At 57.3% G+C, this 57,671-nt stretch carries 57 protein-coding genes and 1 tRNA gene (2 of these 58 only partly in view); 25 read left to right on the forward strand and 33 right to left on the reverse strand.

Going from position 1 to position 57,671, the window contains the following annotated elements; translation table 11 throughout:
- Positions 1-83: the 3' portion of a GntR family transcriptional regulator gene (locus AADJ11_RS12250; RefSeq protein WP_341234797.1), read on the forward strand. The gene continues 643 nt to the left of window position 1, outside the view; the window shows 83 of its 726 coding nt (coding positions 644-726); its start codon lies beyond the left edge, outside the window; it ends in the stop codon at positions 81-83.
- Positions 80-979: a sugar kinase gene (locus AADJ11_RS12255; RefSeq protein ID WP_341234798.1), complete on the forward strand. Its 900-nt coding sequence runs from the start codon at positions 80-82 to the stop codon at positions 977-979. Before AADJ11_RS12250 ends, AADJ11_RS12255 begins: the two co-directional genes overlap by 4 nt.
- Before the next feature lie 27 nt (positions 980-1,006).
- Here the strand turns inward: AADJ11_RS12255 and AADJ11_RS12260 are convergent, their stop codons facing one another.
- The 11 genes from AADJ11_RS12260 to AADJ11_RS12310 form a co-directional block, all read right to left on the reverse strand.
- Positions 1,007-2,521 (reverse strand): malonyl-CoA synthase, encoded by a 1,515-nt coding sequence (locus tag AADJ11_RS12260; protein ID WP_341234799.1) that lies wholly within the window; start codon positions 2,519-2,521, stop codon positions 1,007-1,009.
- 109 nt (positions 2,522-2,630) lie between these two features.
- Positions 2,631-3,947, reverse strand: a complete 1,317-nt coding sequence (locus AADJ11_RS12265; RefSeq protein WP_341234800.1) for a TRAP transporter large permease — start codon at positions 3,945-3,947, stop codon at positions 2,631-2,633.
- On the reverse strand, positions 3,947-4,495 hold the full coding sequence (locus AADJ11_RS12270; protein WP_341234801.1) for a TRAP transporter small permease: 549 nt from the start codon (positions 4,493-4,495) through the stop codon (positions 3,947-3,949). The genes AADJ11_RS12265 and AADJ11_RS12270 overlap by 1 nt, the downstream gene beginning before the upstream one ends.
- Positions 4,496-4,567: 72 nt before the next feature.
- Positions 4,568-5,554, reverse strand: a complete 987-nt coding sequence (gene dctP, locus AADJ11_RS12275; RefSeq protein WP_341234802.1) for a TRAP transporter substrate-binding protein DctP — start codon at positions 5,552-5,554, stop codon at positions 4,568-4,570.
- 342 nt (positions 5,555-5,896) lie between these two features.
- The gene (locus AADJ11_RS12280; RefSeq protein WP_341234803.1) at positions 5,897-6,856 is read right to left on the reverse strand and encodes a D-glycerate dehydrogenase; all 960 of its coding nucleotides are present in this window, start codon (positions 6,854-6,856) and stop codon (positions 5,897-5,899) included.
- A 4-nt stretch (positions 6,857-6,860) separates the two neighbouring features.
- Positions 6,861-7,022, reverse strand: a complete 162-nt coding sequence (locus tag AADJ11_RS12285; protein WP_341234804.1) for a hypothetical protein — start codon at positions 7,020-7,022, stop codon at positions 6,861-6,863.
- Between the two features lie 13 nt (positions 7,023-7,035).
- On the reverse strand, positions 7,036-8,400 hold the full coding sequence (locus AADJ11_RS12290; RefSeq protein WP_341234805.1) for an amidase: 1,365 nt from the start codon (positions 8,398-8,400) through the stop codon (positions 7,036-7,038).
- Positions 8,390-9,808 (reverse strand): TRAP transporter large permease subunit, encoded by a 1,419-nt coding sequence (locus AADJ11_RS12295; RefSeq protein ID WP_341234806.1) that lies wholly within the window; start codon positions 9,806-9,808, stop codon positions 8,390-8,392. Before AADJ11_RS12295 ends, AADJ11_RS12290 begins: the two co-directional genes overlap by 11 nt.
- Positions 9,805-10,389: a TRAP transporter small permease subunit gene (locus tag AADJ11_RS12300; RefSeq protein ID WP_341234807.1), complete on the reverse strand. Its 585-nt coding sequence runs from the start codon at positions 10,387-10,389 to the stop codon at positions 9,805-9,807. Before AADJ11_RS12300 ends, AADJ11_RS12295 begins: the two co-directional genes overlap by 4 nt.
- 75 nt (positions 10,390-10,464) lie before the next feature.
- A complete protein-coding gene (locus AADJ11_RS12305) occupies positions 10,465-11,595 on the reverse strand; it encodes a TRAP transporter substrate-binding protein (RefSeq protein ID WP_341234808.1) in 1,131 nt (376 codons plus the stop codon).
- A 223-nt stretch (positions 11,596-11,818) separates the two neighbouring features.
- Positions 11,819-14,662, reverse strand: a complete 2,844-nt coding sequence (locus AADJ11_RS12310; RefSeq protein WP_341234809.1) for a Hint domain-containing protein — start codon at positions 14,660-14,662, stop codon at positions 11,819-11,821.
- Positions 14,663-14,815: 153 nt separating this feature from the next.
- On the opposite strand from AADJ11_RS12310, the gene AADJ11_RS12315 reads away from it, so the two are divergent.
- Positions 14,816-15,082: a hypothetical protein gene (locus AADJ11_RS12315; protein WP_341234810.1), complete on the forward strand. Its 267-nt coding sequence runs from the start codon at positions 14,816-14,818 to the stop codon at positions 15,080-15,082.
- An 853-nt stretch (positions 15,083-15,935) separates the two neighbouring features.
- Here the strand turns inward: AADJ11_RS12315 and AADJ11_RS12320 are convergent.
- The 4 genes from AADJ11_RS12320 to AADJ11_RS12335 are packed head-to-tail and all read right to left on the reverse strand — an operon-like array spanning position 15,936 to position 19,432.
- A complete protein-coding gene (locus AADJ11_RS12320; protein WP_341234811.1) occupies positions 15,936-16,802 on the reverse strand; it encodes a metal ABC transporter permease in 867 nt (288 codons plus the stop codon).
- Entirely contained in the window at positions 16,799-17,674 is an 876-nt protein-coding gene (locus AADJ11_RS12325; RefSeq protein WP_341234812.1) for a metal ABC transporter permease, read from the reverse strand. Before AADJ11_RS12325 ends, AADJ11_RS12320 begins: the two co-directional genes overlap by 4 nt.
- Entirely contained in the window at positions 17,671-18,567 is an 897-nt protein-coding gene (locus AADJ11_RS12330; protein ID WP_341234813.1) for a manganese/iron ABC transporter ATP-binding protein, read from the reverse strand. The genes AADJ11_RS12325 and AADJ11_RS12330 overlap by 4 nt, the downstream gene beginning before the upstream one ends.
- 13 nt (positions 18,568-18,580) lie before the next feature.
- Positions 18,581-19,432 carry a metal ABC transporter substrate-binding protein gene (locus AADJ11_RS12335; protein WP_341235018.1) on the reverse strand — a complete coding sequence of 284 codons (852 nt, stop codon included), beginning with the start codon at positions 19,430-19,432 and terminating at the stop codon, positions 18,581-18,583.
- A 179-nt stretch (positions 19,433-19,611) separates the two neighbouring features.
- Between AADJ11_RS12335 and AADJ11_RS12340 the strand changes: the two genes are divergently transcribed.
- Positions 19,612-20,031, forward strand: a complete 420-nt coding sequence (locus AADJ11_RS12340) for a Fur family transcriptional regulator (protein WP_341234814.1) — start codon at positions 19,612-19,614, stop codon at positions 20,029-20,031.
- Positions 20,032-20,040: 9 nt separating this feature from the next.
- Here the strand turns inward: AADJ11_RS12340 and AADJ11_RS12345 are convergent, their stop codons facing one another.
- From AADJ11_RS12345 to rpiA, 8 genes are all read right to left on the reverse strand, one after another.
- Entirely contained in the window at positions 20,041-20,724 is a 684-nt protein-coding gene (locus AADJ11_RS12345) for a TetR/AcrR family transcriptional regulator (protein ID WP_341234815.1), read from the reverse strand.
- A 138-nt stretch (positions 20,725-20,862) separates the two neighbouring features.
- A complete protein-coding gene (locus AADJ11_RS12350) occupies positions 20,863-22,347 on the reverse strand; it encodes a DegQ family serine endoprotease (RefSeq protein ID WP_341234816.1) in 1,485 nt (494 codons plus the stop codon).
- 284 nt (positions 22,348-22,631) lie between these two features.
- On the reverse strand, positions 22,632-23,189 hold the full coding sequence (locus tag AADJ11_RS12355; protein WP_341234817.1) for a GNAT family N-acetyltransferase: 558 nt from the start codon (positions 23,187-23,189) through the stop codon (positions 22,632-22,634).
- A 152-nt stretch (positions 23,190-23,341) separates the two neighbouring features.
- Positions 23,342-23,824, reverse strand: a complete 483-nt coding sequence (locus tag AADJ11_RS12360; protein ID WP_341234818.1) for a DUF2867 domain-containing protein — start codon at positions 23,822-23,824, stop codon at positions 23,342-23,344.
- 181 nt (positions 23,825-24,005) lie between these two features.
- Positions 24,006-24,905: a protease modulator HflC gene (locus AADJ11_RS12365; protein WP_341234819.1), complete on the reverse strand. Its 900-nt coding sequence runs from the start codon at positions 24,903-24,905 to the stop codon at positions 24,006-24,008.
- Entirely contained in the window at positions 24,905-26,119 is a 1,215-nt protein-coding gene (gene hflK / locus AADJ11_RS12370; protein WP_341234820.1) for an FtsH protease activity modulator HflK, read from the reverse strand. Before hflK ends, AADJ11_RS12365 begins: the two co-directional genes overlap by 1 nt.
- Positions 26,120-26,188: 69 nt before the next feature.
- Entirely contained in the window at positions 26,189-27,661 is a 1,473-nt protein-coding gene (locus tag AADJ11_RS12375; protein ID WP_341234821.1) for an FAD-dependent oxidoreductase, read from the reverse strand.
- 21 nt (positions 27,662-27,682) lie between these two features.
- The gene (gene rpiA, locus AADJ11_RS12380) at positions 27,683-28,471 is read right to left on the reverse strand and encodes a ribose-5-phosphate isomerase RpiA (RefSeq protein WP_219580897.1); all 789 of its coding nucleotides are present in this window, start codon (positions 28,469-28,471) and stop codon (positions 27,683-27,685) included.
- Between the two features lie 246 nt (positions 28,472-28,717).
- On the opposite strand from rpiA, the gene AADJ11_RS12385 reads away from it, so the two are divergent.
- From AADJ11_RS12385 to AADJ11_RS12395, 3 genes are all read left to right on the forward strand, one after another.
- Entirely contained in the window at positions 28,718-29,404 is a 687-nt protein-coding gene (locus AADJ11_RS12385) for a glutathione S-transferase family protein (protein WP_341234822.1), read from the forward strand.
- Complete coding sequence (locus AADJ11_RS12390) at positions 29,404-30,777, forward strand: L-serine ammonia-lyase (protein ID WP_341234823.1); 1,374 nt, start codon at positions 29,404-29,406, stop codon at positions 30,775-30,777. Before AADJ11_RS12385 ends, AADJ11_RS12390 begins: the two co-directional genes overlap by 1 nt.
- A gap of 92 nt (positions 30,778-30,869) precedes the next feature.
- Positions 30,870-31,550: a nitroreductase gene (locus AADJ11_RS12395; RefSeq protein ID WP_341234824.1), complete on the forward strand. Its 681-nt coding sequence runs from the start codon at positions 30,870-30,872 to the stop codon at positions 31,548-31,550.
- A 290-nt stretch (positions 31,551-31,840) separates the two neighbouring features.
- On the opposite strand, the gene AADJ11_RS12400 is transcribed toward AADJ11_RS12395, so the two are convergent.
- On the reverse strand, positions 31,841-32,791 hold the full coding sequence (locus AADJ11_RS12400; protein ID WP_341234825.1) for an NAD(P)-dependent oxidoreductase: 951 nt from the start codon (positions 32,789-32,791) through the stop codon (positions 31,841-31,843).
- Positions 32,792-32,924: 133 nt separating this feature from the next.
- Positions 32,925-33,512 (reverse strand): TetR/AcrR family transcriptional regulator, encoded by a 588-nt coding sequence (locus AADJ11_RS12405; protein WP_341234826.1) that lies wholly within the window; start codon positions 33,510-33,512, stop codon positions 32,925-32,927.
- 79 nt (positions 33,513-33,591) lie between these two features.
- On the opposite strand from AADJ11_RS12405, the gene AADJ11_RS12410 reads away from it, so the two are divergent.
- From AADJ11_RS12410 to AADJ11_RS12435, 6 genes are all read left to right on the forward strand, one after another.
- The gene (locus AADJ11_RS12410) at positions 33,592-33,888 is read left to right on the forward strand and encodes a hypothetical protein (RefSeq protein ID WP_341234827.1); all 297 of its coding nucleotides are present in this window, start codon (positions 33,592-33,594) and stop codon (positions 33,886-33,888) included.
- Between the two features lie 103 nt (positions 33,889-33,991).
- Positions 33,992-35,293: a homoserine dehydrogenase gene (locus tag AADJ11_RS12415; RefSeq protein ID WP_341234828.1), complete on the forward strand. Its 1,302-nt coding sequence runs from the start codon at positions 33,992-33,994 to the stop codon at positions 35,291-35,293.
- 40 nt (positions 35,294-35,333) lie between these two features.
- Positions 35,334-36,299, forward strand: coding sequence for a class II fructose-bisphosphatase (glpX, locus tag AADJ11_RS12420; protein ID WP_341234829.1), 966 nt, complete (start codon positions 35,334-35,336; stop codon positions 36,297-36,299).
- A gap of 59 nt (positions 36,300-36,358) precedes the next feature.
- Positions 36,359-38,104, forward strand: coding sequence for a single-stranded-DNA-specific exonuclease RecJ (gene recJ, locus AADJ11_RS12425; protein ID WP_341234830.1), 1,746 nt, complete (start codon positions 36,359-36,361; stop codon positions 38,102-38,104).
- Positions 38,105-38,180: 76 nt separating this feature from the next.
- A tRNA-Glu gene (locus tag AADJ11_RS12430) sits at positions 38,181-38,255 on the forward strand.
- Between the two features lie 359 nt (positions 38,256-38,614).
- On the forward strand, positions 38,615-40,228 hold the full coding sequence (locus tag AADJ11_RS12435; RefSeq protein ID WP_341234831.1) for an FAD/NAD(P)-binding protein: 1,614 nt from the start codon (positions 38,615-38,617) through the stop codon (positions 40,226-40,228).
- A gap of 27 nt (positions 40,229-40,255) precedes the next feature.
- Here AADJ11_RS12435 and AADJ11_RS12440 read toward each other — a convergent pair whose 3' ends face one another.
- The 5 genes from AADJ11_RS12440 to AADJ11_RS12460 form a co-directional block, all read right to left on the reverse strand.
- The gene (locus AADJ11_RS12440) at positions 40,256-41,263 is read right to left on the reverse strand and encodes a GGDEF domain-containing protein (RefSeq protein ID WP_341234832.1); all 1,008 of its coding nucleotides are present in this window, start codon (positions 41,261-41,263) and stop codon (positions 40,256-40,258) included.
- Entirely contained in the window at positions 41,260-41,847 is a 588-nt protein-coding gene (locus tag AADJ11_RS12445; protein ID WP_341234833.1) for a heme NO-binding domain-containing protein, read from the reverse strand. The genes AADJ11_RS12440 and AADJ11_RS12445 overlap by 4 nt, the downstream gene beginning before the upstream one ends.
- A gap of 144 nt (positions 41,848-41,991) precedes the next feature.
- Positions 41,992-43,554 carry a trimethylamine methyltransferase family protein gene (locus AADJ11_RS12450; RefSeq protein ID WP_341234834.1) on the reverse strand — a complete coding sequence of 521 codons (1,563 nt, stop codon included), beginning with the start codon at positions 43,552-43,554 and terminating at the stop codon, positions 41,992-41,994.
- 95 nt (positions 43,555-43,649) lie between these two features.
- The gene (locus AADJ11_RS12455) at positions 43,650-44,360 is read right to left on the reverse strand and encodes an HAD family hydrolase (protein WP_341234835.1); all 711 of its coding nucleotides are present in this window, start codon (positions 44,358-44,360) and stop codon (positions 43,650-43,652) included.
- Complete coding sequence (locus tag AADJ11_RS12460) at positions 44,357-44,638, reverse strand: DUF3572 domain-containing protein (protein WP_341234836.1); 282 nt, start codon at positions 44,636-44,638, stop codon at positions 44,357-44,359. Before AADJ11_RS12460 ends, AADJ11_RS12455 begins: the two co-directional genes overlap by 4 nt.
- Positions 44,639-44,750: 112 nt before the next feature.
- Here AADJ11_RS12460 and AADJ11_RS12465 point away from each other — a divergent pair, with 112 nt between their 5' ends.
- On the forward strand, positions 44,751-46,145 hold the full coding sequence (locus tag AADJ11_RS12465; protein WP_341234837.1) for a diguanylate cyclase: 1,395 nt from the start codon (positions 44,751-44,753) through the stop codon (positions 46,143-46,145).
- A gap of 111 nt (positions 46,146-46,256) precedes the next feature.
- A complete protein-coding gene (locus tag AADJ11_RS12470; RefSeq protein ID WP_341234838.1) occupies positions 46,257-47,186 on the forward strand; it encodes a DMT family transporter in 930 nt (309 codons plus the stop codon).
- Here the strand turns inward: AADJ11_RS12470 and AADJ11_RS12475 are convergent.
- Positions 47,122-47,811 carry a thiamine diphosphokinase gene (locus AADJ11_RS12475; protein ID WP_341234839.1) on the reverse strand — a complete coding sequence of 230 codons (690 nt, stop codon included), beginning with the start codon at positions 47,809-47,811 and terminating at the stop codon, positions 47,122-47,124. The two genes, AADJ11_RS12470 and AADJ11_RS12475, sit on opposite strands and share 65 nt — an antisense overlap.
- A 139-nt stretch (positions 47,812-47,950) precedes the next feature.
- Here AADJ11_RS12475 and AADJ11_RS12480 point away from each other — a divergent pair, with 139 nt between their 5' ends.
- Positions 47,951-49,879, forward strand: coding sequence for a hypothetical protein (locus AADJ11_RS12480; RefSeq protein WP_341234840.1), 1,929 nt, complete (start codon positions 47,951-47,953; stop codon positions 49,877-49,879).
- 55 nt (positions 49,880-49,934) lie between these two features.
- Here the strand turns inward: AADJ11_RS12480 and AADJ11_RS12485 are convergent, their stop codons facing one another.
- Positions 49,935-50,165, reverse strand: coding sequence for a DUF2842 domain-containing protein (locus tag AADJ11_RS12485; RefSeq protein ID WP_341234841.1), 231 nt, complete (start codon positions 50,163-50,165; stop codon positions 49,935-49,937).
- A gap of 61 nt (positions 50,166-50,226) precedes the next feature.
- Positions 50,227-51,519, reverse strand: coding sequence for an adenylosuccinate synthase (locus tag AADJ11_RS12490; protein WP_341234842.1), 1,293 nt, complete (start codon positions 51,517-51,519; stop codon positions 50,227-50,229).
- A gap of 194 nt (positions 51,520-51,713) precedes the next feature.
- On the opposite strand from AADJ11_RS12490, the gene AADJ11_RS12495 reads away from it, so the two are divergent.
- From AADJ11_RS12495 to AADJ11_RS12535, 9 genes are all read left to right on the forward strand, one after another.
- Positions 51,714-52,109: a DUF6524 family protein gene (locus AADJ11_RS12495; protein WP_341234843.1), complete on the forward strand. Its 396-nt coding sequence runs from the start codon at positions 51,714-51,716 to the stop codon at positions 52,107-52,109.
- A 153-nt stretch (positions 52,110-52,262) separates the two neighbouring features.
- Entirely contained in the window at positions 52,263-52,622 is a 360-nt protein-coding gene (gene secG / locus AADJ11_RS12500; RefSeq protein WP_341234844.1) for a preprotein translocase subunit SecG, read from the forward strand.
- A gap of 179 nt (positions 52,623-52,801) precedes the next feature.
- A complete protein-coding gene (locus AADJ11_RS12505; RefSeq protein WP_341234845.1) occupies positions 52,802-54,451 on the forward strand; it encodes a CTP synthase in 1,650 nt (549 codons plus the stop codon).
- 21 nt (positions 54,452-54,472) lie between these two features.
- Positions 54,473-55,255 carry a 23S rRNA (adenine(2030)-N(6))-methyltransferase RlmJ gene (gene rlmJ, locus AADJ11_RS12510; protein WP_341234846.1) on the forward strand — a complete coding sequence of 261 codons (783 nt, stop codon included), beginning with the start codon at positions 54,473-54,475 and terminating at the stop codon, positions 55,253-55,255.
- 9 nt (positions 55,256-55,264) lie between these two features.
- Positions 55,265-55,558, forward strand: coding sequence for a DUF1330 domain-containing protein (locus tag AADJ11_RS12515; protein WP_341234847.1), 294 nt, complete (start codon positions 55,265-55,267; stop codon positions 55,556-55,558).
- Positions 55,559-55,663: 105 nt separating this feature from the next.
- Entirely contained in the window at positions 55,664-56,101 is a 438-nt protein-coding gene (locus AADJ11_RS12520) for a TerB family tellurite resistance protein (protein WP_341234848.1), read from the forward strand.
- Positions 56,102-56,138: 37 nt separating this feature from the next.
- Positions 56,139-56,579 (forward strand): TerB family tellurite resistance protein, encoded by a 441-nt coding sequence (locus AADJ11_RS12525; RefSeq protein ID WP_341235019.1) that lies wholly within the window; start codon positions 56,139-56,141, stop codon positions 56,577-56,579.
- Between the two features lie 126 nt (positions 56,580-56,705).
- The gene (locus tag AADJ11_RS12530; protein ID WP_341234849.1) at positions 56,706-57,482 is read left to right on the forward strand and encodes an ATP-binding cassette domain-containing protein; all 777 of its coding nucleotides are present in this window, start codon (positions 56,706-56,708) and stop codon (positions 57,480-57,482) included.
- 32 nt (positions 57,483-57,514) lie between these two features.
- Positions 57,515-57,671: the beginning of a transporter substrate-binding domain-containing protein gene (locus tag AADJ11_RS12535; RefSeq protein WP_341234850.1), read on the forward strand. It continues 578 nt past the right edge of the window; 157 of the gene's 735 nt are visible here — the first part of the coding sequence; its start codon is at positions 57,515-57,517; its stop codon lies off the right edge, out of view.

The following is a 57,671-nucleotide window of genomic DNA, read 5'->3' on the forward strand; positions in this document are numbered from 1 at the left end:
ATCTGCACCTGTCGCGTATCCTGATCCTGATTGCGGACCTGAAAGCCAAAGATCACAGCTATTTCACGGAAGCGAACGTATGACGCGGATTGTTTCAATCGGCGAGTGCATGATCGAGATGGCACCCAAAGACACCGATAGCAGCTATCAGCTGGGTTTTGGCGGGGATACATTTAACACCGCGTGGTATCTGCGTAAGCTTTTGCCGCACACCGACCAGATTGATTATTTCACCGCCGTCGGGCGTGATCCTGCATCGGATCAGATGGTCACCTTCATGGAAAATGTCGGGATCGGAACCACCCATATCGCGCGCCGCGACGGGTTGATTGTTGGGCTTTACATGATCCAGCTCAGCGAGGGTGAGCGCAGTTTTAACTATTGGCGCGGTCAAAGTGCGGCGCGCACCCTCGCCCAAGATGCACAGCCCATTCACCAAGTCTTAAGCGGCGCGGATGTTGCCTATTTCTCCGGTATCACCTTGGCGATATTGCCCCCTGAGGATCGTGAACGGCTGCTGGATGTGTTGAGAAATTTTCGCCGCAATGGTGGTTTGGTGGTGTTTGACCCCAATTTGCGGATGCGGCTTTGGCCGTCAGTCGCAGAGATGACCGCCAATGTGATGACCGCCGCCGCCGCCAGCGACATCGTGCTACCGTCGTTTGAGGACGAGGCCGAGTGGTTTGGCGACGACAACCCAGAAGCCACCGCGCAACGATATGCAAATGCGGGGGCCAGCACCGTGATCGTCAAGAATGGTCCGGGCGAAATCATTGCCCTGCAAGACGGGACGACGACAACGCACGCGCCTGTCATGGTCGATCAGATCGTGGACACTACCGCCGCGGGGGATTCGTTCAATGCAGCGTTTCTGGCCAATTGGACGCAAGGACGCGCCACAGATCAATCGATCGATGCCGCATCCGCGCTGGCTGCCCATGTTATTCAGTATCGCGGGGCGCTGGTTCCCCTACCCTAGCCCTTGATGGTCAGGCGGGGGCGTGCCTCAGCCCGTGAACAAATCCTTGAACTGATCCCGCAGCGCCTTTTTCTGAACCTTGCCCATGGTATTGCGGGGCAGTTCGGGCAAGACAATCATGCGTTGCGGATGTTTGAACCGCGCCAGCGACGCGGCGATATTTGCCTTGATCGCCTCAAGATCAGGTTGGCCCGTCGGCGCAGGCACCAAGATCGCCACGACCGTTTCGCCAAAATCAGGGTGCGGCACGCCGATCACGGCTGATTCCAGCACGTTTTCCTGATCGTCCAGCAACTGTTCGATCTCTTTGGGATAGATGTTATAGCCGCCCGAAATGATCAGATCTTTGTTACGCCCGACGATATGAACATAGCCGTCTTTGTCGATCTGACCCAAATCGCCCGTGATAAAAAACCCGTCTTCACGCAGTTCCTCGGCGGTCTTTTCGGGCATCTGCCAATAGCCTTTGAACACGTTGGGGCCGCGCACTTCGATCTCTCCGATCTCGCCTTGGGGCAGGGTTTCACCGGTTTTGCTGTCGGTGATCTTGAGCTCAACCCCCGGCAACGGAAAGCCGACAGTGCCCGCACGCCGTTCGCCTGAATAGGGGTTCGAGGTGTTCATATTCGTTTCGGTCATGCCATAGCGTTCAAGAATGCGCAGCCCGGTCAGCTTTTCGAACTGCACATGGGTTTCGGCCAACAGCGGCGCGCTGCCCGACACGAAAAGCCGCATATGGGCGACCAGTTCTTTGGTAAATCGCTTGTCGCCCAGAAGGCGCGTGTAAAACGTCGGCACGCCCATCAGGGCCGTGGATTTCGGCAGGTTTTCAATGATCTGATCAACGTTAAAGGCGGGCAGGAAAATCATCTGACCGCCCGCAAGCAAGGTGATGTTGGACGCCACAAACAGGCCGTGGGTGTGAAAGATCGGCAAGGCGTGCAGCAACACGTCGTCTTGGGTGAACTGCCATTCATTGACCAATGTTTCTGCATTGGACAGCAGGTTGCCCTGGGTCAGCATCGCGCCCTTTGACCGGCCCGTAGTGCCCGACGTGTACAAAAACGCCGCCAGATCATCCAATGTCCGATCCACGGTCGCAAAGCTGTCTGGCATATCCGCAGCGACATCGGCAAATGTGCCTGATCCGTCGGCGTTCAGGGTTGCCAATTCGGCACCGCATGCTTGCGCGACCGGCACCATGCCTGCGTGTTTGGCCTGATCGCACAGCACCAGACGCGCGCCGCTGTTTTCGACGAAATACGATACTTCATCCGCCGTATAGGCCGTGTTGAGCGGCAGAAAGATAACCCCCGCCTGCGCACAAGCGGCATAGACGGCCAGCGCTTGCGGGGATTTAGCGATTTGCACCGCCAGCCGGTCACCGGGCACCAATCCGAATTTGGTCAGCGCCCCAGCATATTGCGCGGCCATGCGCAGAAAATCCGCATAGGTGATCGTTTGCCCATCTGCCAAATGTAAAAACACCCGCGACGTGCCTGCGTGTTTTCCAAAAAGACGATCAAAAAGCGGATTAGCCATTCTTTAAGTTCCTATATTTCAAGTCTGCTGGCAGCGCTTAGCGCGCGGGCCAATGGGGATGCAACAGCGGCCACCAACAGGGGCACGATTGTCCTGAGGGAGGGACCGCTCATAGCGCGGCCCCCATCACGGCGTCAGGCAGCCACGTGGCCAGCCCCGGAAAGACGCACAGCAAAAAGATCGCCAGCACCATACAGCCAACGAACGGCAGCGACCCCATCAAAATCGTCTTTAGCGAAATATCAGGCGCGATGCCATTGATCACATAAAGGTTCAGCCCCACCGGCGGCGAGATCAACCCGATTTCCATGTTGATCGTCAACACCACCGCAAACCAGATCGGGTCAAAACCCGCCGTAGTGATGATCGGCAACAAGATCGGTGCGGCCATCAAGATCACGGCCACGGGGGGCAAAAAGAAACCGGCGATCAACAGAAATACGTTTACAAAACCCATCAACACCCATGGGTTCACATCCAAAGTACCGATCCAGTTGGCGATGGATTGCGTGATATAAAGGCTGGAGAGCATGTAGGAAAACACACCCGCTGCGGCGATGATAAACAGGATCATCACGCTTTCCTTGGTGCTGTCGCGCAGCACCACCCACAGGTCACGCGGGTTCCACAGTTTGTAGATCACCATCGCAATCACCAGACACAAAAGCGCGCCCACGGCGGCGGTCTCGGACGGGGTCGCGACGCCGCCATACATCGCATAAAGCACGCCGATGATGATAAACAAAAACGGCAGGACACGCGGCAATATTTCGAATTTTTCTTTCCAGCTGTAGCTGCCGGTGGCCAACAATTCGCGGTTGCCGGATTTCCATGTTGAGTAAAGCGACCACGCCATGAACAGCGCGACCAGCAACAAGCCCGGGATCACCCCCGCCAAGAACAAGCGCCCGATCGAGGTTTCGGTCGCGATGCCATAGACGATCATGGTGACCGATGGCGGGATCAGAATGCCCAAGGTGCCCCCTGCCGCGATTGACCCAGCCGCCACGCCATCGGGATAGCCACGTTTGCGCATCTCGGGGATACCCATCTTGCCAATTGCCGCGCAGGTTGCCGGGCTGGACCCGGACATGGCGGCGAACAACGCGCAGGCACCAAGGTTGGAAATCACCAACCCGCCGGGCACACGCGTTAGCCAGCGTTCCAGCGCCTCGTAAAGGTCTGCCCCTGCCCGCGTGGATGCAATCGACGAGCCCATGATGATGAACATCGGGATCGACAAAAGCGCAAAGTTATCCAGCTTGCCGAACAGGATTTCGGGCAGCAGCTCAAGCGAGCGCATCCCGTCAAAGACCATCAAAAACCCAGTCGAAACAATCAGCAGGCCAAGGGCCACCGACACACCGGAGAACAGGACAATAATCGTGCTAAAGGCGACAAACGCGCCAAGTGTAAGCGGATCCACTAGCGGTCCTCCAAGCCGAACGGCTTATCAATTTTCAAGACGACCGCGATGAGATCGGCAATCAGCTGCAACAAAAACAGCGCAAAGCCGATGGGCAACGCGGCATAGGGTATCCACAAACGCACGCCCCAAATCGTGTCGGATTTCCAGTTGCGTTCAAAGGCGAGGTGCCAGAATTCATAGCCGTACCACAGCATGATCGCGACCATAACAATGGACAGCGACAGCGTGAAAAGCGCCATGATATAGCGCGCCCGTGGCCCCAGCGAGATCGGGATCAGATCAACATTCACATGGCCACGCAGACGCTGCACATAGGGCAAGCCCACGAGCGTAGACCCGATGGCCAGATAGATCACCGCTTCGGTCTGCCACACGGTCGACCCGTTGAGCACAAAGCGGATGAAAATCATCTGGCAGGTGATGGCCACCGCCGCGACAATCATCGCCGCCGAACACCACCCTGCAACCGTTGAAAGTGCCGCCACGATACGCAGGAACGGATTGCCCCCTGTTTGCGCCGCAACGGCCGAGCTTTGGCCCGCCATAACAATATCCTTAGACTTTTTTGAAAATCATCTGCGCAAAGAGGGCCGCGTCAGCAGCCCTCCTTGATCGGATCAATCGACAGCAAGCGCCATATCAAGCAGCGTTTGACCGTCAGGCACATCTGCGACGAACGCTTTGTAGGATGTTTCCTGCGCCAATGCGCGCCATGCGTCAAAGTCTGCTGGCGTCATCTGCGCGATTTCCACGCCCGCATCGCGGAACACCTGCTCGGATGCTGCATCTTGCTTTTTCGCTTCTTCCAGATAGAACGCCTGCGCTTTGGCGGAAGCTTCCAGCAGTGCATTTTGCTGATCTGCCGTCAGGCCGTCGAACTTGGATTTGTTCATCAACAGCGGCTGATACATGAACCACAGCGCCACATCACCGGCGGGTGTATAGCAGGCCACCTGTTCATAAATCCGGTAGGATACGAAAGACGACGAGGATGTATTTGCAGCCGTCAGAACACCGGTTTGCATGGCGTTATAAATCTCGGACGATGCCATGGATGCGATCGACGCCCCTGCCCCTGCCAGCATTTGTTCAAACGCCTTACCAGCCGCACGGGTTTGCAGGCCTTTCACGTCTTCGGGCTTGGTGATGCATTTGTCTTTGCCGACAAAACCACCGGCCAGATAGCCATGGACCAAGACCATCACATCATCTTCGGCCATTTTCTCTTCGAGTGCGGCCATAAAGGGTGACGCGCTAAGCCGGGCGGCGTGATCGTGGTTTTTTACCATGCCGGGCATCAATGTCAGGTTAAATGCGGGCTGTTGGCCACCGGCATAGCTGAGCGGCAGAACTGTCATGTCCAGCTGGCCACGGCTTAGGGGGCGGTATTGCTCGCGCGGCTTAAACAGCGACTTGGACCCGAAAATCTGGATATCCAAATCGACATCTGCAGCGGCAACACCATCAGCGACAATCTGTGCGACCTGATGGCGTACATCAGTATTTGACCATTGATGCGACAGACGCAGGGTTTCAGCGTGGGCAGCAGAGCCAAGCGTAAAGCAGGCAAGCGTCGCCGCTGCCTTGAGTGCAGTCATTTTCATATATTCCTCCCAGAATGTGACCAAGGTCGAGCGCCCCGGTTCTACGCGACAAATCTTTCCACGCTTTGCATCCCAAGTCAAAAGGTCTTGTATACAAAAATTCAATCGCGGCATTACTCTCTACCCGTATTTAGATCACCGCCTTCGTAGTGCGGCATGGGTGGAGGGATCAGATTCACATCCTAACGGTTTGTTTTTAATGAATATCTATATGATATTACATAGGCTCAGGAAGGGCACTCGCCCGCGCAAATGCGCGTTGCGACCCTGCTGTGTAATACAAGAATAGCAGACCTGTATGACGGCCGGAAAACCCTCAAACAGGGTCCGATGTCGAGTATTTCAGAGCTTGTCCGGCGGTGTATCGCCCCGGAAAAACGCATCCAGATTATCCAACGCTTTGAAGCCCATCGCATTGCGCGTCGTGACTGTACCGCTCCCGACATGAGGCATCATCATGATGTTTTCATGCTGTGCAAATGCCGGATTTCCGCCCGGCTCAGTCACAAAGCAATCAAGCCCCGCCGCACCGACATGGCCGCTGTCGATAGCCTCCAGCAACGCGTTTTCATCCACCAGCGCGCCCCGTGCGGTATTCACCACCACGCAGCCCTTGGGCAGTTGCGCCAGCCGCTCAGCGTTCAGCAAGCCGGTCGTGTCAGGCGTAGCTGGGCAATGCAGGGACAGAAAGTCAGAGACCGCCAACAAATCATCAAGGTCTTCGTGGTAAATCGCGCCAGCCTCGTCCTCGGGCGAAAGGCGGCTGCGGTTATGGTAATGGATTTCCATGTCAAAGCCGCGCGCCTTGCGGGCAAAGGCGCGGCCGACGCCACCCATGCCGATAATCCCCAACCGCGCGCCGGTGACCTGCTTGCCCACCAGGAATGCGGGCGACCAAGAACTCCACGCGCCCGAGCGCACCGTTCGATCCCCCTCGACCGCGCGACGGGCAGCGCCCAGCATCAGCATCATCGCCAGCTCTGCCGTGGCATCCGACAGCACGCCGGGTGTGTTTGTGACGGTGATCTCTTTGGCCCGCAGTGCCGGCAAATCACAATGGTCGACGCCAACAGAATGGTTCGCCACGATCTTAAGACGTGGATCAAGCTGGGCCACAACATCGGCGCTAAAATGCTCGGAGTGACACGGGATCATGCCATCGACCTTGGCGCTCATCTCGATGATATTATCCGCGCTGCCCGGCGTATCAGCCGGGTCCCAGATCACCTCGTAATCGCGGCGGGCGCGTTCCAATGTGGCATCTGACAGGGTGCGCGTGATCCAGATAACCGGCTTGGACATTTGATTAATCCCGCTTGTTTTTGCTTGAGGTGGCGAAATCATAGGCCACGAACGCAAGGGTCACGAGGACAATGATCACCAGATCAGGACTAGGCACTTTGACCGCCAAGATCAGCAAAAATACAGCAAGCGTGGCAAAGGCGAAAAGGGCGAGTATGCGGTTCATGTCATGTCATTCCTTATGAGGGTGCGCCATCGGCCCAGTTAAACAGCCATTGCGCGCTGCGCATGAGGCGCGCGTCATTGCCACGTTCCCCGACAAGCTGGACGCCCATTGGAAGCCCCTCGACCGAGGTGAGAAGCGGCAGGCTGATGCAAGGTGTGCCGCAAAATGTCCATAACCCGTTAAAGATCGGATCGCCCGTGCTCTCAAGCCCGCGTGGTGCGGGGCCAGTTGCAGACGGGCAGATCAAAGCGTCGCAGCGGGTCAGCAATTCGTCCAGTGCTGCGTTCAGCACCTTGGGCATATCACAGGCCGACTGGTAATCTCGTGCCAGCACCGCGTTGCCTTCGCTGATCGCGTCCTGCGTCACCTGCCCCAACTGATCGCCCATATCGCGGGCATAGGGGTAATAGTGATAGGCCATTTCCGCAAAATTGATCAGCTTGCGCTGCTCGGCGGCGGATTGAAAAACCGAAGGCAGCGGCAATTCAAACGCCTGATCGCCAAGGGCTGCAATCAGCTCGTTAAACGCTTCTTTCATCTGCGGGTCTGCGTGTTCGTCCCATCCCGGCGGGCGCACGAAACCGAAGACTGGTGGCAGCGGTGGTTTTGATACCGCCGCCGCGTGCAGCGCGGGTGTGGGGGCCAATGTGGTTGCCGGATCGTCGATGTCATGGCCGAACAGAACCTCGGCCAAAAGTGCAGCCCCGGCTGGGTCGCTGGCGAAAACCCCGATGGTGTCCAAGGTCGGCGATTGGGTCAGCACCCCGCGTCGCGGGATCGCGCCGAATGTAGGTTTGTATCCGGTCACGCCGCAAAAGGATGCAGGCCGGATCACGGACCCGCCGGTTTGCGTGCCAATGGCCAAGGGCACCATGCCATCAGCGACGGCGGCGGCAGACCCTTGCGATGATCCGCCAGACGTATGCGCCAGATTATGCGGGTTGGCGGTTTTGCCCGGATGCATAAAGGCAAGTTCGGTCGTGACCGTCTTGCCCATGATGATCGCACCCTCTTTTTTCAGACGCTCAACGATAAAGGCGTCGCGCAGCGGCACCCGCCCCGCATCTCCCGCGCATCCGTTTTCGGTCGGAATACGCAGGGTATCGATGACGTCTTTCAACCCCACCGGCAGCCCGTGCAGACGGCCCAACGGCAGTCCGGCACGGCGTTGCGCATCCAGCGTTTTGGCTTGCGCGCGCACAAAGTCGGCATCGAACCACGCCCATGCGCCGACGTCCGCCTCGCGGGCCTCGATCCGTGCGATATAGCTTTCGACTAGCGCGCTGGCATCCAGCGCACCGGATGCCAATCGGTCCCGCAGCAACGTCACGCTGGGGGATGCGACCATGTGATCGGCGTGTGGGGCGTTATCGTCCATAGAACATTTCCGGTAGATAGAACACGATCGACGGGAAGACATACATCAGTACCATCGACAGGATCACGCAGAACAGGAACGGCATCACGCCCGCAAAGATTTGCGTCAGCCGTAGTTCCGGCGGCGCAATCCCCTTGAGGTAATAGGCCGACATGGCCATGGGCGGCGTCAGGAAACTGGTTTGCAGGTTGAGCGCCACCAATATCCCAAAGAACAGCGGGTCGATCTCGAATACTGCCAGAAGCGGCAGAAAGATCGGCACGAAGATGATGATGATCTCGGACCATTCCAGCGGCCAGCCCAGCAAGAAGATGATCAGCTGCGCAAGGATCAGGAACTGGATTGGCGTGAGGTCCATGCCTTGAACAAACTCGGAAATCACATGTTCGCCGCCAAGATAGGAGAACACCGCCGAGAAGGTGTAGGAGCCGACAAACAGCCAGCACACCATCGCCGTCGTGCGCACTGTCAGATAGACGCTCTCGCGCATCCGTTGCCACGTCATTGCCCGATAGATAAAGGCAAGGAAGATACCGCCCAAGGCCCCGATGGATGCCGCCTCGGTCGGGGTGGCAAGGCCAAACAGGATCGAGCCGAGAACAGCAAAGATCAGGAAAGCGAGCGGGACAAAGGATGTGATGATCATCCACACCAGCTTGCCCATTGGCATGTCTGGTACTTCGTCATCGGTGGGTTTGGGCGCCGAGGATGGCTGGATCAGCGACCGGCCAATGATATAGATCAGGTAGAGGCCAACAAGCGTCAGCCCCGGCAGCAGCGCCGCCGCATAGAGACGCACGATAGATACGTTGGTGGCCGCAGCATAGACGATCAACATGATCGACGGCGGGATTAGGATACCAAGCGTACCACCCGCGCAAATGATGCCCGCCGCAAAGGACGGATCATAGCGCGCTTTGAGCATCGCGGGCAGCGCCAGCAAGCCCATCAAGGTGACGACCGCGCCGACAATCCCCGTGGCTGTCGCAAACAAGGCGCAAGTGATCAGCGCCGCAACACCCATCGAACCCGGCACGTTCTTGGACGCGACATTCAAGGTGGTGAACAGACGATCCACAATGTTGGACCGTTCGACGATATAACCCATGAACAGGAACAAGGGCACGGCGGTCAGTACTTCGTTCGACATCACCGTAAAGGTCTGGTTCACGAATAAGTCGAATATTCGGTTATTATAAAACCCCTCGACCCAGGTTGACCATTGTTCCCACTGCCCCGCAGTTTCGTCTAATCGATCAAAGCTGCGCCACATGCGGCGCGCGTCGAAATAGGCGTAATAGCCAAAGCCGATGCCCATCGCCATCAGCGTGAATGCAATCGGAAAGCCAAGGAAAACAAAGATGATGAACAGGCCCAACATCATCAGGGCAATATGCGGATCGGTCATGTGATATGGTCTTTCTCGGCCTTGTTGGCCTCTTGCATAAGCAGGTCTTCGGTTTCGAACACGTCTTCGTCGGGTTCCACCCAATAGTTATCGCGAATGGCGATAATGCATCGACAAACCTGCGCAATCCCTTGAATAAACAGCAAAATACCTGCTGCAACAATCACCGCTTTGAACTGGTAAATCGGCACGCCTGCCGGGCTGTTCACCGACACCTCGCCGTATTGCCATGATCGGGCGGCGTATTTCCATCCGGCCAGAATAAGGGCTGTCACACCGGGAAAGAAGAACAGGATGTACAAGACAAGATCGATCTTGCCCTGGGTCCGCGGTTGCAAAAGCCGGTACAGGAAATCACCCCGCACGTGCCCGCCCCGCGACAGCGTATAAGCGCCGCCCATCATGAACAATGTACCATACATGATGAACGACACATCCAGCGCCCAAGCGGTGGGATTGTTCATCACATAGCGCACGAAAACTTCGTAGCCCGTTCCGATAGACATGAGCAGAATGAGCCAAGCAAATGATTTGCCGAACCAAGCCGAAAGATTATCGGCGAAGCGGATAATGGATAACATGGTGTTCCCTTAATTCGCGTAAGAACCCCGGCACAAAAAATGCCGAGGTTCGTTTTTTTACACTGACCTAAGCGATCAAAGTTTGATCTTGCCGGGGAAGTAATGCTCGTAAGCCAACCCGTAGTCAGGCGAGTTCATCAGCTCGTAATACGACACACGGCTGACCCAGTCGCGCTGGCTGTCGAGGCATTTTTTCATGAACGGGTCTGTTTCCAATTCTGGAATCAGCTCGTCCCATGCCTTGAGCTGCGCATCCAAGATTTCCTTGGAGGTGCGGCGCACGTTCACGCCTGCATCATTCTGCAAGAACTGCAGATCCGCAGAGTAACGGTTCATCGCTTTGGCTGTGTTCGCCGTCGATACCGCTTCGACACCGTATTTCAAGATGGCCTGAAGATCGGGGTCCAGGTCTTCCAAGAAGGTCTTGGAGAACAGGAACTCAAAGCTTTCGGACGCTTGGTGATACGAGGACAGATAGTAGTTTTTGGCCACGTCTTGTGCGCCAAAATCCTTATCCGACGATGGGTTGTTGAACTCGAACGCATCGATCACGCCGCGTTCCATCGCGGGCACGATCTCGCCGCCGGGTAGCTGCGCCACCGACATGCCAAGCTTGGCCATCAGATCAGCCGCAAGGCCAACGGTGCGATACTTAAACCCTTGCAGGTCGGCAACGGTGTTCACTTCTTCTTTGAACCAGCCAAAAGGCTGCGCGAACATCGGGAAGCCCATGTAGCCCACGACATCCAGACCCATAACGTCTTGGGTCAGCTCGTTATACAGCGCCTGACCGCCACCTTCATAGAACCACGACAGCATGGTTGTTGCAGAGCCACCGAAAACCGGGCCCGTACCGAACAGCGATGCGGCCTTGTTCTTACCGTACCAGTAAACCGGCACAGAGTGTGCAGCATCAATCAGACCGTCATTCACCGCGTCCAGCACTTGGAATGCGGCAACAACTGCCCCCGCTGGTAGAACGTCGACCTTAAGGCGTCCCCCCGACATTTCTTCGACCCGCGTCGCATAGTCGCGCGCAAAGTCTTGCCAGATGTTGGCGTCATTCCACGACGTCTGCATCTTGATAACAAGTGGCGCTTGCGCAAGAACCGCAGGTGCGGCCAGCATGCTGCCAGCAGCGGCCCCGCCTGCGACGGCGGATTTCGTCAAAAATGAACGTCTGTTAATGTTTGTTTTTTCCGTCATATTTTCTCCTCCCAGAGTGACCGCGCGAAAACAGCCGCAACGTGCGACGTTAGCGACGATCTAAACAAAATGTTAATGTTTTCGTGCGGACACGCAAGAATATTCCTGCGAAAAGGCATTCAAATGCGCATTTGTACTGCAAAACGGGGCGCAGATATTTATCTGCACCCCGCTCAATATCCGCTCAACCCCTGCTGATAGCCACGGGGCAGCAAGCCAGTGATTAGTGAAACAGCAGCTTGGCTTCGTATTTCTTGACCGTTGGGCGGGCAGTCCGGTAGTTTCTGATGCCCATCTCGGTTTCAAGCTCGGGGAAGAGCGCCAGAATTTCATCCCGCTGGGCCGACCCCAGACCGTCGATTGTATAATCGCCGGGGTAGAAGCTTTCGGTCCATGTGCCGTCAGACAGCACAACCTCGTGGCGCTCGAACATAAAGTGGATATAGCTTGTGTCGGCCACATCCACATGGTTGATCCCGTCTTTTCCGACCAGATGTTTGGCCGCGGCCAGAACTTCGGGTTCGTCAAAATACATCGACACACCTTTGTCCGCGATCAGCATCCGGTGGTTTGGCGACACCATGATGTCACGCTCTGGCATATCTTCACCAAGCGACCCGGCCTTGATCAGAACCGGTTTCAATTCAGGCCGGTCGATAAAGTCATTTTGCGTCAGCGGCTTTTGACCGACCCAAGCGATTTCCTGCAGCCCGTTGTCGCGGGTGATGATCATATCGCCCTGCCGCAGGTCTTCGACCCGGCGCTGGCCTTTTGCCGTCGCAATCAGGGTGCCGGGCGTAAAGCACGGCACAATGCTTTCGATGTTGGTGAAATCAAGACGACCGGTTTCTTTACCCGCCGCATCGGTAAACACGATTGTCCCGTCCTGGCCGTCGTTACGGCTGCCATCGTCCACGGTATCGCCCGCGTCAGTATCGGGGCGCATGTTTTCAAAGCGATAGCCGCCACCGTTCAGCGACCCCGTCAGATCGATCACGTCATAGTCGGTTGCCAGCGGGCCGGACCCACCGTCGATGGTATCGCCACCGTTTACGTCAAGGAACAGGTCCTCACCGTCACCGCCAAGCATGCTGTCGTTGCCGGCCTCGCCGCGGATCGTATCATTGCCCGCACCACCGTCGATAAAGTCATCACCCGCACCGCCCGAGATGGAATCGTTACCGGGGCCAGCTGTGCTGGCCGCAACGACAGCCGTGCGCAGGGTTGCAGGACCAACGGCGGCAGGTGTCACAGCACCCGGCGTATCGCCATAGATCGTGTCATTGCCTGAACCACCGACGATCGTATCGTCGCCGTTGTTACCCTCGATATAGTCATCATCGGCACCACCATCGATGGAGTCGTTGCCACCTTCGCCGTAGATGGTGTCGTTGCCCGCGTCGCCGGTGATGACGTCGTTGCCACCTTCCTCGCCGGGGCTAAGCTCACCCACCCATGTGTCATAATACATTTCGGTCACATTAACGCCCGAATTGTTACTGCCGTTCTGGGTGTGCGTCATAACGATCCGGGTTACCGGACCGGGGATGTGAACGTTCAGATTGTACTTGGCTGAATTGACATGTTCATTACCACCCCGGCTATCAGCCGTTTCCTTGCCGGGTGCCGCATCGTTGTCATACAAGGTGATGCCCGAACCGCTGCTTAGGTTCACGGGGATTAAATTCCCGTTCACGTCATAAGCTTCGATCTTGACGATGCCATCGTTATCAAGATCGTTCACATTGAACGATACATTCGCTACCGCATCCGAGAATTCCCACTGGAATTGGCCCGTATTGCCCTTGCCATGTGTGACGGATTCAAGCGAGCTGTTGTTGTCGACGGGATCCCCGTTCGAGACAACACCATCCGTGTTCAGCGTGGCCGTCGATGCTTCGGCCGCGTGGCCGCCCGTGTCTTTAACCTGCTTAAATGTGACCGTGACGTTGCCCGTATCTTGGCTAAAGCCGTCGTTGATCTGGCGCGTGCTGACGCCTTCCCACTCAAAGTTCTCGCGCACGACTGCCGGTGCACTGCCGCTGTCGCCATAGATAAGATCGTCACCGTCACCGCCGTGGATGGTGTCATCCCCCATCGAGGTGTCGTCGATGACGAACGACGCAGGATTGTCGAAAAAGACGTCTGTCACGTTAATACCGGAGTCACCGTCAGTGGACCCGGTGTGAACAAATTCAATCCGCGCGACCGGGCCGTCGATCGACACGTTTACGGAATACTTTGCCCCGTTCGCCTCTTCATCGCCGCCCTTACTTTTGGCCGTATAAACGTTACCGGAACTGCTCAGCTCGACACCTGATCCGCCTGTCAGGTCCACATCAAGCTTATTTCCCGCAGCGTCATAGGCGATGATTTTTACCGCGCCCTTATTGTCGATATCGTTGATATTAAAAGAAACGTTGCCGACTTCGTTGTCGAAATCGAGCGAGAAAATGCTTGAGCCGTGTTTGTTGGCCAATGAGTCAAAGGCGCTGTTTTTGTTGACCGTGCTGCCGTCGCCGACAACGCCATTAATATTCTGTTCGTCGTAGGTGAATTTCTCGTCTCTACCGCTTGGCGAAGCCGAGGTGACCTTGAACGTTACATTGACCGTGCCGGTGTTTTGTTGAAAGCCGCCAGTAAGGTCGTCGTCCTCGTCGATGGCGGTGCCATCGCGGCTGGGGTCCGGTGCCTTGGACCATTCAAAGCTTTCGCGACCGGCTGTTCCTGTCGCATCAGTCCCGGCATCCCCAAGCAGGATGTCGTTCCCGCCTTGCCCATCGATACTGTCGTCACCCGACCCGCCCAGCACCGTATCATTTCCGTCGCCCGCCAGAATGGTGTCATCCCCGCCGCGGCCCAAGATGACATCGTCGTTCGACCCTAGGGTTCCGAATACAGCATCATTTGCATCGACGCGGTCGCCGTTCGGGTCGCCGGTATAGGCGGTGTTAATCAGATCATCATTGCCGGTCCCGTCGACAATGCCGTCTTTGGTCGTCGATGAGGTCGATCCACCCTTGGACCCTGAATACATACTTAAAAGTTTTCCAAGAAAAAATGTCATGTCTGTCGTCTCCAAAATACTGGTGAGGCATGTGCGATGCGCCTCAAATCTCTATTGCCCGGTTTCGAGCGAGCGACCCTTGGTCAGTTCGCCCCGTGCCCTGGGCCGTGTTCAATCTCACCGCGCGATCTGGGAAATTCCCCAAGACCCGCGGTGAACGAGCTTACAAAAACAATTTTTACCAATCTGAATAAAAGGCGTGCCGGAAATGAGCCGCGCAACGCCTTTATGGAGACAATTTGTGGTGTAGATTTGATGCGATTGTGGCGGGTTAAAGGTAAAAAACCGTCCACCCCGCGCACAAAGCAGCGGTTGGTCTCGGTTGAAGCAATGGCAGCCTTCAACTTCCCGACCTTCTCAGACCTGTTCATCGTTATTCTCCCTTATCCGCCGGACAGGCGGACCGCACGCATGCGGTAAACACAATGGACCCAAGAGCCACTCCGGCGGTCTTATGACGACGCGCAGTGAACCTTGACCCGCATGAAGGGATGACAGCCGCAAGCGACCTAACCCGGTCCCGAAAGACCCAGCATTATATTCGACGACTTGGCAGCGCGACGAACACATCTATCCCGTACATTATGGTACGCGTTCAATGCGGTCGCCCCCGTGACCTACAGAGTGTGCCCCCCAGTTGGGCATCTAATCGATAGCCGCGCATCGGCATTCGGGGAAGGGAAAATTACCATACCAGTGGCAGGCGACGCCCTGTTTGCGCCGCTTTTCGGAGGGAGTTTTCGGCGGACGACCCAACCCTTGGGTGTCCATTGTTTCAACGTACCTCAGACCGCACTTGCGCTAAGTTCAGTAAACGTTGAGGAAAATCGAAACCGGATTTTAATAGAGGTTAATTTGACCGAACGACTGTGTCCAAATTTGCAACAATTGACCCTGCGTCATTTAAGGGCAAATTTCTGCCATTTTTTTTTCGAGAAAATTCAGTTTTGGGAACCAATTGAGAAAAAATTAACCATTTGTTTACCAAATTGGAACGAAACGCCTCATTCTAGACGAATCATTTGGCCAAGTGATTCGGGCCATCTCGATTCAGTGAGCGTTTAGAGGTACATGCAAGAATACGTCGAAAACTTGCACAAAGGCGAGGCTTTTCTGCCCTTAACAGGCCCCCGCCAAACAACTTAAGGTAATGTGGCGAGAATTTGCGCACGCGGCGCATCAGCGGCCGGATTTGGCCGATCATCCAGCCCCTGAAACGCCCCTAAATGGGGACAATCAGGCATCGTGATGAGCGGCAGATTGGGTGCCGTTATTACCGCGCATCCAGTCCGGTTGCGGCCGCATCTGTGGCGCTCCGCGATGCCTTGTGGGTGCGATAAAGGCGGTTCACGAAGGCGACGACGAACACAGCCGTCAGGATCAAGACGATCGTCGGGGCCGGCGCGCTGTCGATGAAGAAGCTCAGGTAGGTGCCCGCGAACATCGACGCCGTACACACTGCGACCGACATGATCAACATCGGGCCAAAGCTGCGCACCAACAGAAACGCGATGGCCCCCGGTGTGACCAGCAAGGCGACCGCAAGGATCAGCCCTGTTGCGGTCAACGTCGCCACGATGGTCAGCGACAACACAGCCAGCAAGCCATAGTGCAACAGATCGGTGCGCAATCCGCTTGCCTGCGCTTGGGCCGGATCAAAGGCGTGCAGCAGCAGGTCCTTCCATTTCAGCACCATAAACGCCGTCACAAAGACCGAGATAACGCCAGCCGTCCATAAGTCCTGCGGGCCGACCCCCAGCATGTTGCCGAACAGGATGTGATCCAGATGTTGGTTGGTCGAAATCGACGTGTACATAATGATGCCGATCCCAAACATCCCTGAAAACACGACCCCCATCACCGTGTCCTGTTTGATCCGGCTGTTGTGGCTTAGGTATCCGGTCAGCAAGGCGCAGGACATGCCCGCAGCAAAGGCCCCGATGATCAGCGGTATGCCCGTGATCCACGCAAGCACCACCCCCGGCAGCACCGCATGGCTGACGGCATCCCCCATGAGCGCCCAGCCCTTGAGCACCAGAAAACACGACAGCAACGCCGTGGGCGGAGCCACCAGCAGAATGATCCAAAAGGCGTTTTGCATGAATGGAAACTGAAAGGGGAACAGCAATGTGTCGATCATGATGGCACCTCGTCTCGCAAGGATTGCAAGGCCTGCGCAGCCTTGCGCCTTGCGGCCAGCACGCCGTGCTTGGGGGCGAAGACAAAGGCCGCTAAGAAAATGGCGGTTTGTAGCGTGACAATCACGCCGCCCGTCGCACCGTCCAGGAAATAGCTGGCATAGGCCCCAAAGAACCCCGTCAGCGTACCAATGATAACAGACACGATAATCAGGCGCGGAAACCGGTCGCACAGCAAATAGGCCGTCGCCCCGGGCGTCACGACCATCGCGATCACCAGAAACGCGCCCACGGTCATCATCGCCGCCACAACCGCAGCTGACAGCAGCATAAAGAACACCGCCTTCAAAAGGTCCGGCTTTAACCCGATAGAACGCGCGTGGTTTTCATCGAAAAACGTGACCATCAGGTCTTTCCATTTCAGCAGCAGGACGGTCAGGCAAACCACCCCGATGATCGCCAGTTGAATGATGTCAGACGGCGCGATGGCCAGAATGTTGCCCATGATGATGGTCTGGATGCTAACTGACATGGGCGACAGCGACACCATGAACAGCCCCAACCCAAAGAACGACGTAAAGATGATCCCGATGATGACATCGATCTTGAGGCCCGACCGCCCCGACAAAAACAGCATCGCCCCCGCTGCCAGCCCGCCCGCCAAAAACGCGCCAAGCGCGAAGGGCAGGCCCAGCATATAGGCCCCCGCCACACCGGGCACGACCGAATGGCTAAGCGCGTCGCCGATCAGCGACCAGCCTTTCAGCATCAGATAGCAAGAGAGAAACGCACAGACCCCGCCGACCATGGCCGACACCCACATGGCGTTGAACATATAGCCGTATCCGAACGGCTCTAGCAGCAGGTCGATCATTTGTCGTCCTCGCCTTTGGCCAGCGCCTCTCCGTAGTGGACAAAGGGGCGTTCATCGTCGGTGATGATCCGCAGTTCGCGGCCATCATCGTCGTCATGCAGGTCACTACCGCCAAGGGTAAAGTGGCGCAGCACGCCGCCAAATGCCATTTCGAGGTTGTCATGGGTAAAGACGGTTTCCGTCGGCCCGTAAGCCAGCACGGTGCCCTTGACCAACACCGTCCGGTCGCAGAATTCCGGCACGGACCCCAAGTTATGGGTCGAGACCAACATCACCCTGCCCTCGTCGCGCAATTCGCGCAACAGGGCGACAATCTGATCCTCGGTTTTAACGTCAACGCCGGTAAAAGGTTCGTCCAGCAGGATCACGCGACCATCTTGGGCCAAGGCGCGGGCCAGAAACACCCGCTTGCGCTGGCCGCCGGACAGCTCGCCAATCTGACGGTCCCGGAATTCGGTCATGTTCACGCGGCGCAATGCCTCGTCCACTGCGGCGTGATCTGCGGCTTTGGGACGGCGCAGGAAACCCATGTGGCCATAACGCCCCATCATCACCACGTCCTGCACCAACACCGGAAAGGCCCAATCGACCTCTTCCGCCTGCGGCACATAGGCGACAAGGTTTTCGCGCAGCGCCTCGCGCACCGATTTGCCGAGCAGTTTAATCTCGCCCGCAGCGGCGGGAACAAAACCCATGATGGCCTTGAACAAGGTGGATTTCCCCGCCCCGTTCACCCCGACCAGCGCTGTGATCGTGCCGCGTGGAATTTCGAAATTCGCATCGTACAGTGCCGTGTGACCGTTGCGATAGGTCACCGTCACATTATGGGCAGATATTCCGCTGTCCTGAGGCGCGAAATGTTCTGCATCATGTTGGATTACAGCGCTTTTCATATCTTTGTTCCGCTCACTTTAAGTTCTCAGCCAGCCCATCCGCGATGGTCTGGGAAGTGACACGCAGCAGGTCCAGATAGCTGGGGACCGGCCCTTCGGCCGTGCTGAGACTATCAACATACAGGACGCCCCCAAAGGCCGCACCGGTTTCCCGCGCGATCTGTTTGGCGGGTGACGTGTTAACCGTGCTTTCGCAGAAAACCACGGGAATATCATTGGCGCGGACCGCATCGATCACCTTGCGGACCTGTTGCGGTGTGCCGGTTTGGTCCGCATTCATCGGCCATAGATACAGCTCTTTCATACCGAAATCACGGGCGAGATAGCTAAACGCCCCTTCGCAGGTGACCAACCAACGCTGCGCTTCGGGAATTTCAGCTACGCGGTCACGCAGTGGCGCAATCGTATCGCGAATTTCGTCCTTATAGCGTGCCGCATTGTCCAGATAGATCTGCGCGTTTTCTGGGTCATGTTCGGCAAAGGCAGCCGCGATGTTGTCGACATAGATCAGCGCGTTGTCCAGACCCATCCAGGCATGCGGGTTCGGCTTGCCCTCGTAATCGCCGGTCGAGATCGAGATGGGATCGATCCCGTCGGTCAAGGTCACAGACGGGGTATCGCCAAGGTTGGACAGAAATTGCTCGAACCACAGCTCTAGGTTCAGGCCGTTCCACAAGATCAGATCGGCATCGACTGCGCCGACAATATCACGTGGCGTGGGTTCATAGCCGTGAATTTCCGCCCCCGGCTTGGTGATCGATACGACCTCGGCCGCGTCCCCCGCCACCTGCCGTGCCATATCGGCCAGCACAGTGAACGTCGTCACCACCTTGAAATCAGCCGCTAGGACCGGCCCAGACGCCATCAAAACCGCTGCAGTTACCGTCGCGAACAAAGATTTTCTCACCGAAGTCTCCATACCTTACTTGGTCTGCTACTTGTAAATGCGAATTATTCGCAAATGTCAAACATGCGAATGAGAATAGATCGCAAAATCTTGCAGGCAAGAAAAAACTTGCTTAAAGTCACGGCAACACAAGGATGGTGACCACATTGAAAAATGATCCCGACTACAGGAAAATGCTGCGCGACGCGGGGCTGCGTGTCACGCCGCAGCGCGCGTCGATTATAACGATCCTGTCGGAAACCGATGATCACCCCAACGTCGAAGACCTGTATGAAAAAACCCGCGCGCTGGACGACACCGTATCGGTCGCAACCGTGTATCGCACCATGTCAGTGTTGGAAAACGCAGGTCTGGTGCGCAAGCTGGTGATGGATGACGCCCCTGCCCGCTATGAGATGATGCCCCATATCGACCACGATCATCTTGTTGATCTGGACAGCGGCGATCTGATCGAAATCCCCGGCACCGAAATCGCCGAGCTGATGAGCCGCGTGGCCGCAGAGATGGGGTATCAAATCGTAAGCCACCATACGGTAATCCGCGCCCGCAAAACCTGATCTGGCTTACTAGGCGTTTTCCGCCTCAAGCGAGCGCACCATCGCAGCGGCCCCCGCGGACACGGCACGCAGAATTTCGTCGCTGGGAATGTCGCGGTTCAGCCAATCACGCATCGGGCCAAAGGCCGACAGAAACACCATTAGGTTCGACATAATATCAAGACGGCGATCCTCGGACGCTATACCTAACCGCAGGCTAAGCTGGTCGGCCAAATCTTTCATCGCGGCGTATTCGCGGGCGTGCAGCGCCTCGCGGTCCTCGGGCAGCATATGGGGAACGCAGCGATAGGCCAGCAACGTGCCTTTGCGTTTGTATGCCCATGTCTCGCGAAAATACTGCTCAATCGCGTCTTCCAGCGATAGCGATTGATCTTGCAGGATCACCGACAGGGTTGGCACGTCTTCGCGAAACCAAAGCTGGTTCAGCAGGCGGCGCAGGATGTCATTCTTATTGGCGATATAGTCATAGATGCTGGCCTGATTGACACCCGAGCGTGCGCAGATATCGCGCACCGTCGTGGCCGCAAAACCCTTTTCCAAAAACAGCTCAAGCGCCGCCTCGCAAATTTGTTCACGGCGGCTTTGGATCAGCTCTTGGTTCTGGACGCTTGTGATATCCGCCTCGGCCAGAAGCTGCGTCCGCAATTTATGAAGACGTTCCGGGTACACGGACGTGGGCATGGCTTCGGACATTCAGGCTTCCTCCTGTCAAAGAAACTACGCAATTTTAGCATGTGAAACAACAAATAAGCTGCATGCGTAAATCAAACAAAACCCGCCCTTGCGCATGGCAAAGGCGGGTCTTGGGATGTCGGTTGTGAAAGGTGCTGATTAGTCTTCGATACCAATCGCGACAAAGCGTGGGTCGCCCGCGCGGCGGATCAGCAAGAGCAGCGATTTGCGCCCGGCATCTTGGGCCTCGGCAATCCGGTCCTCAAGGTCAGCAATCGTTGCAACGCTTTGCTGGCCGGCCTCTGTGATCACGTCACCCTTGCGCAGCCCTTTTTCAAATGCCTCTGACATCTCATCAACCTCGGTGACGGCCAAGCCGCTCGTGGTTTCATCAGCGCCAAATTCCTCGCGCATGTCATCGGTGAGCGGCGTCAGGGTCAGGCCCATCATGGAGGAGGTTTCAGGCTCCTCCGGTGCGGCATCATCCTGCGGCGTGGCGGCGGGGCTGGCACCATCTGCATCTTCACGACGGCCGAGGGTCACTTTCAACGTTTGCGTTTTCCCGTCGCGCAGCACGGTCACACGCACGGCAGCGCCAACGGCGCTGTTGCCAACCTGACGGACCAGACCACGTGTGTCTTCAACCTCGACACCGGCAAAGCTCATGATCACGTCGCCGGTTTTCAGACCTGCCTCTTTGGCGGGGCCATCCGGCACATCCGTGATCAAGGCACCGGTCGCTTTGGCCAGCCCCATGGCATCAGCCACGTCTTGGGTGACGTCCTGAATGCGCACACCCAGCCAGCCCCGACGGGTTTCGCCAAATTCCTTAAGCTGGTCCACCACGCGGGTCACCACATTGGACGCCATCGAAAACCCAATCCCGATGGAACCGCCATTGGGCGACAGGATCGCGGTGTTCACGCCGATCACAGCGCCGTCCATGTTGAACAAGGGCCCGCCGGAATTGCCGCGGTTGATCGCTGCATCGGTCTGAATGTAATCGTCATAGGTGCCCGACAGCGCACGATTGCGCGCCGATACGATCCCTGCAGAGACCGAGAACCCCTGCCCCAGCGGGTTGCCCATCGCGATAACCCAATCGCCCACACGCGCGGCGTTGCTGTCGCCAAACTTGACGAAGGGCAGCGGTGACGGTGCTTCGACTTTCAGCAGCGCAATATCGGTGTTTGGGTCCGTGCCGATCACCTTGGCCGTCAATTCTTCGCCCGAGAAGAATTCGACCGTGATCTCATCCGCACCTTCAATAACGTGGTTGTTGGTGACCACATAACCGTCTTCGGAGATCACAAAGCCAGAACCAAGCGCCGACGACTTGCGCGGGCTGGGGGTGGATTGCCCATCATTGTTGCGGTCTTGGAATTCGCGAAAGAAGTCCTCGAACGGCGATCCTTCGGGCACGATGCCGCGCGGGCCGGTGCGCCCCTCGACCACGGTCGATGTCGTGATGTTCACCACCGACGGGCTGATTTTCTCGGCCAGCGGTGCCAGGCTTTCCGGCTTGGCATAGGCCATGACGGCTTGCATCACGACAAATACCAAGGCCAGCATGCCCATCATGATCCACTGAACCCAAACAGGCGAGGTGGTTGTTTTCGACACGGATACGGCCTTTGGCGGCATTCACAATCTCCTGAACAAAGGGGGCGCAGGGCAGCGCCCATAATTTCTGGCATCAGAGTGCATCCGCAATGCCAGTGCTGCAAGGTGAAAGATGTGATCGTTCACGCGCATGTCAACGGGCAAGGCGCTTTTCGCCAGACACACCCCCGAGTTTTCACCTGTATATTGGCTGAGGTCACCACGTTTTCACTTCGCCATCGCACCGCTTTGCAACGAGGGGTCGAGCTCTGGTCTTAAACCGATCCCACTCCGATGGCCGCCATGCAGGTCAGGCTTGCTGATTATTACTCGGTCAGTGAGAGGCGGAACAGAAGTTTCGTATCGCCGCCCAAGGCCTTTTCAGCGGTATAGCTCTTCAGCAATGACCCACCGGATTTTTCAACAACCCGGATGGACGCCGGGTTGTCTGGGCTGGTCGAAATATCGATGTATCTCAAGCCAAAGGCTTTTGCCTCTGGCAGAATGCCAACGAGTGCGGCGGTTGCCAACCCTTCGCCCTGTCTCCAAGGGACGACAGAATACCCAATGTGACCCGCGCAGGTGGGCGGCAAGTCTTCGGTGCCTGGCTGCCAACGCAAGCTAATGTGGCCACAAAATTCGCCATCCCACAGCCAGCGCCGAATACTTGGCAAACGCGGAACTTCGGACCCGTCGGGTAGTTTTATGGCACCCCCGGCCCCTGTGGGATTATCCAAGCTAGAGACGAAGGATGCACCGTCTTTGGAGATGGTTGAAATCTGTTCTTGCGACGCTTCCGGTCTCAGGTTGTCTGGTGACCACCCTCTTTTCAACGCGTCAACATAAGCCGGAAGGTGTTCCATGCTGGGCTTGATCAGTATCATTCGTGGTCACATTCATCTTAATTCAAATCTAGCGGGATAGTTGTCCATCACCTGACATTGGTCAAGGCGACCCCGAACGAGGCAGTCTACGCGCGGGCGGTGAGGGCTGAAGCCAAGGTCTGCTGTGCGGGACTAACCGGACTTTAGTAATATCAAATAGCCTGCTGTTGCAGGCGTCTGAACATGCCACGCACTATCCACCGGTGAGCAACTCCAACAGGGATCATATAAGCGCGACCGAACAAATTATGTACACACACAGAAGAAGTAACTGAAAGCGTCTCACCTTCGATTGAAATACACGTCATAACATCGAGGTGACGGTCGCGTTCTGTGAGAACCAAGCACTCGTCATCAACATACTCGACGAGAAAGAAATCCAAATTTTGTCCGACACTTATCTGATCTACCGGCTTTCCACTAAATCCACCGATGCGTTTCACGCCAAAAATTGATGAAACTGTATCGCGTATTCGAAAAGCAATTTTGAGAAGTGGCTGTGGATCACTCATGATTGTGTTCCACGCGGTCAAAGCGGTCATTTTCTTAGGTATACGGGTATCTTGCCTATCGTAGTAATAGAGCATCGGCACCGGCCCCAAAATTCGAATGTTGGTGTTTGGCAAAACAATCATTTCTGCACCTTAGCTGCAATGCAGCATTATGCAAGAAAGGGCTCGAACCCACACATCAAATCCTTGCAATGATCTCCGCCAACCCGACGCTCGTTGATACCCCCCCTTATCCGCAACGTCAGAACGCAAAAAGGGCCGGCGCTGTGGCCGGCCCTCTTTAATCGCAACCCCTCAGAAGGGTTTAGTTTCTTTCACCCTCGGTCGAGCGGCTGCCCTGATCGGAGCGTAGATAGTTGAAGAATTCGCTGTCCGGTGACATCACCATGGTCGAATTCTTGCCCTTCAACGCCTCTTCGTATGCGCTCAGCGAACGGTAGAATTCAAAGAATTCTGAGTCCTTGGAATACGCCTCGGCAAAGATTTTGTTGCGCGCGGCGTCTGCCTCACCTTCGGTGATGCGGGCATCACGGCGGGCTTCTGACAGGATTTCTTCGTAGGTACGATCCGCAAGGGCCGTAACACGTTGCGCAGCTTCGCGGCCACGGGCGCGTTCATCGGTCGCTTCGCGGGCACGTTCCGCAATCATCCGCTGCAATGTCGCGTCAAAATTCTGCTCGGGCAGGTTGGTCTGGCGCAAACGCACGTCAACCACATCCAAACCCAAGGCCTGCGCACGTGCATCAGACCGTTCACGAATCTGATCCATCAGCGCCGACCGTTCTGGCGACAGAATGGTGTTCGATGTGACACCTTGCGAACCCAGAACCGCACGAATCTGACCATCAAGGATACCGTTCAGCTGAATCTCAGCCTGACGGGCCCCATCGGCACCCAAAGCCTGACGGAACTGACGTATATCAGCGATGCGGTACAAAACGAACGCATCCACTTCCAAACGACGGTCATCGGCTGGCGTAACTTCGATCATGGGGGTTTCAAGGGACAGGATACGGTCGTCATAGCGCACGACTTCGTCCAGCAGCGGGATTTTGAACCCGATTCCTGCGGTTTCACGTACCTGTTTGATCTGGCCAAAGCGCAGAACCAGCGCCTTTTCACGTTCATCAACGATAAAAATCGACGACAGCATAGCAATTGCCGCAATCACGATAACGGGGATAATGATATTCAGCTTACGCATCAGTTTGACCCCCGGTTCGAACGCAGTTCATTAAGCGGCAGATACGGCACTACGCCCTGCCCGCCCCCGTCTTGGTTGTTCTCAAGAATGATCTTGTCCACGTCGCCTAGAACCTTTTCCATGGTTTCAAGGTACAAGCGCTTGCGCGTGACCTCGGGTGCAGCTTGGTATTCGGTCAAGACAGCCTCAAACCGGCTTGCCTCACCCACAGCATCGTTCACAACCCGAGCACGGTAGCCTTCGGCGGCCTCCAAAAGCTGCGCGGATTGACCACGTGCTTCGGCGGTGCGCTGGTTGGCATAGGCGTCGGCCTGACGTTCCACCCGGTCGCGTTCTTGCTCAGCTGCCTGAACGTCGCGGAAGGCATCGATAACGGATTCCTGCGTCACCCGACCATCTGCGTCTGTCACAGTCACGGTCTGGCTTGGCGGATCCACTTTGTTAAAGTTGACGCGGATGATGTTGATACCGGTTTGGCGGTTGTCCAATGTGGACTGGATCAATTCGCGTGCATTTGCCTCGATCGCGGCGCGGTCACGGTTCAAGATCGGTGCCAGTTCGGATTGCGCAATGATTTCACGCATCGCCGATTCCGAGATCGCCCGCACAGATGCGGTTGGATCACGCAGCGAGAATTTGAAATCCTGTGCGTTTTTCACGTTCCAAACCACCTGAAAGTCGATGTCGACGATGTTTTCGTCTGTTGTCAGCATCAAGCCTTCGTTGTCACCACCCGAACGCCCAGCGCCGATGGTTTCCGCGCGGTTGGTTGTCACATCAAACACTTCGGCGGTGACGAACGGCCACGGCGCAAAGTTCAAACCTTCGGTACCGATACCCGAGAATTCACCAAGGAACAGTTCAATCGACTGCTGTTCAGGACGTACCGTATAAAAGCTGGTCATGCCCCAAAGAACGACGGCTGCCAAAGCGCCCAGACCGATTGTGCCGCGTGTAAAGCGCGGGCCATTGCTGTCGCCGCTTCCGCCGCCAGTACCGTTGCCACGGCCACCGCTTTTGCCGCCCATCAACACGCGCAGTTGTTCCTGACCTTTTTTCACCAGATCATCAATCTCGGGGATTTGTGGTTTGTCGCCACCGGGGCCACGGCCCCCACCACTTGGTCGGTTGCCATTTGGCTTATTCTGGTCACCACCAGAATTGCCGCCTGTGTTTCCTCCGCCGCCCCAAGGGCCGCCTGTATTTCCAGCCATTAACTCTTCCCTATTACGACCGCCTTTGCGGTCTCGTCTCGTTCAAACTTGGGCATAAATGCCCGGATTTCAAGCTGTGCGTGTTGGTGTGCGCATCGTTACCAGTTCTTCCGACATGGTCGGATGCACCGCACAAGTCGCATCAAACTGTTCTTTGGTCAGCCGCGCCTTGACAGCAATGCCTACCATCTGGATCAGCTCGCCCGCATTGGGTGCAACGATGTGGCACCCTAACACAACGCGGGTGTCCTGACACACGATCAGTTTCATCATCACACGTTGGTTCTGTTCGGCAAAGGCGGTTTGCATGGGCCGGAACGATGTTGCGTAGATTTCAACCGGCCCCGCGTCGCGCGCGTGTTCTTCGGTCAGGCCGACGGTGCCCATTTCAGGTTGTGTAAAGACTGCAGACGGGATCAGATCGTGATCCACCGGAGTTGGGTTGCCGCCAAAGACCGTCTCAACAAACGCCATGCCTTCACGGATCGCGACAGGCGTCAGGTTTACGCGGTTAGTCACGTCACCAATCGCATAGATCGACGGCACACCAGTCTGGCTATACTCATTCACTTCGATTTCGTTACCGCGGCCCAAGCTAACGCCGACATCTTCGAGGCCCATATCGTCGGTCATCGGGGTGCGCCCTGTGGCGAACAGCACCATATCAAAGACTTTCTCAACGCCATTGGTCGATTTAACCCAGATTGGACCCTGCGATCCCTCACGCGCAGCCGCGTTGTGACGGTTCAGTTCGCCTGCTTGGTTAACCGTGGCCCCCATCGCGGCGTCAGAATTGCTGAGCGCGTCGGCGTTGCCGCGGTCAACCTCCAGCGCCATTTCAACGATGTTCGTGCCGCAGTGAATGTCGATCCCGCTTTCGCGCATGGATTCAGCGACCAGCCCGCGGGCCTCGTCGTCAAATCCGCGCAGGATTTGCGCGCCGCGATAGTATTGTGTCACCTCAACGCCAAGCCCCTGCAAGATGCAGGCGAATTCGCAAGCGATATAGCCGCCGCCAATGATCAGGATGGATTTGGGCAGCTTTTCAAGGTGGAAAATATCATCAGACACAATCCCCAGATCGGCGTTTGGCAGATCAGGGCGCACAGGGCGGCCACCGGTGGCGACCAGAATATGCTTGGCGGTTTTCACCTCGCCGTTGGACAGTTCAACCGTATGCGCGTCTTTAATCTTGGCGCGCGCGTCAAAGGTTTCCACCCCGGACCCTGACAACAATTTACGGTACACGCCCTCTAGACGGTCCAATTCGCCGTGCAGCCGTTTGCGGAAAGAATGCCAATCAAACGTGCTCGGCTTGATATCCCAACCATAGGCTTGCGCCTCGTCCGCCATGCCGGAATAGCCTGATGCAAACACCATCAGTTTTTTCGGCACACAGCCCCGGATCACACAGGTCCCGCCATAGCGGTCTTCTTCGGCCAACCCGACCTTGACCCCATGTTCGGTCGCAGCCACCCGTGCAGCACGCACCCCGCCCGAACCACCACCGATTACAAACAGATCAAAGTCAAATTCACTCATTGGGTCGGGGCCTTTCTATGCTCAGTCGCTCAGGTCAGAAAACACATTGTCTGACTCGACAAAATCAACGCGATCACGGTCAATCGTGCCTTCGTTGATATCGCGCACTTCGACGCGACCGTCCCCGAAACCGATGACCACTGCATCACAGATATCAATAAAAAGCCCGTTTTCAACAACACCGGGCATCTGATTGATCACCAGCGACAATTGGCGCGGGTTTCCGATCCGGTTCAGGTGCAAATCCATGATGTAATTGCCCTCGTCCGTGATAAACGGCACTTCGCCATTCATCCGCAACGTAGAAGTCCGCCCCAGCACATCCATAGAGATCAGCGTCTCTTCGACCAAGGCTTGGGTGGTTTGCCAGCCAAAAGGGATGACTTCGATCGGCAAGGGGAACGCGCCAAGGGTTTCGACCTCTTTACCGATGTCGGCGATCACAACCATCTGGTCAGATGCTGTCGCCACGATCTTTTCTTGCAACAGCGCGCCGCCGCCACCTTTGATCAGGTTCAGCTCGCCATCAAATTCGTCGGCACCGTCAATGGTCAGGTCCAGCCATTTCGCCTCGTCCAGGCTGATCACTTCGATACCGACCTCGCGGGCCAGTTGCGCGGTGCGTGTCGATGTTGGCACACCTTTGATGCGCAACCCGTCGTCGCGGACCATTTCGCCCAAACAACGCACCAACCATGCAGCGGTTGATCCGGTACCCAGCCCGACGCGCATGCCGTCTTCGACAAATTGCGCGGCACGTTTGGCGGCTACAAATTTCGCCTTGTCAATTGGTGACAGTTCTCCGGCCATAATAGCGACTCCTGATTTATCGTGGTCCTTATAGACGCTGAGGGCGGTGGGTGCGACCCCTCAAAACCGCCTGCAACGTCGCAGCTGCGCCAGCTATAATATATCATATTTCGGGGTCCCCCATTACGCAGCGTCCAAGGACCGGCTTTGGGCATCGGCACGCTTTTTCCACCCCGCGTTCCGCAATGGGCGCGAACATGTCGTTTTCAATCGCTAAACTGCGCTGCAATCGGCTAACACAACGATATGAACAGCTACACACTTCACTATGCCCCCGACAACGCGTCGCTTATCATCCGCCTCGCGCTCGAGGCTTTAGGCCAGCCCTATCGCACGATTTTGGTCGACCGAAAAACGGCTGCGCATACATCACCGCCCTATCTAGCGCTGAACCCCCATGGGCTGATCCCCGTGTTGGAGGGCCCCGATGGCCCCATCTTTGAAACCGCCGCGATCCTGCTGTGGCTGTCGGACCGGCACAAGGGGCTTGGGCCGCAAGCTGACAGCCCGCAGCGTGCCGATTTCCTCAAGTGGTTGTTTTTCATCTCGAACACGGCTCACACTGCGCTGCGTATGACATTCTATCCCGAAAAATACGCAGGCCCGGACCCCACGCACCAAGCCGCATTGCGCGCCACGATGCAGGACGCGTTAAAATGTCATCTGACAGCGCTGGATGCACGTGCCGCCCAAGAACCCCCTGCACTGGCCATCCAGTTGTATCTTGGCCCTTTGCTCCGGTGGTCTGTGCTGTACCCCGTGCAGAAAGACCAAGACTGGTTTAACCTTGATGATTATCCCCATCTCAAACAGATGTGTCTGACGCTCGACACCCTGCCCTGCACCGCAGCGGCACAAACTGCCGAAGGGCTGGGCCCCACGCCCTTTTCCGCCCCGCGCTATGCCACCCCACCCCAAGGAAGTGCCACCTGATGTTTCTCTCTGTCTTCGATATGTTCAAGGTCGGCATCGGCCCTTCGTCGTCCCACACCATGGGGCCGATGGTGGCCGCGGCAAGGTTCTTGGATCTGATGCGCGCGTCGCCGTTCAAGTTTGCTGGCCTGCGGGCGTCGCTGCATGGCAGCCTCGCCTTTACCGGTGTGGGCCACGCCACTGACCGCGCCACGATACTTGGGCTCGCGGGGTTTACCCCCGAACATTATGATCATGAAAAGGCCGAAAGCGTGCTGGCCGATATTCACGCCAGCAATCAAATCACCCTACCGGATTTTGGCGCGCTCAAATTCAATCCCAAGACGGACATGATTTTTGACTATGATGTAAAGCTGGACGGCCACGCCAATGGCATGATGCTGATGGCCACCGATGCCCAAGGCGACGTGACCTTGCGCGAAACATATTATTCCATCGGCGGCGGTTTCGTGATGACCGAGGCCGAGCTGACCGCCGGAAAAGACACCGATGAAGGCGCGCCCGTCCCCTACCCGTTTAAATCCGCCGCCGAGATGCTTGAGATGTCGCGCGCATCCGGCAAGTCCATCGCCGGAATGAAACGCGCCAACGAGGAATCGCGCGGCGGGGCGGCACATCTGCGCGACGGGACCAAACGTTTGTGGCAGGTGATGAACGATTGCATCAATCGCGGGCTGGAAACCGACGGCATCCTGCCCGGCGGGCTGAATGTCAAACGTCGTGCCAAGGGCATACATGATGCGCTGCTGGCGGAACGCGGCCTGAACCAGCAAGCCCCCCATACGATCAACGACTGGATGAGCGTCTATGCCATGGCCGTGAACGAGGAAAACGCCGCCGGTGGTCAGGTCGTCACCGCGCCCACCAATGGTGCAGCGGGCGTGATGCCGGCAACCCTGCGCTATTATCTGGATCACGTGCCCGGCGCGTCCGAGGCGCATATCGAAGATTTCTTGCTGACGGCAGCGGCCATCGGCGGGCTGGTGAAATTCAACGCTTCAATCTCGGGTGCCGAAGCAGGCTGTCAGGCTGAGGTCGGATCGGCCGCCGCCATGTCTGCCGCCGGATTATGCGCCGTTATGGGCGGCACGACCGAGCAGATCGAAAACGCCGCCGAAATCGCGCTGGAACACCACCTTGGCATGACCTGCGATCCCGTGCGCGGCTTGGTGCAGGTGCCTTGCATCGAACGCAACGGCCTTGGCGCGATCAAGGCGGTGTCGGCGGCATCCCTCGCCCTGCGCGGTGACGGCACGCATCTGGTGCCGCTGGATGCCTGTATCGAAACCATGCGCCAGACCGGCGCGGACATGTCCGAGAAATACAAGGAAACATCGCTGGGCGGTCTGGCGGTAAATGTGCCCAACTGCTGATCTGACGCAGCGGCACCCGGCCAACCGGCGCTTGACCCGGCCAGCCCTTTGAAAGACGCTGACATCTGTCAGGAAACGTCGGGAGGGACATCATGGAACTGGAACAGGCAATGTTGGGGCGCCGCAGCATCAGGGGCTTTACCAAAGACCCGGTATCGCGCGAGCTGCTGGAAGAGATCATTGAACTGGCCAACCGTGCGCCCTCATCGATGAACACCCAGCCTTGGCATTTCCATGTCCTGACGGGCGAACCGCTTGAGAAAGTCCGCGAAGGCAATTCCACCCGGATGTTGCAAGGGGTGCCGCCAGTGCGCGAGATCAGCGATCACGGGGCCTATGCCGGCGTGCACCGCGAACGGCAGGTCGATATCGCAAAGCAACTCTTCGCCGCCATGGGGATCGAGCGTGAAGACAAAGAGCGCCGTCAGGATTGGGTAATGCGCGGTTTCCGCCAGTTTGACGCGCCCGTGTCCATCGTCGTTTGTTTTGACAAATCGCTCGATGACAATGGCACCATCGCGCATTTCGATCTGGGTGCTGTGACCTATGGTCTTGTTCTTGCCGCGTGGAGCAAAGGCCTGGGGTCGGTCATAAACGGCCAAGGCATCATGCAATCGCCCGTGGTCCGCGAGCATGCCCAAATACCAGACGATCAGGTCATCATGACCTGCGTTGCGCTTGGCTGGCCCGACGAAAGTTTTTCTGCGAATGATGTAAAATCGGTGCGCCGTCCCGTGGACGCTGTGGCGCGCTTCGTGGGCTTTGACGGCTGAGATCACGGCTCAGCGCGATTAACCATATTTTACGTGTTTCCGGGTGGTTTTGCTATGATGATCGCCCGGAAATCCCCCTTCTGACAAGGTGATAGGCACCAAACCTCGCGCTGCATCTGAACAGTAATTAAGGTTAATGCTTCTCTAAGATTTCGTTAACGGCATTTTGCGGGCCTCGGTGTTTGTTAACACTTTCAGCTTCCGCAGCTCTGCAACTGCGCGACTGAGCTATGGGAAAACGCGGCCCCGCCAACGTCTTACACCCCATACCTCTCCCAACACCTTAGAATTTACGAAGATGAACGCGCAGCAACTTCGTAGCCGCGTTCTTCAGGCTCATCGTCGATCAGTTCCTGTGGGAACCCATCCGCCAGTATTTTAAGGCCCGTTGCGTCCTCTAACCGCTCGATAATCCGGTCCGACTGCGCCCGTTCGCCATAGCGTTTTTGCCCATCTGTCATGATGTCGATGATCAACGGGGAAACCTCAAGCGGAATAGAATACTGGTCGGCAAGCTTTTGAAACAGCCCGATATCTTTTTGGATAAGGTCCATGGTAAAGTTCACGTCCCGCGACCCCGACAGGATCAACTGGCTTTCGGTCTCGTGCACAAAAGACGTGCCCGAAGACATTGCAATCGCTTGATATGTCGTCGCCAGATCCATCCCGGCACCCTTCATCACGGTCATCGCCTCGCAAACGGAAATCAGGTTCACGGTAGCCAGATAATTCGTCATCACCTTTAGAACCGACGCCGTTCCCAGATCGCCCGTATGCAGCACGCGCCGCCCCATCAGCGTCAGCAGCGGCAAGATACGTTCAAAGGTCGGCCTGTCACAGGCGGCGAATATGCTGATGTTGCCGGTGTCAGCACGGTGACATCCGCCGGACACAGGGCAATCCACAGCAGCGCCGCCCGCATCGATCACCGCAGCGCCAAGGCGTTTAATCTCGTCAGGGTCGGTCGTCGACATCTCCATCCAGATTTTTCCGGGGCCGACATGGGGCAGCATTTCCGCCATGACCGCCGCCGATGCTGCCGGGCTGGGCAGACAGGTGATCACCACATCGCAGGTCTGCATCAGGTCGGCTGGCGATGTGCCATCCGTGGCCCCGCCAGCCACTTTTGCAGCCACGAATTCTGCATTCAGATCATGCACATAAAGATCGACACCGTTGCGCAGCAAACTGCCTGACAGCTTGCCGCCCACGTTGCCCAAACCGATAAACCCAACCTTCATGCGCATGCTCTCCTATAAAGTTAACGATAGGTGACCCGCTCTGGCCCCAGTCGGTCGCGTCTGTTTGCGACCCCTACGCCGATAAGAGCGCAGCGGCAGCACACCAAATCAACGCAGTACGGCGCAATCGGCCCTACCCCGACAGCACCGACTTACGCACCATATCCCAGTATTGCGCAATCACCTGATCAAGCGTCAGCCGACCGCCCACCCGAAACCACGTGTTCACACCGGTCAGCATGGCGATCACGGCAAGGGTCGCGATTTTCGTATCGGCAATGTCAAAGTCACCCGCATCCGCACCGCTTTGTAAAATCGCTTCCAAGCGGTCTTCGTACTGGCGGCGCAACCCCTCGACGGCGCTGAAGTTTTCGGGCGTCAGATTGCGCAGCTCCATGTAGGAGATGAAGACCTCGTCGGGGCGATCCGCGTGAAACCTGATGTGGAAATCCACAAAGCGGCGCAACCTGTCCACCGGCGCAAGGCTGATGTCGTCGCTAAACGCGGCCAAAAGCTGCTCCATATGGGTGCTTAGCAGATTGAAAAGCAGCGTTTGCTTGTCGGGGGTATAGTTGTAGAGCGCGCCCGCCTGCACGCCGACCTCGCTTGCGATGGCGCGCATGGATACGGCGGCAAATCCGTTTTGCGCAAACAAACGCAATGCGGCCTGCCGGACCTTGGGGCCGGTAATATCAGAATGTGAACCAGTGGTGCGTGCCATATTCAAACGCTAATTGAACAGTCGTTCAAAGGCAAACCCCGCTTGCAGGATATCTGTGGCTGGTGCATGAATTGCCCCCATGACACATCGCACCCTTTCAGGCCTTTGCGCCCTTGCCCTGTTGCTGCCTGCCGCCTGCACGCAGTTTCCGGTGCTTGACAGCCGCGCAACGCCCGAAATGCTGGCCGCGCAATACCCCGCCCTTGTGCCCGTTGACCCGCTGTTGGCACAGGCAACGGCCGATCAGATCGACGCAACCCAAACCGAAAATGCGATGGATGCCCGCGTCGCTGGTTTACAAGCCCGCGCGGCACGGTTGCGTGGGTCGGTTCTGACCGGCACGGAAAAGCAGCGATTGGACGAGGGTTTGCAATAGACAATTTTCCGATTGGCTGCGTTGCACGTGGGGTTTGAACCCGCTACATCGCCGCCATAGAGTAATTTCGTCGCATCCGCGCACCGTTTTAAAGGAAATGCACATGTCACATCCGCTTCAGTCTGGGCCACTTCGTCTTGGGATTGCGGGATTGGGTACGGTGGGCGTTGGCGTTGTGCGTATTCTGCGCAAACAGGCCGATCTGCTTGAGGCGCGCACAGGCCGCAAGATCACCATTTCGGCCGTGTCTGCGCGCAGCAAAGACAAAGACCGCGGTGTGAACCTGTCGGGCTACGCATGGGAGGATGACCCCGTCGCCTTGGCCAAGCGCGATGATGTCGATGTGTTTGTTGAATTGATCGGTGGCGACGAAGGTCCAGCCAAAGACGCGACCGAGGCCGCATTGGCGGCAGGCAAGGATGTCGTGACCGCGAACAAGGCGATGCTGGCGATCCACGGTCAAGCGCTTGCCGAACAGGCCGAGGCTGCAGGCCGTCACATCCGTTACGAGGCGGCGGTCGCAGGCGGCATTCCGGTGATCAAGGTCTTGAACGAGGCCTTGGCAGGCAACCAGATCACCCGCGTGATGGGCGTGATGAACGGATCGTGCAACTATATCCTGACGCGGATGGAAGACGCCGGCCTGCCCTATGAGGACGTGTTCGCCGAAGCCGACGGCCTTGGCTATCTTGAGGCTGATCCGGCGCTGGACGTGGGCGGTATTGATGCCGCGCATAAGCTGGCGATCCTGTCATCCATCGCCTTTGGCTCGCGCGTTGATTTCGACGGGATCGACCTTGAAGGCATCGAACGGGTCAGTATCGAAGACATCCGTGCCGCCGCTGGCATGGGGTACAAGATCAAACTGCTGGGCGTGGCCCAGATGACCGGTCGCGGGCTTGAGCAGCGCATGCAGCCCTGTCTTGTCCCCGATACATCGCCTTTGGGGCAATTGTCCGGCGGCACCAATATGATCGTGCTTGAGGGCGACGCCGTTGGCCAGATCGTGCTGCGCGGCCCCGGCGCGGGCGAAGGCCCCACCGCCAGTGCTGTTCTATCTGACATCTGCGATCTCGCCCGTGGTTGGCAGGGACCGGTGTTTGGCCAAAAGGCCAGCACCCTGACCGACGCGACATCCGCCATGTCGCAAGCCCCGGCGGCGTTCTATCTGCGTATGGGTCTGCTGGATAAGCCTGGCGCGCTGGCCAAGGTGGCCACCGTGCTGGGCGAGGCCGGGATAAGCATTGACCGGATGCGCCAGACCGAACACCATAACGACCACGCGCCGGTATTGATCGTCACCCATAAAACCACCCGCAGCGCCTTGGACGATGCCTTGGCTGCGATGGCGGGCACAGGCGTCCTGGCCAATGACCCCGTTGCCTTGCGGATCGAAGACCTTTGAACCGCGATTGAAAAGACTGATTTAAAAGGAACCGACCCTCATGACTTCTCCTGCTGAATTCAAAGACCGCATGTTGTCCCTTGGCCTTGCCCGCGTATCCGAGGCCGCCGCATTGGCATCGGCCAAACTGATCGGGCGCGGCGACGAAAAAGCGGCGGATCAAGCGGCCGTTAACGCCATGCGCGAACAGTTGAACATGTTGGATATCGCAGGCGTGGTAGTGATTGGCGAAGGCGAACGTGACGAGGCCCCGATGCTGTACATCGGTGAGGAAGTCGGCACCGGCAATGGCCCCGGCGTTGATATCGCGCTGGACCCACTCGAAGGGACCACGCTGACCGCAAAAGACATGCCAAACGCGCTGACGGTCATTGCCATGGGCCCGCGCGGGTCCATGCTGCACGCGCCTGACGTCTATATGGACAAGCTGGCCATCGGGCCGGGCTTTGCCAAGGATGTGGTGACGCTTGATATGACACCTGCAGAACGCGTGCAGGCCCTTGCCGCCGCCAAAGGGTGCAGCACGGAAGATATCACCGTGTGTATTCTGGAACGTCCCCGCCACGACGAGATGATCGCCCAAGTCCGCGAAACCGGTGCGGCGATCCGGCTGATCACCGATGGCGACGTGGCTGGCGTGATGCATTGCGCCGAACCCGGCACGGGCATCGACATGTATATGGGATCAGGCGGCGCGCCTGAGGGCGTGCTGGCCGCCGCCGCTTTGAAATGTATGGGTGGGCAGATGTACGGCCGCTTGCTGTTCCGCAACGATGATGAACGGGGCCGCGCTGCCAAGGCCGGGATTACCGATCTTAACCGTATTTACGGACGCGATGAGATGGTCACCCAAGACGTGATCTTTGCCGCGACGGGTGTGACGGGCGGTACGCTATTGCCCGGCGTTCAGCGCGAACCGGGCTGGCTGACCACCGAAACACTGATCATGCGCTCAAAATCAGGGTCGGTGCGGCGGATCAATTATCGCACGCCGGCGGACAGCTGAACAAGACAGGCGCGTAGATCACTGGATGAGTTACTGAACATGAACGGAACGAGGGACGCATGAGCTTTTTAGGTGTTGATGCATCCCTTACGGGCCGCAAATGGGTCGGCCCCGGTGTCGAGGTTGAACGCGCCACGCAAGTGTTGTTGCAGCAAACCGAGCTGCCACAAGCCTTGTGTCAGGTGCTCGCCCGCCGCGGCGTAGATCCCGCCGAGGCCGAACAGTTTCTTTCTCCGTCTTTACGCGAATTGCTGCCCGATCCACGTAGCTTGCGTGACATGGAAAAGGCCGCGACACGGTTTCTGGCCGCCGTCAAATCCCGCCAACGCATTGCTGTGTTTGCCGATTATGACGTCGATGGCGGCAGTTCTGCCGCCCTGCTGCTGGTGTGGCTGTGCGACATGGGCTGTCAGGCGACGCTTTATGTGCCCGACCGCATCGACGAGGGGTACGGGCCCAACGACGAGGCTATGGCCGCGCTGGCCGCCAAGCATGACCTGATCATCTGTGTCGACTGTGGAACGCTGTCGCACGGGCCAGTTGCTGCGGCAGCAGGCGCAGATGTCATCATATTGGATCACCACCTTGGCGGCGAAACGCTGCCGGATGCCGTCGCCGTGGTGAACCCCAACCGGCAGGACGAAGACGGCGCGTTGGCCCATCTATGCGCTGCTGCCGTTGTATTCTTGATGCTGGTCGAGGCAGGCCGCCAACTGCGCGAGGCGGGCAGCAAAGGCCCCGATCTGATGGCCATGCTTGACCTGGTCGCCCTTGCTACCGTTGCCGATGTGGCCCCGCTGATTGGCGTGAACCGCGCCTTTGTGCGCCAAGGGCTGCGCGTGATGGCACGGCGCGACCGCGTCGGCTTGGCCGCACTGGCCGATATCGCGCGGATGGACACGGCCCCGGCCTCTTATCATCTGGGGTTCCTGCTGGGCCCACGCATCAACGCGGGCGGGCGCATCGGACAGGCCGATCTGGGCGCGCGTCTGCTGGCCACCAATAACCCGCACGAGGCCGCCGCCCTCGCCGAGCGGCTCGATACCCTCAACACCGAACGCCGTGACGTAGAGAACGCCGTGCGGGCCGTGGCGTTGGATCAGGCCGAGGCACGCGGCTTTGACGCGCCACTGGTCTGGGCGTCGGGCGCGGGCTGGCATCCGGGGGTGGTCGGCATCGTCGCCTCGCGCCTCAAGGAAGCATCAAACCGTCCGTCGATCGTGATCGGGTTCGAAGACGGCATCGGCAAAGGATCGGGCCGATCCGTATCGGGCATTGATTTGGGCGCACCGATCCAACGGCTCGCCGCCGAAGGATTGCTGATCAAGGGGGGTGGCCACAAGATGGCCGCGGGCCTGACCGTCGCCGAGGACAAACTGGACGCCGCCATGGCGCGGCTGGCCGAGCTGCTGGAAAAGCAAGGCGCGCATCTGGCAGGGGCCGCCGATCTGCGTCTGGACGGCATGCTGATGCCCGCCGCCGCCACGGTTGAACTGGCCGAACAAATCGAACAGGCGGGTCCCTTTGGTGCCGGTGCCCCTGCCCCGCGCTATGTTTTTGCGGACATGCAGATTCGTTTCGCCAAACGCGTCGGTGAAAGCCATCTGAAAATCAGTTTTGGCGATGGCGGCGGTGCGGGTACCAAACTCGATGCCATCGCCTTTGGCGCGTTCGACGGCCCGCTTGGCCCGGCCCTTGAAAACCACGGCGGCGCACGGTTTCATCTGGCCGGTCGGCTCGACATCAACAGCTGGCGCGGGCGGCAAACCGTGCAACTTCGACTGGAAGATGCGGCCCCCGCATAAAACTTTTTCGCATTAGGGGTAATTTCTACTTGCGCCCTTTCGCGCGATTGCCTAATGAACCGCTCACAAGCTAAGTGGCCCGTTCGTCTATCGGTTAGGACGTCAGGTTTTCAACCTGAAAAGAGGGGTTCGACTCCCCTACGGGCTGCCACTTGTACTTCTAGCTTCATGTTATTGTTTATAAATACCGCTTAGCACCTGACTGTGCTCGCAGGCGTTATTGATGCCCAACGCTCCAATCACAATTACCCTGCCCAGCGGCCCCGTGCGCTTCACGGAAAGCCTGTTTGCCGCCAAATGATTGTGACCTTTCGATTTTTCGGGCCGTTGGTAGGTAATCCCTCTTGGTTTTGCGGAACTTTTAGGGATGCGGCGTGTTTGTTGGCGACTGAGGACTGACAGGATCGGATCGCTGACTGGCCGAAACGGCCCGCGCCGCAATTTTGATCCGTGCGCGATTGCAAGATCGGGACTGGCACAGATGCACCTCACCAACCAAAGGCGCAACATGTGGACAATTCAAAGATGAAGCTGACGCGAAAGATCGCAATTATTGGCGCGGGGCCGATGGCCATCTACACCGCCAAAGGTCTGTTACATGGGCATGCCCCGCTTGATCTGACCATCTTTGACGCCACCGATCAGGTCGGATGTGGCATGCCGTATCGCGCCGGGATGAATGCAGATTACATGTATTGTAACGCCTTCAGTCGCGAGATTCCGTCGATTACGCAGCCGCTCGTGGCGTGGCTGCATGATCAAGACGACGCATTTCTGAACGCGTGGGACCTTGCGCAAGATGATATCGACGCGCGCGATTTCTATCCGCGCGTCTTGCTTGGCGAATATATGAAGTCCGAGTTTGCTCAGCTGTGCGTGGCGGGTCGAAACGCAGGCCATAGGGTGCGTGTTTTGCCAAATCACAAGGTCGTCGATGTTATCCCGACCGAAAACACCATCAAGCTGGAGGTTCTGACACCTGACGGGTCGTCGACTTTTGCCTTCGATAAGGTGGTGTTGGCAACCGGGCACGACTGGCCCGCGGCACCCAAACTCGGGGGGGCCGATCTGGTGTCACCGTGGCCCTATACAAATATCACAGAATTTCCTGCGGGACAGATCGGCGTATTGGGATCGTCCCTCTCGGCGATTGATGTGATCGTGGCCTTGGGGAAAGAGCACGGGACCTTTATCGAAGATGGCGAAAAGGTTAATTGGTTTAGCAACCCGGACAGCGAAGCGCTGTCCATCACCATGGTGTCACACAAAGGCATCATGCCCGAACCTGATTTTTACTATCCCTACCCCTATGAGCCGCTGAAACACGTAAACCCCGAGGCAATTGCGGCTGAACTGGAACACGGCCCGGACGCATTGCTACAGCGGGTGTTCGCATTGCTTCTGGCCGAGCTGAACGACGCCGCGCCTGAGTATATGGAGACGTTGGGGCCGGATGCGCAGTCGATTGACGGGTTTTCCGAGGCATACTTCAGGCATCGTGAAACCGTCGGCGGCCTGCGCGCCCTGCGAGAAACCCTGACCGCCGCGGTCAAATCGAAAGAGCACAAAGAGACGCAGCATCACCGTTACGCGCTGTTGCGCGGGCATGAAAATTTCGAGATGATTCTGGAGCACCTGAGCGACGAGGATTGGCAGGTCTTTAACGAAAAGCTCATGCCGGTTTTCGGGGACTGTTACGCTGCCATTCCACATATCTCGGTCCGGCGTGTGTTGGCCCTCTATGATGCTGGGGTGTTACAGATTATTCCCACCGGTCCTGATTCATCTTTCGAAAACAATGCGTCGGGCGGTGTGTCGGTAAAGACCATCGATGGAAAGATCGAATTCGACGCGCTGATAGATGCACGTGGGCAGGCGGCCGCGCCGCTCGCTGACTTGCCGTTTCCCGGGCTGGTAGGCAGGCTGGCTGAACCTGAAAAGGACCTGTTTGAGCCGTTCAAACTTGATCTATCCGTACAGACCAACGGGGCCGTCTATTGCCTGTCGATGCCGCAGGTTTTGAAACGACATCCGTTTTCGCAAGGCCTGCCAAATTGCGACGATCTTGGCCGTGTCGTCGCGAAAGATATCTTAGACAGCATCAAAAGTACCGTACCCAGCTGATCAGTTCGGGTTTAGTCGCAGTCCCTCTTAATCTGCCCACATGCTATGGGCCGCTATATCCGTTTTGCGAAACAGTGTTTGGCGCGAGCGACCCGCATTTTTTGACTGATACAGCGCCATATCCGCGTCAGCCAGAATGTCTTTGGCATCCATCATATGGCCTTCTTGGATCCAGACGGTGCCGATGCTTGCCGAGATGTGGCACGCATTGCCCTGAAAGTTGATCGGTTTTTCAAGCCGTTCGATCACCCGGTCGCCGATGGATAAAAGCATCTGCTCTGACCCGACATTGGGCAGGATAAGCGTAAATTCATCACCGCCCACTCTGGCAACGGTATCGGCGTTGCGCGTTTCCTCGACCATGATTTGTGCGACGGCTTGCAAAACATGATCCCCCGCCGCATGGCCATAGGTGTCATTGACCGCCTTAAAGAAATCCAAATCGATTTGCATGACAGCAAAACTGGCCTGCGTGCTGACAAGCCGCGCCAAAACATGATCCAACGCGCGCCGGTTTTTTAGGCCCGTCAATGTGTCGGTGAACGCCTGTTCTTCGGCCGCGATTTTTGCCCCTTGCAGGCGCAGGTTCAACTGGCGTGACGCATCCATCGCTGCCGATTTCGCCTCGATCAGATACAGCATTTCGATGGCAAGGTCGGTCGCGGCGAAATCAGCATTGCTCAGCGCATAGGTCCGCACACCGTCAAGAATTGAAATGCCAAAAGACAGGTTGATCACCACTTTGCCATTCTCGGCGTCATAGGGGACCAACACCGCCTTTAGATCGCTGTCCGGATCATCGTGCAACGAGATGTGCAGCTTGCTGCCTGCCCTGCGGCGCAGCGCCTCTATGTTGCGGATGCCTTTGGGGCGCTTGACCGCGAAGCATTCAAAAAAGCCCGCCCCGACCAGACCGCCCGGCGGGCAAATTTTCTCTGCTGTTGGGCCGGCGTGGCTGATCGTGCCATCCTTTTCGACCAGCACGTGCATCGGGCACAGCACGTCCAGCATCGCATTCATTTGCGCATTGTTCATCCGACACGGGCCCCAAGGTCAAACTGCCGCCCTTGAGCAAAATCCTTATCCACCAATGTGATAAACACTTTTTCAACGCCGTCTTTGCCCGTTTCGTGGTCCAGCAATACCAACGCGCCATAGTCATCGGCGATAACGCGCAACATGCCCACAAAGACATAACCAAAGCCCGACACAGCACTGCGGCACAGCAGTTCAAAACAGCCGCTGGCGCGTTCATCCATTTCCAGTTCCGGCAGATCCAGATCGGAAACGGCAAGCCGTGCCCGGTCCGGCAGATCATCCAAAGACAGCAAAAATTCCTCGAACGTGACGCCGCCAAACCGCAGCAAACGCCGCACCCCTTCAAGTTTCGGGGTGGAGACAAGGTAGGTACCGATGTCTTCTAACAGGTCATGCTTGGGCCGCGATGTGACCAGCGACAACGCATCAATAAGGCGCGTGGTTACATCATCCTCATAGGTCATCATCGCCTCGAAATCGGTAAAACCCAAATCTGCGCTGCCCGTCACCTGCCCCCAGACGTCATAGCCAAAGGTGTCGCTGACGTAATTTTGGACACTGCGATTAATAAGCCCGTGCATCTAAACCCTTCCGATTGACCCAAGGAACCATCGGAAAAGACAATTAACATTTGGCAAAAACGCCCCCACTGCGAATACCGGCCGCCCCACCAAATATATTGGAATTAGCGTTAAATTTCGACGAAACCGCGCGAGTTAAAGAGATCAGAAATCCGTCGGTGCCCCGCCTTCGGCTTTGCGGCGGGCGACAAAATCGGCCAGTTCCTCGTGAATGGCGCTGTCCATTGGCGGCGCTTCGAAATTGGCGATGATCTCTTTGAACATGATATGCGCGCGCTCGGGCGTCCAAACTGCGCCTGCGGCCTCCCACCCTTCGTAGTTTTTCCAATCACTTAGGAACGGTTGATAGAACGCGTCGGTATAGCGGTCTTGGGTGTGTTGGATGCCAAAGAAATGGCCCTGATTGCCGACAGATTTAATCGCATCGAGGGCAATTTCATCCGGGCCCGTCGCGCAGATCACCGGATCCATATAGCGTTGTATTTGCTGAAGAACCTCGCAATCCATGATGAATTTCTCTGGCGATGCGATCAGCCCGCCCTCAAGCCAGCCAGCCGCGTGATAGACCATATTAGTGCCTGATTGCACAGCTGCCCATAAACTGTTGGAGGTTTCCCACATGGCTTGTCCGTCAGGCACATTGGCCGCACAGACGCCCGACGACCGCATCGGCAGATTATAGAAGCGGCACAGCTGCCCCGTCATCTGGGTGGCGCGCATATATTCAGGAGTGCCAAAGGCGGGCGCGCCGGTTTTCATATCCACATTCGATGTGAAGGTGCCAATCGCGCAAGGGCAGCCGGGGTTGATGATCTGCGCCAGAACCACGGCGCAGAGCGCCTCGGCCAGCGATTGGGCCACAGCACCCGCCATCGTCACAGGTGCCATCGCACCGGCCAGCGTAAAGGGCGTCACGACCAACCCCTGCCCGCGCCGTGCCAGCCGCATCCAGCCGTCCAGCATCGGAATGTCGTGTTTCAGCGGTGAGGTCGAGTTGATGTTGGTGTACATGCGCGGGGTGGCGTCGAATTCCTCGTGGGTCAACCCGCCCGCAATGCGCACCATCTCCATCACGTCTTCGACGCGTTCCTTGCCCAGACTATAGGCATGCATAACCTTATCGGTCAGCGTTAACTTGTCGTAAAGCACATCCAGATGACGAACGGAGGCGTGGATATCGACCGGTTCCACCGGATAGCCGCCCGCGAAATGGATGCAGTTAAAATATTGCGTCAGTTTCAGCAGATCGCGACACATGGCGCGGGTACCGGGGACCTTGGTGCCGATTGACATGTCCCAATAGTTTGGCGGCGATGACACGTTACCGAACACCAGATGCTTGCCACCGATGGTAATTTGACGGTCCGGGTTGCGCGGTGTGAGGGTGAATTGCGACGGCGCTTTGCCGATCCACTCCATCACGAAATCACGCCCCATGCGGACGTTTTCGCCATTCACCGTGCATCCCGCTTTGCGCAGGATATCAAGCGCCTCGTGGTTCAGGAATTCGATCCCGATCTCTTCGAGAATGCGCATGGCACCGTCATGGATCGCCTCTACACCTTCGGGTGTCAGCGGTTCGGTGGGGCGGTCAATGTTGATGGGTGGGTTCCACGGCATCTGTTCGATCACGGATGTGCCGCGCCGTGTCTTGGCCCCCGCACGGCCACCGCCGCGTGTTCTGCGTTTGGGATCGGTCTGTGCCATGGGAACCTCCTGAAAACCTATTTCAGAAGGCATCATCCCTGCAACGGGATCGTTCCCATTACCGACGGCAAATGTCGCTTTCGCGCCTGAAGCGCCTAGCTGCGCTGCGCATTCCAGCCGGCGATCCAATCTGGCAAATGGCTGATGTCTGGCAAAACCACATCGGCAAAGGGGGCCAAATCATCGGCCGTCGCCATCCCGGTCAGCACCCCGACACGCAACATGCCAGCCGCTTTGGCCGCCAAAAGATCATGGGTGCTGTCACCGATCATGGCAATCGCCGCAGGGTCAAGCGCCACATGTTCCGCAAAACCAATCAACTGACCCGGCTCCGGCTTTCCACCAAAGCCACTGTCGAAACCAGCCACGAAATCAAACAAATGTGTCGCACCTGCGCTGTCCAGATGGGCCAAGGCCGGCTCTTCGGCATCATTGGTCGCCACACCCAGATGCAGCCCCTGCGCCCGAAGACCGGTCAGGAACGGCACCAGCGGGGTCACCTCGATCTGGGGCGCGCTTCCGGCCTCTTCGTTGATCAGGTCGATCAGTGCCTGTTGTGAATATTCGGGAAAATATTGATCCAGCACCATAACGACGTCTTTGGGCGTGCCCGCAATCACCACGCTGTCAGCGGCAAAGTTTTTAGCACCATAGTCAAACCCGATTGCCGCGCCGATTGTGGTCGCACGAGCCGTGTCTTGATTGGTTAATCGGGTCAGGAACGCATAGGCCCATGCTTCCCAGGTAGTGGCGAAATCGAACAGCGTACCGTCCTTGTCGAAAAGAATGCCTTTGATCACTGTCATGTCCAATTCACCTGTTCGCCACCCGGCAACGCCTGCCGGGCCTGCATGACGCGTTCATAGGGTGCCCCTATGGTATCGCAAAACGCAATCACCCATGCATCATCCATCATGAGAAAATCCAGAACAGCGCCCAGAAACCCCGGATCAGCTGCCTGCGCGCGCAGATCGTCAGCCCCGACACCGCTGGCATTCATAAACACCGGTAAAAGGTCTTCGTTGCCGACCAACCATGCCAAGGCTTGCAAGCCCAGAGCCTCGGCAGCTTCCTGCTTACCCATTCAAATTTCCCCACTGCTTAATTTTCTGGCAACGCTTTTTTAACCAATTCGGTCAACAAGTAGGCCCATATCCTTATGGTTTTCGTATATTTTTCGTGGGAAAGGAAGGCAAATGCTGGGTAAGATCCTCATCGTTGATCCGATTGCCACGAATAGAATTATGCTGAAAACCAAACTGGGGCCCGCGTTCTATGATGTGCGGCAGGCAACCTCGGTTGCGGATGCATTGGTTCAGGCCAATCAAGACCCTCCTGACCTTGTTATTACGGCGTTTCAGCTATGTGATGCGGATGCGACCGCGATGCTGGATGGGCTGGCCCACGGTCAAAATGGCCGCCGCATTCCCGTGCTTGCAATCGGGGAAGATGAAAGCGCTGCACTGCGCCAATTGTTCCTGTCGCGGGGCGCGCGGGATGTATTGGTCAAACCCCTTGCGGATTCCCTGTTGCTCAGCCGGGTAAGAAGCCTGATCCGGCTGTATCATTCCAGTGAAGAATGGCATGTGCGCGCCGAAACCAGCCGCGTCTTTGGTCTGGCCGATCCCCCTGCCCGTTTTCAGGCCGCAGGACATATTCAGTTGGTCGGATCGGACAAGGGGTTAAACCATATCTGGGCGGGCCAGCTGCGCCGCGATACGCCACATAAGATTTCCGTTGCAGCCCCCGAAGATGCGTTGAAAGGGTTGTCCGGCAAAGGGATACCCGATGTCTTTGTCCTTGTCCTCACACCGGACCCCGCGGCGGTCACCGGCCAGATGCATCTGATTTCCTCGATCCGGTCGAACGCCCGCACCCGCCACTGCGGCATTATCGTGGTGCAAACCACAGCCAACCCGGACGTTGCCGCAACTGCGCTCGATATGGGGGCGGATGATCTAATGCCGCAAGGGTTTAACCTGAAAGAACTGCACCTGCGCCTGACAGCATTGTTAGAGCGTAAAACCCAGATCGACCGCATTCGCGCAAGCGTTGATCTGGGCCTGCGCGAGGCGATATTCGACCCGCTGACCGGCCTATATAACCGGCGCTACGGCTTGGCCGAGATGACACGCCAAACCAGCGAGGCAAAAGCGGATGATCTGCCGTTTGCCGTGATGATGGCGGACATGGATCATTTCAAGCGCATTAACGATAAGTATGGTCATGCCACAGGTGATGCGGTGCTGGTTGAAACCGCGCACCGCCTGCGGTCACATCTGCGGCCCTGCGATATGGTCGCACGGATGGGCGGCGAAGAATTCCTGCTATTGCTGCCTGCCACCCGGGAATCCGCCGCAACCGCTGTGGCCAATAGATTATGCCAGACGTTCGAACATACCCCCTTCGTCATTCCCCGCGTCCCGGAACCCTTTACAGTGACGATCAGCATCGGGTTATGTATGATCTCCCATACCGACCTGGCAGATTTCGACATCTCTTCTTCGGCAATTGAATGGGCAGATAAGGCGCTGTATGCCGCCAAAAACAAGGGGCGAAATCGGGTTCTTCTGGGCCGCCCGGCGGCGTAGCCTTCCACCGGATTTCCGACATGACAGCCCGAATGTGAAGTAATACCTTGTACTTCGCATGAAAGTGGTGAGTATACATCTTTAGGTTGATTGATTGCGCGGAAAAACACCATGAACGATAGCGACAAACCCCTGATCGGGATTATGCTGATGCTTGGCTTTTGCATTGTCGCGCCTATCGGCGATGCCGTGGCAAAGCTGCTGGGGACCTCTGTGCCACTTGCGCAGGTCGTATTCGTGCGATTTGCCGTTCAGGTGATCCTGCTATTGCCCATTGTATATCTGACCAAACGTAAATGGCGCATGTCAGGCATGACGCTTTGGCTGACCTTCCTGCGGACCGTGCTGCATATCCTTGGCATTGCCGCCATGTTCACCGCTCTCATCTATCTGCCGCTTGCCGATGCTGTCGCGATTGCGTTCGTGATGCCCTTTTTCATGCTGATCTTGGGAAAATATGTCTTGGGGGAAGAAGTTGGCAGCAGACGGTTAATGGCCTGCATTGTGGGGTTCGTCGGAACCTTGTTGGTGGTACAGCCCAGCTTTGCCAACGTCGGCTGGCCCGCCCTATTGCCTGTCTTCGTGGCGGCCAATTTTTCCGTGTTTATGTTGGTCACCCGCAAGATCGCCAAACAGACCGATCCGATTGGATTGCAAACCGTCAGCGGTGCTATGGCCGTGGTCTTGATGCTGCCGCTGCTCTGGCTCGGGCCCAAGCTGAACATAGATGCGCTTGCACTGATCACACCCAATGTTGCGCAGTGGTCGCTTTTACTAGCGCTCGGCGTGTTGGGCAGCATGGCGCATCTGCTGATGACATGGTCCTTGCGCTACGCGCCTTCGGCGACGGTGGCCCCGATGCAATATCTGGAAATACCTTTTGCCACGCTGATCGGCTTTGTGATCTTTAACGACCTGCCCAACCCGATTGCGAGTGTGGGCATCGTAATCACCATGGCCGCAGGCCTTTATATTATCATGCGCGAGGGGGCCATCCAACGGCGGCTTCAGACACAAGCGCTTGCGCAACCGGCTGAATAAGCCTGTGTGGCAACATCAGCACTGCATTCGGCGCTGACATCTCCAGCGTAAGCGGCCCGGTGGCGCGGTTCGATGTACCGACCTTGGACAAGGTATCGAACGCAAGCCCTTCGATCGGCCACTCAAGCCCCTGACTGTGCCCGGTCACGGGGCCAAGGGGAAAGATCGAAACGACATCGCCCGGTTCGGTCGGCACTGTGATCGCGGGCGGCGCGATGAATACGATTTCGGTCTGCGCCACCAGAATGCACGGACGATGGGCATAGAGCGCCAAAACGTGCAACGCGTGCAGTTGGTGATCAATCCGCCCCCCCAGAAAACCAAGGCCAACGATCAGCGGCGCGTTGATATGGCGTAGGGCCTTGTCAAAATCAGTGGTTTCCTGTTCACTTATTATAATTTGCCGGTCTTGGGGGATCTGCGAAAGAGTGTCTGCTGAAATGGAATCCATATCACCGATGACGGCCCTAAGCGGTATATTCGCACGCCGGGCCAGTTCTGCTCCGCTATCGGCTGCAACGCATACTGGCGCGATGCCTAGCACCTCTTTAAGCTGCGACACCTTCGCGTCGCCGCCACCTATAAGGGTAACTGCCTTAGAACTGGATACAATATGGCGCTTCAATGTCTTTTTACCCCCTTTTGGGAAACCTCGTCACAATGATGACACCAAATGATACCCTGCACGGCACAGATTCGGGCCGCTTTTGTCTTGAACGTCATGGTAAACAGTAAGCTGCAAAACGGCAGAGGACGAGCATCAGATGATGAATAACAACAAAATTCTGACGGTCTCATACGGCACGTTCTCGTGTACGTTGGAGGGCTTTGACGATTCATTCGGCACCATGAAGGTTATTGCGGAGTATTTCCGCGACCTGGCAGCAGAGGATCGTTATTTTGGCGCAGAGCCTCCGCAGCCAGATGCGAACATGCTCGCCCACATCGCCCAGAAAGAGATTTCGCGGAAAGTTGTTGGCTATCAGCAGGACGGTCAGATTGTTCTGAAAGCCCGCGAGGATGCCCCCGCACCTGTTGAACAGGCCGCCCCTGTCGCGCAAACCCCTGCGGCAGATCTGCCTGTATATGACGACGCAGATGAGCCCGAGGCGCAAACACAAGCTGCCCCCAAAGACGAGGCTGCAGCCAAAGTTGACCTGACCGACGTCGATATCGTTCCCGGTCAGCCCGATGAAGAGGTTAAGGCCTTCTTTGATGAGAAAACCGCCGACGAGCCCGCGCGCCCATCTTCGGAGGCATCGCAAAACAGCAGCATCGCCGCCAAATTGCAGCGCATCCGTTCTGTCGTATCGCGTCAGGATGTTGATGCCCCCGATGCAGACTATACCGAAGACGAACACGCCGACGAAAACCATGCCCCGATGGCCGAGAACAACGGCTTTGTTGCAGATGCGGTAAAAGACATCGAAAGCGCGCTTGCCGCCGATGACGCGGTTGAAGCCGCTGATGCAGATGACGATGCTGCCAGCGCCCAGTTGAACCGTCTTTATGCAGAAACAGGGACCGATGATCTGGCCGAAGCAAACACTGCAGAAGCTTTCACGGCTGTTGAAGCTAATGAAGACACCAATTCTGAAAACCTGTTTGATGGCGATGCATCGACATCCCCGGAACCCTCCGCCGCGCCCCGTGGCCGTGTGGTCAAGGTAAAGCGCGCAGATCTGACCGACGCCATCGCGCGCGGCAATCTGGAAGAATACAGTGAAGACGATGATGCGGATGTTGCGCAGCCCGACGACATGCAAGACCGCCTGCCTGAAACCTTGGTGGATACCCCCATCCAATCTTCCTTGTCCGCAGAAGAAGAGGACGAGCTGGCCCGCGAACTGGCCGAAGTTGAAGCCGATTTCGCAGATGACGTGTCTGGTGCGGATACATCAGACGACACAATGACCGACGTCGCCGAAGACCACGCGACAGAGGAACCAGCAGAAAAGGTTGTTACGGCAGAAACGAACGTGAATGCCGAACCACGCCGCAAACTGCCATCTTTGGATGACGCGCAAGGCGCTGATATGAGCCGCCTGTTGGCCGAGACCGACAACCAGATGGACGACCCTGAAGGCACTGTGCGCCGCGACGCCATCGCCCATCTGCGTGCAGCTGTTGCTGCCAAAAAGGCCGACATGGCCATGGGTGCAAACGACAGCGCCGATGACGACGGCACAGCCTACCGCAGCGATCTGGCCGAGGTGGTTAAACCGCGTCGCCCTGCCGCCGCAGCCACCCGCACTGACCGCCCGTCCGAACCACGCCCGGCCCCGTTGAAACTGGTGGCAGAGCAGCGGATCGATATCAACTATGCCAAACCGGACACAGTAGCCCCCGTGCGCCCCCGCCGCGTGGCCGCCGTAGCCCCGACACCTGCCGCTGCCGCGCCGGTTGATGGTGGTTTTGTCAAATTCGCCGCCGACATGGGTGCCAGCACCTTGTCCGAACTTTTGGAAGCCTCAGCTGCCTATCTGTCCTTTGTCGAAGGGATCGATCAATTCTCAAGACCGCAGTTGATGCAAACCGTGCGCCAAGCTGAAAAAGAAGACTTCAGCCGCGAGGAAGGCCTGCGCGCCTTTGGCCAACTGCTGCGCGCCGGTAAATTGATCAAACTGGATGGGGGCCGCTTCAAAGCATCCGACGACATCGGTTATCAACCCGAAGAACGCGCCGCCGGCTAAACATTCCGGCACATGCTGAGTTAAAAAAAACGGCCCCGCATCAGGGGCCGTTTTGTTATTTCTGACTGTCTTCTTTATCGGGGTCAGCTTGGCCAATCCCCTTGAACACATATTTGAACGGTATCGCCCAGATGATGCCAAGGCCCACATAGATCGCAAGTTCGATCCAGAACGGGGGCCGGTCAAACTGGCCGATGATGGCGACCGCAGCAATGATATAGGCGGGCAATCCAACCAATAAAATCACCAGCGACCAGCGCCGCCGTGCCTTGTAACTCAATGCCATTGCCACTCTCCCGTTGCGCCGCGCCCCCGATCAACGGGTGCCACAGCGGCCAAAGTCAAACTTAGTCGGCGAAGGGGTCCGTCACCAAAATCGTGTCTTCACGTTCGGGCGATGTGGACAGCAATGCAACCGGACAACCGATCAGCTCTTCAACTCGGCGCACATATTTGATCGCATTGGCAGGCAATTCCGCCCAGCTGCGCGCGCCTTCTGTCGATTCGGACCAGCCTGGCATTTCCTCGTAAACCGGCGTGCACCGCGCTTGCTGGTCTGCCGCCGTTGGCAAATATTCCAGCATCTGACCGTCCAGCTCATAGCCCGTACAAATCTTGAGCGTCTCAAACCCGTCCAACACGTCCAGCTTGGTAAAGGCGATGCCGTTTACACCGGATGTCGCACATGTCTGGCGCACCAGAACCGCATCGAACCAGCCACAGCGACGTTTGCGTCCGGTGACGGTGCCAAATTCGTGGCCCCGTTCGCCCAAACGCTGGCCATCCGCGTCATTCAACTCGGCCGGAAACGGGCCTTCGCCCACACGGGTGGTATAGGCTTTGACGATCCCCAAAACGAAATCAATCGACCCAGGCCCGATCCCGGTGCCCGTTGCGGCCTGACCTGCAATCACATTGGAAGAGGTCACAAAAGGATAGGTGCCAAAGTCGATGTCCAGCAACGCGCCCTGCGCGCCCTCAAACAAAATGCGTTTCCCGGCTTTGCGCTTCTCGTTCAGCACTTTCCAAACCGGTGCGGCATATTCCAATACGGCTGGCGCAATCTCGCGCAGGGCCGCAAGCAAAGCATCACGGTCAATCGGCTCAAGCCCAAGGCCACGGCGCAACGCATCATGATGCACCAACGCGCGATCCACACGCAGCTCTAGCGTGGCATCATCGGCCAGATCGGCAACCCGAACCGACCGGCGACCCACTTTGTCTTCATATGCCGGCCCGATCCCGCGACCCGTCGTGCCGATCTTGGCAACACTGGTCTGGTCTTCTCTGGCGCGGTCCAGCTCTCCGTGAATGGGCAGGATCAGCGGTGTATTCTCGGCGATCATCAACGTCTCAGGCGTGATCTCAACGCCCTGCTCGCGCAAAATCGCGATCTCTTTGACCAAATGCCATGGGTCCAGAACGACCCCGTTGCCAATGACCGACAGCTTTCCGCCCCGCACAATGCCAGATGGCAGCAGGCTTAGCTTGAACACCTTGCCGTCAATAACCAACGTGTGCCCGGCATTATGCCCGCCCTGAAACCGCGCGATCACATCTGCGCGCTCGCTCAGCCAGTCGACAATTTTGCCTTTTCCCTCATCGCCCCACTGAGCGCCTACGACAACAACATTGGCCATGGTGATATTCCTTTAACGGTGCAAACCCGCGTCGGTATAGCCGCGCACGCAGCGAACCGAAACTGCAAAATGACATCTTCGCTTCTCTGGCTCGAAAATATCCTCGCCAACAGCGAAATCTTTTGGACCGCCCATAGACTTTTATGCCTTCGGCGAGGATATTTATGAGCCAGAGAAGCAGGGGAATAAACTGAATGGGTTTTATCATAAGATGGCTATGCGCCTTGGCCCTGCTCACGGTCACCTTTAACCCGACCGACTATAATTACATCACTTGGGTGCGGGACTATGGGCATATGAACATGTCCGTCGCTGCCCTGCTGGGGCTGATCTTGTTTATCGGCTACGTCATTTATCTCCGCGCGACGCTGCGCTCGATCGGCGGATTCGGCATGTTTCTAGTGCTCGCCGTTGTCGGCGCAGGCCTGTGGGTGCTGTTCGATTACGGTGTGCTCAGCTTGGACAATAAAGATTTCAACGTCTGGCTTGGCCTGCTTGCCCTTAGTTTTGTTCTGGGCGTCGGCCTGAGTTGGAGCATCGTGCGCCGCGCGGTATCGGGCCAAGCGGATATGGATGACGTCGAGGAATAAACGGGATGGCGGGCGGGGCGTCTTGGCCGCAGGACCAAGCGCGCCGAAGGCATCCAGACCCCGATCCGTGCCGCGCGGGCCAATCCTTGCTTGCCCCCATGGGCAAACATCCCTAGATACCTGCAAAGTTAGAACCAAAGCCCGTAGGTACTCATGGAAAACGTTGTCCTGATCGTCCATCTCATTCTGGCCCTCGGCCTGATTGCCGTTGTGTTGCTACAACGGTCCGAAGGCGGCGGCCTAGGTATGGGCGGCGGAGGCGGCGGTGCGGTCTCTGGCAGGTCCGCCGCAACGGCCATGGGCAAGATCACCTGGGTTCTGGCCATTCTGTTCATCATCACATCGATCACGCTGACCATTATCGCCGCAGAGAAATCTGCAGGATCGTCCGTGATTGACCGCCTTGGGGCCACACCACCGGCGCTGAATGACGCACCGGTGCTGCCAGATAGCGACAGCTTGCTGCCACCGACACCGGCGGATAACACGCCGCAAGTTCCGACAGCGGATTAATCCAGTTACCACAATAACTTGAGGTCAGGCCAAGATTCGTAACAGGATGTTGCGGCTTGGCCTTGCCTTATCCACCATAATTCTGTTAGGCTTTAGTCCCGTGGTGCTGCGGTTTTCCGCAGCTCATTTGGCTGGCTTTGGCCACATCAAATTTGAACTTCACGGGGGTCTTCGATCACATGGCACGCTATATTTTCATCACGGGCGGTGTGGTTTCCAGCCTTGGCAAAGGGTTGGCATCAGCCGCCTTGGGCGCATTGCTGCAAGCACGCGGCTTTTCGGTACGTCTGCGCAAGCTTGATCCTTACCTGAACGTCGATCCCGGCACGATGTCGCCCTTTGAACATGGCGAAGTGTTCGTAACGGATGATGGCGCGGAAACCGACCTTGATCTGGGCCATTACGAGCGTTTCACGGGTGTTGCTGCGCGCAAGACAGATTCGATCAGCTCGGGCCGCGTCTATTCCACCGTTTTGGAGAAAGAGCGCCGCGGCGATTATTTGGGTAAAACCATTCAGGTCATTCCCCACGTCACCAACGAAATCAAAGATTTCTTGCATGTCGGCGATGACGAAGTCGATTTTATGCTGTGCGAGATCGGCGGCACCGTGGGCGACATCGAAGGCCTGCCCTTCTTTGAAGCGATCCGCCAGTTCAGCCATGACAAGCCACGCGGCCAGTGTATCTTTATGCATCTCACCCTGCTGCCCTATCTGGCCGCCAGCGGAGAGTTGAAGACCAAGCCCACCCAACACTCGGTCAAAGAGCTGCAAAGCATCGGGATCGCGCCGGATATTCTGGTATGCCGGTCCGAGCATCCAATCCCCGAAAAAGAGCGCGAAAAGATCGCCCTGTTTTGTAACGTGCGCAAAGATGCGGTTGTTGCAGCCTATGACCTGAAAACCATTTATGACGCGCCGCTTGCCTATCACGCCCAAGGGTTGGATCAGGCCGTGCTGGACGCGTTCCAAATTTCGCCCGCGCCGAAACCTGATCTGACCGTTTGGCGCGATGTATCCGACCGCGTGCACAACCCCGAAGGCGAGGTCAGCGTGGCCATCGTGGGCAAATACACCCAGCTTGAAGACGCCTATAAATCCATCGCCGAAGCGTTGACCCATGGTGGCATGGCCAACCGCGTCAAGGTCAAGGTTGAATGGGTCGATGCCGAGGTCTTCGACAAGGCGGACGACGTTGCGCCGTACCTCGAAGGATATCACGCGATTCTGGTGCCGGGTGGCTTTGGTGAACGCGGGACCGAGGGCAAAATCAAAGCTGCGCAATACGCGCGCGAGCATAAAGTCCCCTATCTGGGCATATGTCTGGGCATGCAAATGGCCGTGATCGAGGCCGCGCGGAATGTTGCGGGTCTGCCCAATGCGGGCTCAGAAGAATTTGATCACGAATCCACTGGCAAAAAGCGTTTCGAGCCGGTTGTTTACCACCTCAAGGAATGGGTGCAGGGCAATCACAAGGTCGAACGCAAAGTCGGCGATGACAAAGGCGGCACCATGCGTTTGGGGGCCTATGATGCGACGCTGAAAGAAGGGTCACATGTGGCCGAGATTTACGGCAAGACGTCGATTGATGAACGCCACCGCCACCGCTATGAGGTCGACACCGCGTACCGCAAAAAGCTTGAGGAAGCCGGTCTGGTATTTTCGGGCATGTCGCCGGATGGCAAGCTGCCCGAGATCGTGGAATGGCCCGATCACCCGTGGTTCATCGGCGTGCAGTTCCACCCCGAGCTGAAGTCCAAGCCCTTTGACCCGCACCCCCTGTTCAAGGATTTTGTCCGCGCAGCGAAAGAGATATCGCGGCTCGTCTAACCCTATAAAAGGCGGCCCCTCATGCTGAGCTATCAACATATCTATCACGCGGGCAATCTGGCCGATGTGCACAAACACAGCCTGCTGGCGTGGACCTTGGGTTATATGACCCGCAAGGAAAAGCCGCTGACCTACATGGAAACCCATGCCGGTCGCGCGCTGTACGATTTGTCGGATACTGCCGCCCTCAAGACCGGCGAGGCGGCGCAGGGTATTGGCCGCGCGCGCGGATGGTTCGGCAAGGATCATCGCTATAGCCGCGTGCTGGATGCGGTCGCCCAAGAACACGGGCCCGATTCGTATCCCGGGTCGCCTTTGATCGCGGCCAAGCTGCTGCGCGAGACCGATAATATCCATCTGGCTGATCTGCACCCCGGTGAATTCAGCGCGCTAGATCTGGCGATGTCGCCCTATAACGTGAAATGCCACCACCGCGACGGGTTCGAAATGGCCTTTGCCCTGACGCCACCCACCCCGCGGCGCGGGCTGATGCTGATTGACCCCAGCTTCGAGATCAAAACCGACTACGTGGATATCCCTCGCCACATTGGCAAGCTGGCCAAGGCGTGGAACGTCGGTGTGATCGCCCTTTGGTACCCGATCCTGACATCGAAACTGCACCAACCCATGCTCAGCGCGCTGATGGGTGCGCATCCTGATGCCCTGCGTCACGAGGTCGGGTTTGCCCCCGCCCGTCCGGGTCATGGCATGATCGGATCGGGTATGTTCGTGATAAATCCGCCCTATGGGCTAAAGGAAGAAGCCGCTAGGCTGACCGGAAAATTCAAAACGCTGCCAAGATAAGGAAATACGATGCCCAAAGGATACTGGATCGCCAATGTCGATGTGCGTGACGCCGCCGTTTACGAAAAATACCGCGCCGCCAATGCGAAACCATTCGCCGATTTCGGGGCCAAATTTCTGGTGCGTGGTGCCACCGCTGATGTGCGCGAAGGCACCTCGCGGCCCCGCATCGTTGTAATCGAATTCCCCAGCCTTGCCGATGCCGTGGCCTGCTATGAAAGCGCCGATTATCAAGCCGCCAAAGTCATTCGGTCGACCGTGTCGGATGGCACGCTGGTGATCATCGAAGGGTACGACGGTTAGCGCTGCGTCCTTTATACATCAGTCATGCGGCATTGCTGTTTCTTTGGGAACAGATCGCCAGAATCAGTGTTAATTTAGCTCTACGAAACCACCTAGTGAGTGCCCATGTTTGAACGCCTGTTTCCACGTCGCAAACCTGACCCCAAACCCCTGCCCCAGCCTACGCCGCAATTGGCACTGGGGGCGCTTTTGGTGCGCGTGGCCTTTGCCGATCAAAATTACGAAGTTGCCGAAGTAAGCCAGATCGACCGGATCCTTGCGCGGACGTTCAACCTTAAACCGCTTGAGGCTGCCAAACTGCGCGCGACCTGCGAAGCGTTGGAACGCCACGCCCCCGGCACCCCCGAATTTGCCACCATCCTGCGCGAAGAAATCCCCTATGCAGACCGCAAGGCACTGGGTGACGCGATGTGGTCGGTTGCGCTGGCGGACGGTGGACGGGACGAAAACGAAGAAATTCAACTGCTTGCCATCGAAACAGCCCTTGGCCTGACGGATCAGGACATGGCAGCGGCCCGCGAAACCGCGCTCAAGGCATTGTAAGCTTGGCCTTTCTGCGTGGCGCCACTATATGACCCCCATGTTTGCAGATTTTCTAAAACGGCTGACACAGCCCGAACCCGCCCAAATGCCCGATGCCGATGCGCGTCTGGCGCTGACCGCCCTTTTGGTGCGCATCGCCAAGTCGGACAATGAATATGCCCCGGCTGAACAATCCCGCATCGACCAGATCACAGCCAAACGCTATGGCCTTGATTCTCATGGCGTAAAGGCCCTGCGCGCAGACGCAGAACAGCTTGAAGCCGAAGCCCCCGATACCGTCCGTTTCACCCGCGCGATCAAGGATGCAGTCCCTTATGACGCACGCCTTGGCGTGATCGAGGCGTTGTGGGAAGTCGTGCTGGCGGACGGCATGCGCTCTGACGAGGAAAACGCGCTGCTGCGCTTGGTCACCAACCTGTTGGGTGTGACCGATACCGACAGCGCCATGGCCCGTCAGCGTATCGAAGAGCGCGGTTAATTTAGCCGCGTCACCCGCGATTACGCCGGGTCAATGCCGTTTATTTAGGCAAAAACCAAGTTCTAGATTGCAAACGCCCCGTAGAATAACCTTTAATCGCTTGAGCCAGCGCAACAAGGATGCCTCGTGACACAACAGCCCCCTGTGATTGAGATCAGAAACCTGCACAAAGCCTATGGCGCTTTGGAGGTGTTGAAAGGTGTGTCGATGACGGCACCCAAGGGGCATGTGATTTCGCTGATCGGGTCTTCTGGGTCTGGCAAATCAACATTGCTGCGCTGCTGCAATCTGCTTGAGGACAGCCAGCAAGGAGACCTGATTTTCAACGGGGAGCCGGTGACGTGGAAGGGCGACGATCACAACCGCCGCCCCGCCGACCCCAAACAGGTGCTGCGCATTCGCACCAACCTGTCGATGGTGTTTCAGCAGTTCAATCTGTGGGCCCATATGACGATCCTTCAAAACGTGATGGAGGCCCCGCTGACCGTCCTGCGTCGTGATCGCGCCGAGGTCGAGAAATCGGCCCGCGCCTATCTGGACAAGGTCGGTATCGGCGACAAATGCGATGTGTACCCTGCCCAACTGTCTGGCGGCCAACAACAGCGCGCCGCCATCGCCCGCGCCCTGTGTATGGAGCCCGAGGCCCTGTTGTTCGACGAACCCACGTCGGCGCTGGACCCCGAGCTGGAGCAGGAAGTTATCAAAGTTATCAAAGATCTGGCCACCGAGGGGCGCACGATGCTGATCGTGACACATGACATGAAACTGGCCGCTGATGTGTCCGACCATGTCGTGTTCCTGCACCAAGGGCTGATCGAAGAACAAGGGGCACCGGAACAACTGTTCGGTGCGCCAAAATCGGAACGTCTGCGTGGATTCCTGTCAGCAGGCCACGTGTCGTAATATCAACAAAAAAAACGTTGGGAGACTACAAAATGAAGAAACTACTTTTGGCGACAGCCGCCGTCGCGCTGAGCACCGGTTTCGCACTGGCAGACAGCCACGGCAAAACAATCCGCATGGGGACCGAGGGTGCCTACCCTCCCTATAACTTCCTGAATGATGCGGGCGAAGTTGACGGTTTCGAACGCG

The sequence above is a fragment of the uncultured Sulfitobacter sp. genome (genome assembly GCF_964021855.1).
Lineage (GTDB): Bacteria > Pseudomonadota > Alphaproteobacteria > Rhodobacterales > Rhodobacteraceae > Sulfitobacter.

Coding starts and splice junctions, on each gene's coding strand:
- AADJ11_RS12385 (WP_341234822.1), top strand. CDS start 28,718: ATGAACAGCTACACACTTCACTATGCCCCCGACAACGCGTCGCTTATC.
- AADJ11_RS12280 (WP_341234803.1), bottom strand. CDS start 6,856: ATGTCCAAGCCGGTTATCTGGATCACGCGCACCCTGTCAGATGCCACA.
- AADJ11_RS12360 (WP_341234818.1), bottom strand. CDS start 23,824: ATGATTGTTTTGCCAAACACCAACATTCGAATTTTGGGGCCGGTGCCG.
- AADJ11_RS12410 (WP_341234827.1), top strand. CDS start 33,592: ATGACACATCGCACCCTTTCAGGCCTTTGCGCCCTTGCCCTGTTGCTG.
- AADJ11_RS12445 (WP_341234833.1), bottom strand. CDS start 41,847: ATGCACGGGCTTATTAATCGCAGTGTCCAAAATTACGTCAGCGACACC.
- AADJ11_RS12390 (WP_341234823.1), top strand. CDS start 29,404: ATGTTTCTCTCTGTCTTCGATATGTTCAAGGTCGGCATCGGCCCTTCG.
- AADJ11_RS12260 (WP_341234799.1), bottom strand. CDS start 2,521: ATGGCTAATCCGCTTTTTGATCGTCTTTTTGGAAAACACGCAGGCACG.
- dctP (WP_341234802.1), bottom strand. CDS start 5,554: ATGAAAATGACTGCACTCAAGGCAGCGGCGACGCTTGCCTGCTTTACG.
- AADJ11_RS12310 (WP_341234809.1), bottom strand. CDS start 14,662: ATGACATTTTTTCTTGGAAAACTTTTAAGTATGTATTCAGGGTCCAAG.
- AADJ11_RS12355 (WP_341234817.1), bottom strand. CDS start 23,189: ATGATACTGATCAAGCCCAGCATGGAACACCTTCCGGCTTATGTTGAC.
- AADJ11_RS12495 (WP_341234843.1), top strand. CDS start 51,714: ATGGGTTTTATCATAAGATGGCTATGCGCCTTGGCCCTGCTCACGGTC.
- AADJ11_RS12330 (WP_341234813.1), bottom strand. CDS start 18,567: ATGAAAAGCGCTGTAATCCAACATGATGCAGAACATTTCGCGCCTCAG.
- AADJ11_RS12325 (WP_341234812.1), bottom strand. CDS start 17,674: ATGATCGACCTGCTGCTAGAGCCGTTCGGATACGGCTATATGTTCAAC.
- AADJ11_RS12305 (WP_341234808.1), bottom strand. CDS start 11,595: ATGACGGAAAAAACAAACATTAACAGACGTTCATTTTTGACGAAATCC.
- AADJ11_RS12335 (WP_341235018.1), bottom strand. CDS start 19,432: ATGGCGTCTGGGCCGGTCCTAGCGGCTGATTTCAAGGTGGTGACGACG.
- AADJ11_RS12285 (WP_341234804.1), bottom strand. CDS start 7,022: ATGAACCGCATACTCGCCCTTTTCGCCTTTGCCACGCTTGCTGTATTT.
- AADJ11_RS12520 (WP_341234848.1), top strand. CDS start 55,664: ATGTTTGAACGCCTGTTTCCACGTCGCAAACCTGACCCCAAACCCCTG.
- AADJ11_RS12525 (WP_341235019.1), top strand. CDS start 56,139: ATGTTTGCAGATTTTCTAAAACGGCTGACACAGCCCGAACCCGCCCAA.
- AADJ11_RS12320 (WP_341234811.1), bottom strand. CDS start 16,802: ATGATCGACACATTGCTGTTCCCCTTTCAGTTTCCATTCATGCAAAAC.
- AADJ11_RS12465 (WP_341234837.1), top strand. CDS start 44,751: ATGCTGGGTAAGATCCTCATCGTTGATCCGATTGCCACGAATAGAATT.
- secG (WP_341234844.1), top strand. CDS start 52,263: ATGGAAAACGTTGTCCTGATCGTCCATCTCATTCTGGCCCTCGGCCTG.
- AADJ11_RS12295 (WP_341234806.1), bottom strand. CDS start 9,808: ATGACCGATCCGCATATTGCCCTGATGATGTTGGGCCTGTTCATCATC.
- AADJ11_RS12505 (WP_341234845.1), top strand. CDS start 52,802: ATGGCACGCTATATTTTCATCACGGGCGGTGTGGTTTCCAGCCTTGGC.
- AADJ11_RS12255 (WP_341234798.1), top strand. CDS start 80: ATGACGCGGATTGTTTCAATCGGCGAGTGCATGATCGAGATGGCACCC.
- AADJ11_RS12395 (WP_341234824.1), top strand. CDS start 30,870: ATGGAACTGGAACAGGCAATGTTGGGGCGCCGCAGCATCAGGGGCTTT.
- AADJ11_RS12515 (WP_341234847.1), top strand. CDS start 55,265: ATGCCCAAAGGATACTGGATCGCCAATGTCGATGTGCGTGACGCCGCC.
- AADJ11_RS12440 (WP_341234832.1), bottom strand. CDS start 41,263: ATGAACAATGCGCAAATGAATGCGATGCTGGACGTGCTGTGCCCGATG.
- rpiA (WP_219580897.1), bottom strand. CDS start 28,471: ATGGCCGGAGAACTGTCACCAATTGACAAGGCGAAATTTGTAGCCGCC.
- AADJ11_RS12290 (WP_341234805.1), bottom strand. CDS start 8,400: ATGGACGATAACGCCCCACACGCCGATCACATGGTCGCATCCCCCAGC.
- AADJ11_RS12470 (WP_341234838.1), top strand. CDS start 46,257: ATGAACGATAGCGACAAACCCCTGATCGGGATTATGCTGATGCTTGGC.
- recJ (WP_341234830.1), top strand. CDS start 36,359: ATGAGCTTTTTAGGTGTTGATGCATCCCTTACGGGCCGCAAATGGGTC.
- AADJ11_RS12300 (WP_341234807.1), bottom strand. CDS start 10,389: ATGTTATCCATTATCCGCTTCGCCGATAATCTTTCGGCTTGGTTCGGC.
- AADJ11_RS12450 (WP_341234834.1), bottom strand. CDS start 43,554: ATGGCACAGACCGATCCCAAACGCAGAACACGCGGCGGTGGCCGTGCG.
- AADJ11_RS12485 (WP_341234841.1), bottom strand. CDS start 50,165: ATGGCATTGAGTTACAAGGCACGGCGGCGCTGGTCGCTGGTGATTTTA.
- AADJ11_RS12350 (WP_341234816.1), bottom strand. CDS start 22,347: ATGCCGCCAAAGGCCGTATCCGTGTCGAAAACAACCACCTCGCCTGTT.
- AADJ11_RS12405 (WP_341234826.1), bottom strand. CDS start 33,512: ATGGCACGCACCACTGGTTCACATTCTGATATTACCGGCCCCAAGGTC.
- AADJ11_RS12400 (WP_341234825.1), bottom strand. CDS start 32,791: ATGAAGGTTGGGTTTATCGGTTTGGGCAACGTGGGCGGCAAGCTGTCA.
- AADJ11_RS12460 (WP_341234836.1), bottom strand. CDS start 44,638: ATGGGTAAGCAGGAAGCTGCCGAGGCTCTGGGCTTGCAAGCCTTGGCA.
- AADJ11_RS12375 (WP_341234821.1), bottom strand. CDS start 27,661: ATGAGTGAATTTGACTTTGATCTGTTTGTAATCGGTGGTGGTTCGGGC.
- AADJ11_RS12270 (WP_341234801.1), bottom strand. CDS start 4,495: ATGGCGGGCCAAAGCTCGGCCGTTGCGGCGCAAACAGGGGGCAATCCG.
- AADJ11_RS12490 (WP_341234842.1), bottom strand. CDS start 51,519: ATGGCCAATGTTGTTGTCGTAGGCGCTCAGTGGGGCGATGAGGGAAAA.
- AADJ11_RS12455 (WP_341234835.1), bottom strand. CDS start 44,360: ATGACAGTGATCAAAGGCATTCTTTTCGACAAGGACGGTACGCTGTTC.
- glpX (WP_341234829.1), top strand. CDS start 35,334: ATGACTTCTCCTGCTGAATTCAAAGACCGCATGTTGTCCCTTGGCCTT.
- AADJ11_RS12345 (WP_341234815.1), bottom strand. CDS start 20,724: ATGTCCGAAGCCATGCCCACGTCCGTGTACCCGGAACGTCTTCATAAA.
- AADJ11_RS12415 (WP_341234828.1), top strand. CDS start 33,992: ATGTCACATCCGCTTCAGTCTGGGCCACTTCGTCTTGGGATTGCGGGA.
- AADJ11_RS12480 (WP_341234840.1), top strand. CDS start 47,951: ATGATGAATAACAACAAAATTCTGACGGTCTCATACGGCACGTTCTCG.
- AADJ11_RS12365 (WP_341234819.1), bottom strand. CDS start 24,905: ATGCGTAAGCTGAATATCATTATCCCCGTTATCGTGATTGCGGCAATT.
- rlmJ (WP_341234846.1), top strand. CDS start 54,473: ATGCTGAGCTATCAACATATCTATCACGCGGGCAATCTGGCCGATGTG.
- hflK (WP_341234820.1), bottom strand. CDS start 26,119: ATGGCTGGAAATACAGGCGGCCCTTGGGGCGGCGGAGGAAACACAGGC.